The organism is Rhodopirellula halodulae, from assembly GCF_020966775.1.
In the GTDB taxonomy this organism is placed as follows: domain Bacteria; phylum Planctomycetota; class Planctomycetia; order Pirellulales; family Pirellulaceae; genus Rhodopirellula; species Rhodopirellula halodulae.
On sequence record NZ_JAJKFV010000029.1, the window covers coordinates 55,001 to 112,671 of the forward strand.

The following is a 57,671-nucleotide window of genomic DNA, read 5'->3' on the forward strand; positions in this document are numbered from 1 at the left end:
GAGTATCTACAATGTGATCTGCAGCACGACCCCCTCGCCCGGTTCAGTGGAGGGTGACGGTTGCTGTCCCGCCTTCATCGATTGATTCAGATTGGTTGTCTGACCAATTCGCGATCGGTCGCCCACCCCTCTTCCGCATTCGTTTGGAAACACCATGTGCCGTTGCTTCCATGCTCATTGGGCTCTCGTGATAGGGTTTGTTTGTTGTTCGGAAGCAATTCTGCATCGTTGTCTTCTGCTGTTTTGCTCGCTTGTCGTCACGACCATTTGTTTAGCCGATGATGTTTCATCCGGAAAAACGAAACGCAATTCTGGGAGCGAGTTGTGGGTTGGGGCGGCTCAGCGAGAAATCACCCCGCCCGTTGGTTTTCCAATGTCGGGGTACTTTCACGAACGACTGGCGACGGAAACGCGAGATCCTCTGTTTGCGAAAGCCTTCGTCTTAGAGCAGGGCGACCTGCAGCTCGTGTGGGTCGCCTGCGATTTGGTGGGAGTCACCCGAGATTTGTATGAAGAGGTCAGCCGGGAATCAGAAAGCAAACATGGGATCCCGATCAAACATCATTTGATCTCAGCGACGCATTCCCACACGGCACCGGATCATCGGGCCCATCTGGTAAAGTTCCTGCAAGGGGAACTCGCGGAAGCCGATAGCTCCTACGCGAAGAGTTTGGTCCAGCAGATGGTGGGTGTGATTGGTGACGCGATCAAGAACCGGAAGCGGGCGACTGTCGTTGCGGGAATCGCGGAGCAAGCTGTGCCGGTTTCTTTCAACCGACGTTCCGTGATGCAGGACGGAAGCATTCAAACCTGGCAACGTGAATCCAATCCGAAGCGATTGCGAGCGGCGGGGCCGATCGACGATGAGCTGGGAATTGTGATCGCGAAGGACGCTAGCGATGGTCAACCATTTGCCGTTTGCAGTTCCTTCGCATTGCATTTGGACACGGTCGGCGGCACCCGATGGAGTGCGGACTATCCGTCGATCATGCAGCGTGCCGTCGAGCAGGAATGTGGGGCGGAGGTGATCTCTTTATTCGGGGCGGGAACTTGTGGGGATATCAACCACGTCGATCCATCTCGCTCGGAACGCAACAGCACCGAGTTCATCGGAAACGCACTGAGCAAAACGCTGATCGAGAAATCGAAGGAATTGCTCACCAAGTCAATAGACGCATCGGCAGCGCCTACACAACAACTAAAATACAGGCACTCGGTGGTCCCGTTGCCCTTGCGCTCCATTTCCAAATCTGAAGTGGAGCGAGCCCAAGCGTTGGTTCCTCGGGCGAGGGCTGGTGAGAAAGTTGCCTTCGAAGATTTGGTGGCGGCCAACCGAACCGTCCAGTTGGACCAGTTGCTTCACCAAACCTCATGGATCGAACCGTCGCATCCGGCGAATGTTGCTCCGATGGTGGCTTGGAAGGGGGTTGGTGATCATCTGCCGGTGGAGGTGGCGACCATCACCCTCGGCCAGGAACTCGCGTTGGTTTTCTTGCCCGGGGAAGTGTTTGTCGACTTAGGATTGGCGATCAAGCGGCATTCGCCATTCCGAAATACCTTGGTGATAGAGCTGACGAATTGCTCCGAAACCGCCTATCTACCGACTCACGCCGCGTTCGCTCAAGGAAGCTACGAAGTGATCAATTCAAGGACCCAGCCCGGGGCCGGAGAAAAGTTGGTGGCAGCGGCGTTGAGTTTGTTGCGAAGTGCGGCGTCGGATCCCGCGGTCGCCCGATTTGAAAATCTGTCTGAATAGTTCCTCCAATATTTTTGCTCGATGAATCTCCAATTGAAAATCTGCTCTCTGCAAAGCCGCATCTGCGTTTGGGCTTGTCTAGCAGTCTCAGTTCTTTGCTTTGCCATATCGAGCCAGTCGTCGATGGCTCAAGACGCAACCGTCGATGATCCCGATTTTGAATTGCAAGGCGAGTACGTTGCCGACGAGTTGGGGGTGCAGGTGATCGCCATCGGCGATGGTGAGTTCGATGTTGTCATTCACGAAGGTGGTTTGCCCGGGGCTGGGGCCAAGCCCTCGCCACGCCGAGTCGAAGCTGACGAAGATGTGTTGATGGGATTGATCGATTCCATGAATCTCCGTCGGGTGACGCGGGTCAGTAGTACGATGGGACGTCCGGCACCCGCCGACGCGGTCGTTCTATTTGACGGGAGCGAAACATCCGCAGAAGCAAACTGGAAAAACGGACAGGTCACTCCCGAAGGTTGGCTGAAACACGGGACCACTTCCAAACAAACTTTCCAGGATTACACGTTGCACTTGGAGTTTCGCACTCCATTCATGCCAACCGCGAGCGGGCAGAAGCGGGGCAACAGCGGCGTCTATCACCAAGGTCGTTACGAAACGCAAGTGCTGGATTCGTTTGGCTTGGAGGGGAAAGACAATGAATGTGGTGCGATCTACACGGTCAGCGCCCCAGCGGTCAATGTTTGCTATCCACCGATGAGCTGGCAAACTTACGATGTGGATTTCACCGCCGCTCGATTCGGCGAGGACGGCAACAAGATCACCGACGCGCGATTGACCGTGCGATTGAATGGCGTGCTTGTGCAGAACAATGTCGCCGTGCCTCAGACCACGCGGGCTGCGCCGCTGAAAGAAGGACCGGATCCTGGACCGATCTACCTGCAGAATCACGGCGATCAGGTGCGTTACCGAAACATATGGGTTTTGCCTCGTGATGCGGAGCGAGAAGCCAAGCGTCCCGTCGTCCCTGGTTTTGAACGATTCGCCAATACAAGTTCCTTGTCGATGGCGGATGCCGGTGAAGTGTTGATTGAAAACCTTGCCTGCGGTGCCTGTCATAATTCAGGGCCAACTATCGCCCCGCAACAACGAGGTCCCGACCTGCAGAATGTTTTTGGTCGCGTTCGTGCCGATGCGATTGTCGACATGGTTGCCAACCCACACCTGACAAAAAATGGCACCGTGATGCCGGATCCATGGCCGGGTGAGACTCCGGAAGGGCGTCGACAGAAAGCAACCGAGATCGCGAGTTATCTCAATTCGCTCAACAAAGATTTGCTGGAGGATCGGATCACGAGTGCCAAGTTGGCTGAGCGAGGTGAAAAGCTTTATCAAACGGCGGGGTGTGTGGCTTGCCATTCAGCTGATCCGGCTCGTCCCACTCCGTCATCGGTGCCACTTGGAAAGCCGCATCGAAAGTACACCCTGCCTTCATTGACGAAGTTCTTGAAAACTTGCAACGAACTTCGGCCCGGTTTGCGGATGCCGGCGATGGTGGGATCGGACGACGAAATCATGGCGGTTGCCGCGTACCTCACTCGCGAAGTCACAGTGGGCGAGGCGTCGGAAGCTTTCACTCGCACGGTCTACCACGGTTCATGGGATCAATTGCCAAAATTCGATTCGTTGAAGCCTGTCTTCACCGACAAAACAACGGGTTTGAGCTTTGATGGCCTGGATCGAAAGAACAACTTCGCGGTCGTCTATGAAACGGATTTGACGGTTTCTTCGGACTCCAAGCTGACGTTTTACTTGAACAGTGACGATGGCAGTGCTCTCGAAATTGATGGCAAGCGGTTGGAGAACGATGGCATTCACCCGGAACGATTGGTGCAAGCCACGTATGAGTTGAAGGCGGGCGTCTATCCGATCCGTGTCGAGTATTTCGATGGGGGAGGCGGCACCGCTTTGAGCTTGGAAGTGGAAAGTGAATCCTTCGCTCGCGACGACATCGCCTATTGGGTCGGTGGCTCTGATGGTGGAAAGCCGCTGGATTTGCTGCCCAGTGAATTCGTGGCCGATTCGTCCTTGATTGAAAAGGGCAAGCAGCAGTTCTTTGCCGCGGGATGTGCCAATTGTCACTCGGTTGGCAGTGAAGAAGCCGACGGGTTTTCGTTGGTCAGTGCACTGGCGCTGAACCAAGCGACGGAGGGCAAGGGGTGTTTGTCTTCAGAGGTTGCTTCGCCCGCTGTGGATTTTGCCTTGGGAGCATCTCAGGTTTCGGCAATCGAGGCCGCTCTCAAACGTCGACGATCGGGTGAACGCCCCAAAACCTCGGACGAACGTTTGGTGCACATGACCATGGTGACGCTGAACTGTTATGCCTGTCACCAGCGAGATGGTGTCGGGGGCCCCGAACTTTCGCGAGACGAATCGTTTGTGTCGACAGTTCCCGAAATGGGGTTGGAAGGTCGCTTACCACCGCAGTTGACCGGCGTTGGCGACAAGCTTCAGCCACAAACCATTGTTGATGTTCTGAATCATGGGGCGAACTTGCGTGGCTACATGGCGACGCGAATGCCGGCCTTTGCCTACGAGCCGCTTCGTCAATGGCATGCTGCGATCAATCGATTGGATGTCAATCCAAGGATGGAAAATCCAACTAGCAAGGCAACGGAATCCACAATTCTGTCGGATGGTCGACAGTTGTGCGGTAACGACGGCTTGGCGTGCATCAAGTGCCACAGTTTTGGTGGCGACACCGGTGGTGGCTTGGGGGCCATTGACTTGTTAACGATGCCCAAAAGATTGCGATACGAGTGGTTTCAACGTTATTTGCAGGCACCCACGGTTTACCGTCCAGGAACCCGGATGCCGAATAGTTTTGTGGACGGCAAGTCTTCGATCACCACGATTGAAGATGGAGACCCCGTCAACCAAATCGATGCGATTTGGAAGTACCTGTCGTTGGGTGACAAAGCCAAGGAGCCGGTCGGGTTGAAGCAAAACGCCATCGTGTTGAAACCAACCGATGAAAAACTACGCATCTATCGAAATTTCTTCACGGGCGTCAGTGCTCGCGGGATCGGCGTCGCGTTGCCAACCAACGTCAACTTCATCTGGGATGCCGAACGGATGAGTTTGGCTCGCGTTTGGAAGAATGGTTTCTTCGATGCTTCGCTTCACTGGCGAGGTCGCGGACAAGGTCGCCAGGAACCCTTGGGTGACGCCGTGGCGACATTGGAAGGAGCGTCCGCATTTGCTTCGTTGTCATCGTTCAATGCGGATTGGCCGAAGGAATCGGCCCGAGAACGAGGGTTCCGGTTTGGTGGCTATCGATTGATCGAAGGCGACGCCATCGCGTTCAAAATCCAGTCGTCAGGTTTGGAAGTGGAAGATTCGCTCGCGTCGGCAAGCAATGAATCGTCCGAGTCGGGGCTGGTTCGTTCATTGACCGTCACGGTTCCTGAAACCCAGTCGTCTTGGGTGTGGCAACCCAGCGACGGGAAAGTCGAATTGCTCGAAGAATCTGACGATGCCCAAACCTTCCGCGTGAACGATCAATTGGTCGTGACGGTGAAAGGAGTGCGTTTGGAAGAGGTAACCGTCGGGGACATAACGACTTGGCGAGCGACGTTGCCCGCGGGTGAGACGAAGACGATCCAGCAAATCATTCGCTGGTGATCGTTTGCTTTCGTCGAGTCGCCCGTCTAACAGTTCCACTCAATCATCCGATCAAAATCAAACTTATGTCTATCAAACCTTTGGCCGCCCTGGCATTGCTCTTCAGTTGGTCCGCATTTGTCCACGCGGAGGTTCCGCAGGAAAGCGATTACTACAAGATCACGACTTTTGAAACACCAGAAGGAGAGGTGATTGAAGCGTGTGGTTTTGAATGGATGGAAGACGGCCGTCTCGCGGTTTGTTCACGCCGCGGCGACATCTTCATGGTGGAAGATCCGCTGTCGGAGAAAGTGACGGCGGATCAATTCAGCGTTTTCGCTCGCGGGTTGCATGAACCCTTGAGTCTGACTGAACAAGACGGTTGGTTGATCGCAACTCAACGGCCCGAGATCACTCGATTGAAAGACACCGACGGCGATGGTTCGGCGGATATCTTTCAAACGCACGCCGATGGATGGGGCGTGTCGGGTGACTACCACGAATACGCGTTTGGGTCCAAGTTGGATGCCAATGGTGACATGCTGATCACGCTTTGTCTGACGGGGTCATTCTCCAGCAAGGTGCCGTTTCGTGGTTGGGCCATGAAGGTCACTTCGGATGGAAAGACGATTCCCTATACCAGCGGAGTGCGTTCACCTGGGGGAATGGGGACGGATTCTCACGGCAACGTTTTCTACACCGACAACCAGGGCCCTTGGAATGGAACGTGTGGGTTGAAGATCCTGCAAGAAGGCAAGTTTGTCGGGCATCCGGGAGGCTGGGACTGGTACGACGATGCGCCCAACATGGGCAAACGACCTACCGAGCCTGAAAGCGGAAGTCGCATTCTGACCGAGGCCGCGAAAATCCCGGAATTGATTCCGACCGTGGTGATGTTCCCGTACGACAAAATGGGCAAAAGCGCGTCCGGAATCGTCTGCGATCAAACCGGCGGAAAGTTTGGTCCATTCGAAAATCAATTGTTCGTCAGCGATCAATCGCAAAGCACGGTGATGCGAGTGGACTTGGAGCAAGTCGACGGGGTGTGGCAGGGCGTTTGTTTTCCATTCCGAAAGGGATTTGCGTCGGGCAACGTCGGTATGGAACTATCTCCTTCGGGGGCTCTGTTCGTCGGTGGAACCAATCGCGGATGGGGGTCGGTTGGACCAAGAAACTTCGCCGTGGAGCGTCTGGATTGGACCGGCGAAATTCCGTTTGAAATCAAGCACATGAAGTCGACTTCCGATGGCTTTGATCTGGAGTTCACGCAAGCCGTGGATCCAGCCACCGCGACCGATTTGGCGGGCTACGAGATCGAAACGTACACCTACGAATACCGTTCGCAGTACGGCAGTCCCGAAGTCGACGGGACTCGACCCACAATCACCACCGCAACCGTTTCGCCGGACGGAATGCACGTGCGATTGGTGATCGACGGACTGCAACTTGGTCATGTTCACGAGCTGCATTCCAATGGCGTCCGCAACCAAGACGGCAATCCGCTCTTGCACCCGCAGGCGTACTACACGTTGAACCGAATCGCCGTTGGGCAGTGAGTGGATGAACCTGCCAGCGTTGGTTTGAGCCAATGGTTCGATTTGAGTTAGAATGTGACCATGCAAATTCCCAGTCTTCCCAACGCCACCGCCAATGCGGCTTTGCCTCTCAGTGTCGCTGACACGCTGACGGACCTGGGAGGCATTTCGTCCGATCGATTGAGGGTGGTGGAAGCCTCCCGGCCTGCCACAGCGGAGGATCTTGCCATCCTTCATGCTCAGGGCGTGATGTGCGAACTCGTCGACGGCCAATTGGTGGAGAAGCAGATGGGGTTCAAAGAATCACTGCTGGCACTCGCGATCGGGCACTTTCTGTTCCATCATGTGTCGAAACACAAGCTGGGCATCGTTTCGGGAGCGGATGGTTTTGTGACCCTCTTTCCCGATCTGATTCGCGGTCCCGACGTGGCTTTTTTGTCTTGGGACCGGCTGCCGGGCGGAGAATTGCCGGAGGAGGCGTTTCCTCGAATCGTTCCGGATTTGGTCGTGGAGGTACTCAGTCCAGGGAACACTCGCGCGGAAATGGCTCGCAAACGTCGCGAATATTTTCACGCTGGCGTCCGGTTGGTTTGGACGGTGGACCCCATTCGAAGGTCCGTTGCCATCTTCACCTCGGCGACGCAGTCATCAGTGCGTGGCGAAACGGAGTCGCTCGATGGTGGTGAGGTTCTTCCCGGGCTGAAGATCAACTTGGCGGAAATGTTCGCAGTTCTGGACGGTCCGGACGTGGACGAAGATCCTAACGTTGCAAACGGTTGATTGAGCAGTACTCCTCGTTGTCACTGTCCGGTTGAGCCTGCTGTTTGAACGCTCGCAAAGTTCTCGGGTGAAAGCTTCACCTGACCGAGGTCGTTGGTGCCTTCGGCCAAGTTGACCTGGAATCGATTGCGGTCCCACTGATGAACGTTGCCATCGATCGTGATGTTGGTCAGTTGGCGCGCGTCTTCATGGAAGACGCGAAAAGTGAGTTCTTGGTTTTCGGGTAGGCCTTTGATTTCAATTCGCCCTTGAGCATCGCTGACGGCGGCGTAGGGGTGATCCAGGACGACCAACCATCCTCGCATCCAAGGGTGAATGTTGCACTCGACCGGTATCGGTGCTGGCTCTGCCTTTTGTAGCGCGATATCGCGATTGTCTCCGACAGGAATCGTGAGTCCTGAAGTCCTGTTCTCAAAAAAGTTGAGGTTGATGCTGTGGCCCACTACAGCCTCTGATTCGTCCAAAATCAACGTGTCTCCGCTTTGAGCTACAACCACACGCGGTTCAAAGCGGCATGCTTTTGCCAGCAGTTTTCGAACTTGCTTGGACGGTTTGCAAGCAGGCAATCGCGTTCCTCCACGACCAGTGTAGAGGTACACGACAACGTTCCGAATGCCCTTTGTTTCTTGGTCGACCAGAAGACGCTCGTCGAGTAAGTTCAATTGGCCGCAGGCTGCTTTGTCTTTGTCGACCTTGAGCGGTTCAGGGGGTGGAACGGGACCATCAAACAAGAATTGCATTCGCAGATCAGCGGCTTGAGCGGAAGCAACGCACCATGTGACCAAACAGATAATCGAAAGGACGGGCGTTTTCATGGGTGAGCTTTGCATTCGCATCGGTAGCCGATGCCGTAGACGGTTTGGATGATGCGAGGGTGTTTGGGATCAATCTCAATTCGCTTGCGAAGTTGGCTGACCGTTTGGTCGACGGTTCGGCTGTTGGGCACTCGGTGATGTCCCCAGCATTCTTGGAAGAGCGTTTGGCGATGGACGACGTCTCCATCTGCATCGTGTAGCAAGATCAAGATTTGAAGCTCTCGTGCGGTGAGTTCAATGGTTGTGTCGCCACGAGTCGCTCGTAGTTTTGACGGGGTGACTTGCAGGTCGTGCATGTTGAATGTGACATGCGTGGTCGGGTCTTTGGGATTGGGAGCTTGGCTGGGTTCCGGTTGGCAGCGTCGAAGAACAGCTTTGACTCGGGCGATGACTTCGTGCGATCCAAATGGCTTGCTGATGTAGTCATCGGCTCCCAATTCAAACCCAACCACCTTGTCGATTTCTTCGCCTTTGGCGGTGATGAAAATGACCGGGGTTTGGGAATCAGACGATCGAAGGAATCGACAAACATCAAAGCCGCTTTTCATCGGCATCATGACATCCAGGCATATCAGATCAAATTTTTTAGATTCAATCTTTTTTGATGCGGACAGGCCATCGGCGACTGTCTCCACGTCATAACCTTCCGCACCGAGTAACTCCTCCAACGCCGCGCGGGTGTGTCGGTCATCTTCCGCGATCAATATTCGTGTCATATCGATGTCTTGGGGTGATCGTTGGTCGTTGTCAGTTGTTCTCGATGGAACGCACTATGAGGCGGAAGTGCGCGCCCGAGGAAGCGGGGATCCAAGTGAGTTCACCCCCGTGTCGTCTGGCGGCATTTCGGGCGATCGCCAGACCCAAGCCAGTTCCCGCGGGTGCGGACAATGAATCATCCAAACGTTCAAACGGTTCGAAAATTCGTCTGGCTTCCGACCGAGTGATTCCAGGTCCATCATCAATCACATCGATGATGATCTTGTTGCTTTCTTGAGAGCTGACGATTTGGACATGGTCGCCGGATCCAGCGTATTTCTCGACGTTGCTGAGCAGATTGACCAGGACCAATTCCATCACATCAGAATCAATGAATGCGGGTTGGTCCGCTTTGAGTTGCAGATCCGTTCGCAATCCAAGGCTATCGAACGTGGGGCGGAAGCGATCGACGACTCGGTGAACGATTGTGTCGGCAATCTGCAGGGTTGGGTGGAGCTTGCCCTTGCCGGAAACCATGTCCAAGACACCAGTGACCAAACGAGACAAACGCTGACTTTCTTCTTCAATCACGCCGAGACGTTCGAGCAATCGTGGCATTCGTTGGTCGGCTGATGACTCCGCTGATGACAGTGGCGACGATTTTGGATTTAGGTCTCTTTGGGCAAGCTCTGCGTAGAGGCGAATGTTGGTCAGGGGGGTGCGAAGTTCGTGGGAAACGTGACTCGCAAAGCTGACACGTTGTTGGGCCAAGTTCATTTGTCGGCGAATCGCCGTCATCACATAAATACCCAGCAGCAAGAGCATCGTCGCGACGGCGATAAGAGTGGCGAACAACGGAATCGTTCCGTCCGCAAACGGACCCGGCGAGAAGTCCACCATCGGCGTGTACATCAATCGCCATCCATTCCAAGGCGATTGCAACCGGACGGTGGCCAGTGATTCTGCGTTGCTGGGTGATTCGGAAGATGCACCCCAGCGGTACACCGTTCGATCAGTGCTGTTTCTTAGCTCGTAGCTGCCGTTTTCTTCAGATGAATCGTTTGGCAACGCTTCCACGAGGTCGGCCATCCAGCGTCCGCGTTCCAGCACGACGCCCGTTGCACTTTGGTCGGTTCGGGGGAGCCAGAGGACCAATTGCAAACCGTCTTCGTGGAACCAGCTTTGCCATTGAGTCGCCTCAGGAAACGGACTTTTGCTCTGAGCCATGCGTCGCGAGAGACCGCCTTTCACGCTGGCGGAAGCGGACTCCGAATCGTTGAGCGTTGAGGACTCCGTTTGTTGAATCATTGGACGTCCGCGGGCAAGCTCGCTCAGAGCGGCGTGCCACAATGATTCAGACGCTGAATCCGACGTTGGTTTTTGAGGGTAGATCAATCGACCATCGCGATCCACCAACATGACGGATCGAACGATGGGATTGGTCCGACGAATTTGGGAAAGCCGATCAATGTCCCGGTTGGCGTCTCGAAGTTCGTTTCCTAGTTCGATCTCGTATCGGCGGGCGATGGGGCGAAGGTCTTCACCAAAGTCTCGTAGTCGACCCGCAAATAGTTCTTCGATCTGTTCACGTTGCTGCTGTTGTTGCCGTGCGAGCGTGGAGGTTCCAAACCAACCGATCAGGATCAGCGGTGAAACGATGAGCAACAACAGGGCAACAACGTGACGCAGAGGCAACGGCGACTACCTTTTGGATGACCCGGAACTGGACGGTGCGAGACTGGGGACTTCGACCGAGTAGGTTTGCTGACTTTGTACTGCATTCTGCAGCTGCCGCATGCTCTTTCGGGTCTCATTCCATTTGAAGCGATCGACGATTGCTTCCGCCTGCATTGCGTTGCTGTCCTCCGCCAGTTTCAGGCTCGGAAGAACGCTCTCGACACCATTTTCCGAACATTCAAAGTGAAGCTTTTTGAGCAGAGCCGTGTTTTGTTCGAGAAGCTGACGTGCCTCGTCGACTTGTCCTGCATCTCGCAATGCAGTGGCTTCGCGATTGCGTTCCGTCGTTAGCAGGAGGCTGCAGTAGGCAAAGACTTCCAAGTCCGTTGACTCCTCCACCACTTTCTCTTCGTTGTTGAACCGTACCTGAATGCTGCTCGTCAGTTTTTCCTTGGTCTCGGTCTGCAAGTTTCGGTACTCAACGGACACTTCCGCCAAATCGCGAGTTGCACCGTCTTCGCCGGGCGATACTTCTGTTTCGACGATGAAGTAACGTTCTTGATTCGCGTACAGCTGAGCGAGCGGGATGCGAATGGTTTGGCCTTCGATGTCGCCCTCACTGCCGATCATACGAACCGGGCGGACGGATTGATCGAGCTCGACGACGATGTCGAATTCGTTGGCGACAACGCTAAGCAAGCCATCGAATTCTTGGTTGAACACCGCAACCAAACTGTCGGCGTCCTCGATGAACGCATGGTTCCCACCGCCAACGGAGGCGAGTGCCACCATCAAGTCTTCGTTGTATCCGGACCCGAGTCCAAGTGTGCTGACACTGATCGATTCTTTCATCAGTGAACGACCGAGGCCTTCCAGCTCCTGAGGACTTTTGGGGCCCACGTTGGCCAAGCCGTCCGAGAGCAGAATGACACGGTTGACCTGTTCTTCCGCGAGGAACTTGCGAACCTCCGCCGCGCCTTTGCTAACACCGGCAAACAACGCGGTGGAGCTGCCCGCTTGGATGCCACGGATTTTTTGTTTGATGGAGGAGCGGTCGGTGGCTTTGGTGGCGGGAACCAAAACGGTGACGTTGCTGTCGTACAGCACGACCGAGACGATGTCGTTATCGCTCAAGCGGTCAATGGCGGCTTCGGCGGCTTCTTTGGCACGAGCCAGTTTTTGCCCGCTCATCGAACCGCTGTGATCCAGCACTAATGCGACGTTGACCGGCGGGCGTTCCTTGTCGGATTTCATTTCGAAACCAGTCAAGGCGATGCGGAGATGATTGTTTTGCTTTTCACCCGCTTTCATCACGGGATGCACCAATCGGACATCCAATTTGACTTGGTCTGCATGGGCTCGGTGCAGCGGTGCAACCGCCATGATGGCGGCCAGTGACATCAACAACGACATACGCATCGGATTCTCCTCGACAAGAGTGGACTAGCGATCGAGCCTGACATGGCTCGTTCGTCACTCATTGAACGAAAACCGATCGCTCAAAAGTTCGAATGGTTGTCAGTCAATTGTAAAAGAAATGTCAGGGCGAACGATTCCGGTAAGAACGCCACGAACGAAGGGGGCCAAGTCAGCATTCCGTTGGTTGAATACACCAGCCATTTGGATCGACATTAGGAGATGACGACGGAGTTTTGCAGAGCCGCAACGTTTCTCGAGGCATGATTCTCCTGCGTGGGATCAGGTAAACTGTTGGGATGAGCAACTCACCCGTTTCCGATGATGAATCCGCTGTCGCCAGCGAACCCAGGCCGCAGGCTCCCATTGATGAGTCGGGGCCGCTGCTTTCTCCTGCATTGTTGGGGCGACTGGAGCGGTTGGAGTTGGTTTCGCGAAAGATCTTTCGTGGGCGGATGAAAGGGGAACGCATCAGCCGTCGGAAAGGGCAAAGCGTCGAGTTCGCGGACTTTCGAAACTATGTTCCGGGTGACGATCTACGTTTGATCGATTGGAATTTGTACGCCCGCTTGGACCAGCTATTTCTCAAGCTGTTTCAGGAAGAAGAGGACCTGCACTTTCATGCGTTGATCGACACCAGTGCGTCGATGAACTTTGGGCAGCCCAACAAACTGCGAGTCGCCAAGCAACTCGCCGCGGCGCTGGGTTACGTCGGCTTGTGTCACGGCGACCGGGTGTGTGTGCGTGCGATGGGAAAACAAGGCCAGCATGCTCCGGTACTACGGTCGCGTGGAACCTACTGGAAAATGCTCGCTTATCTGGATGGGCTGTCGCAGGGGGAAAATGTTTCCTTGCATGACGGTGTGAAAGACTTCGTGATGCGTGGTGGCGGCAGCGGAGTGGTCGTGTTGATCACCGACATGATGGACAAGGATGGTTACGAATCTGCGCTGCGGATGCTGGTTGGGCGGCAAATGGATGTGTTTGTGTTGCAGGTGCTTTCGCAGGAAGAAATCGATCCACCGCTTCGGGGTGATCGACGGTTGATTGATGCGGAGGACGGTGACGCCGCGGAAATCACGATCAACCAATTTGTCTTGGACAAGTATCAATCAAATCTCAAAGCGTTTTTGACACAGATCCGACAGTACTGTGCCAAGCGATCCATCGTGCATGTCATGGTGCCAACCGACACGCCGATTGAAACCGTCATCACCAAGTACCTGCGAACCCGAGGAGTGGTGCGTTGAACGAGAGCGGGATGAGTTGGATTCCGGCGCTCTCGGGCGGTTGGCCGTGGGCGGTACTGGCCGCGGTCCCGTTGGGGATCGTGCTGCTGTATTTCTTGAAACTTCGGCGTGAGCCAGTCGAGGTGCCCAGCACCTACTTGTGGTCGCGCACGATCGAAGACCTGCACGTGAACAGCTTGCTGCAGCGGCTGCGCAACAGCGTTCTGTTGTTCTTGCAGCTGTTGGCGGTTTTGCTCGCAGCGGTGGCTTTGTTTCGACCGGGAATGCGTGGTGAAGCCAGTTCGCTCGGACGCATGGTGTTTCTGCTGGACACATCCGCCAGCATGCAAGCACCCGCTGGATCCACAAACGAAGCAGGGCAGGGCGGTCGAACAAGATTTGAAGAGGCGAGGCGGCAAATCGGCGAACGAATCGACACGATGACCGACAGCGAGAGTGCAATGTTGGTGACGTTCAGCGATCGCGCCGAGGTGATGCAGGCCTTCACGTCAGACCGTAATCGATTGCGGGATGCACTGGATCGATGTGATGTGAGCAACCGTCCCACGGATATTCTCGGTGCACTCAAAGCAGCCGATGGGTTGGCCAACCCAAGACGGACATCAGAGATTGGAGACGTGAACGATGTTCAAGTCGCCGACGCGATGCCGGCGGAGTTATTGCTCTACAGCGATGGCAACTTTGCCGACGTCACTCAGTTCAGCCTGGGTAATCTGCAGCCAACCTATGTTGCGGTGGGCGAATCCGATGTCAGTAACCTGGCCATTGTGTCGTTTTCAGCTCAACGGGATCTGCAAAACCCAAATCAGATTCAAGTTTTTGCAACGATTTTGAACACAGGCAATGCCGCGCGATCGACAGAGGCATCGTTGTATCTGGATCAGAGCCTCGTGGACGCAGCATCGGTTGAGTTGGAACCGGAAGAACAAACCGGATTGTCGTTCACGATTGAATCCCCTGATGCCGTGGCGCTGCGATTGAAGCTGGATCGGAAAGATGACCTGGGGATCGACAACGAGGCGTTCGCGGCTCTGACGCCGGCCGGATTGGTGTCGGTCTTGGTCGTCACGCCGGGCAATCGTGCCTTGGAATTGGGACTGACCACACCGAAGTCACAGCAAATTGCGTCCTGCGAATTCGTCTCGCCAGGTTACTTGGATTCGGATGCGTATTCCAAACGAGCCAATGCTGGCAAAGACGACCTGATCATCTTCGATCGCTGTCGCCCGAAGTCAATGCCCATGACCAATACCTTCACGATGGGCGAGGTTCCCAGCGATGATTGGAAATGGACCAGCGATCCGGCTTCGCTGACACTGATCGACATCGACCGCACCCACCCGGTGCTGCGCTACTTGGAGTTGTATTCGTTGCTGGTGTTTTCGGGCCGCTCGGTCGAAGGGCCGCCTGGAGCATTGACGCTGATTGAATCGGACATTGGTCCAACAATGTCGATTGCTTCGCGTGATGGGTATCAAGACTTGGTGCTGGGGTTCCCGCTCGTTAGTGAAGATGACTCGGGCGAAACGCAGGCCAATACGAACTGGTATGCCGAGAGGTCATGGCCGGTGTTCCTTTTCAACGTGCTGCGACATATGGCTGGCGCGGCCCAGTCATCCGCGGCACCCAGTTACCAACCGGGACAAACTGTGATGACGCGGTTGGAAAACGTCCTGGAAAAGGTGGAGGTCAAACGCGAGGTTCGTGGCGGGCAATCAGAATCTCTCGGCGAGCAACCCGTTGGCGCGGGCGGGTTGGTCGAAGTTGTCGAAACTTCGGAGCCAGGCAACTATCAATTGGTGGCAGCGGACACGGATCAAGTGGTGGACCGGTTTGCTGTGAATCTGTTTGATGCTCGCGAGAGCCGACTGGCGGTGCAGCCGAAAGTCGAATTGGGCTATGAGTCGGTCGCTGCGGCCGACGCTGGTATCGAGGTGCGACGCGAATTTTGGCGTTGGTTGTTGTTGGCGGTACTGGCGTTGCTCGTGGTGGAGTGGTGGTTCTACACGCGGCGGTTGGCGTAGGATTGACGGGTCTCAACGATGAACTATGGCAAGCCTCGGTCTGCGGTTTGCAAAGCCTGGCAATTGCTGTCCGTCATTACGATCCACTGAACCTTCACTTCCCACCGGTTTTTCATGCCGAGTTTGCCGAGTCGCCGTCGTTTCGAAGCCTACCGCCAAGCCGTTCGAGACCGGAACCGCCGCGACAATGCGGACACGCAAAACGACCTGGCCAGCGGGCGAGGCGGGCATGCTCACGGCGGTTTTCACGGATCGTCCGGAGGAGGTAAGAAGCTCGGCGAACACGAGAGATCTTTTCGCGAATTGTTCGTGGCCTTTTGGCGTTTGATCGCATCTCAGCGTGCTGCTGTGTTGAGTGCGTTGGCTTTGCTCACGGTCAGTATCGGTCTGCGGTTGATCCCGCCACTGGGGACGAAACTGGCGATCGATTCCGTGCTGACCCGCCCACCGAAACCTTTGCCCGAATGGTTGGTGGCCATTCCGAATTTGAGCGAGATATTGGGCGACCCGATGCAGTCGCCCATGCGAGTGCTGCTGGCGATTGGATTGCTGGTCACTGTCCTGACAGCGATCGGTACCGGGGTGAATTTGGTTGGAAGATGGATTGCGACCAAGGCTGTGAACAAGTCGCAAGTGTCGATTCGAGCGACGGTTTTTGACCATGCCATTCGGCTGCCTCTGAACAAGGTGCATTCGATGAAGAGCGGTGGCGTTGCCAGCTTGATTCGGGAAGACGCGGGCGGTGTGGCGGACTTGATCTTCAGCATGCTCTACAACCCATGGCGAGCGATCGTTCAGTTCATCGGTAGTTTGATCATTCTGATGTTGGTGGATTGGAAGCTGATGCTGGGTGGTTTGTTGCTCTTGCCCACGGTGTGGTTGACGCATCGCACCTACATCAACCGCATTCGTCCGTTGTTTCGCGACGTTCGAAAGCAGCGTCAAAAGATCGACAGCGGGGCGACGGAAACGTTTGGTGGCATCCGTGTTGTGCGAACATTCTCGCGTTCTCGTAGTGAGTCGACTCGGTATGTGAGGGAAGGCGACTTTTTGGTTCGCCAACAACTGTTCACTTGGTGGTGGATGCGGATCATCGAAACGATTTGGGAAGTGCTCATTCCGTTAGCATCGACAGGATTGCTGCTCTACGGCGGGTACCAAATCATCGAGGGCAATCTGACATTGGGCGATTTGATGATGTTCTTGGTCTACCTGACGATGTTGCTAGATCCCTTGGCCACCATCGCGGGAAGTGCTGTTGCTTTTCAAAACAACTTGGCTGGATTGGACCGCGTGCTGGATGTGCTGGAGGTCAACGAAGAGCTCCCCAGCCGTGACGGGGCGATCACATTGCCGACGAATCAGCGAGTGGGCGACCTATCGCTGAACAATGTTTCTTTCTGCTATCCGGGCACTGAGACGTCTGTCTTGAAAGATGTCAGTTTTGACGTGGAAGCCGGACAAACGGTGGCTCTGGTCGGGCGCAGCGGTGCGGGCAAGACGACGCTGACAAATTTGATTGCAAGATTCTACGATCCGAACGAAGGTGCCATTCTTTTCAACGGACGCGATCTGCGTGACATACAGTTGTCGAGCTATCGATCTTTGTTGGGAATTGTTGAACAGGACGTGTTTTTGTTTGATGGCTCGATCCATGAAAACATTGCCTATGCACGTCGTCGTGCCTCGCGGGAAGACGTGGTTGATGCGGCCAGGGCGGCAGCCGCGGACGAGTTCATCCGAAAGTTTCCCGAGGGATATGACACCGTGATCGGTGAGCGGGGCGTGAAGTTGTCAGGAGGCCAGCGACAACGATTGGCAATTGCCAGAGCCATCCTGGCTGACCCGCAGATCCTGATTTTGGACGAAGCGACCAGCAATCTTGACAGCGAGAGTGAGCGGTTGATCCAGGACAGTTTGACGGACTTGTTGGAAGACCGGACGGCGTTTGTGATCGCTCACCGCCTGAGCACGATCATGAATGCGGACAAAATTGTTGTCTTGGAAGATGGAGAAGTGATTGAAATTGGAACGCACGAGCAGCTTGTAACCAACGGCGGTCGATATCGAGACATGGTGATGCTGCAAATGGACCAGGGCATGCAGCGAAGCGGATGAGACACGGGACTCAGAATCTTCTATGATCGAAAGATTCGAGTCCGGTTGGCTGTCGGCGATGCAATCCGTCCGTCGTACGCTCTTTGATCGCTGATGAATACAAACAAGACACTGCCGATTTCCAACCGAAGGATTCGTCATGCAAAGGATTTTGCTGCGTTTCACAGTCCGACGCTGGCGTGGGTGATCCTGGCGATCTCGTTGGCCGTGACCGCAATCGCTTGGTACCTGTCGAGCCAATACATTCGCGAACGCGCGACGGATCGATTTCAGTTTCGAGTCAATGAAATGGTGATCTCGATTGAGCAACGGATGCTCGAGTATGAACAGGTGCTGCGTGGTGGGGTCGGGTTGATGGAGGCATCCGACGATGTTTCGCGAGATGAATGGCGGACTTACTTTGAGAATGCCCGGTTCCAGGAGTACTACCCTGGCATTCAAGGGGTGGGATTTAGCCGGGTGGTCGATCAAGACGAGAAAGAGTCGTTTGTGGAATCGATCCGAGCCGAAGGGTTCCCGAATTTCAATCTCTACCCCGAGGGTGAACGTGATTTCTACACGTCGATCGTCTACCTCGAACCGTTCGATTGGCGGAATCAACGAGCATTCGGTTTCGACATGTATTCCGAAGCCACTCGGCGAGCGGCGATGGATACCGCGATCAACACGGGCCAGCCCACGATCTCAGGCGTGGTGAGATTGGTGCAAGAAACCGACGACGACGTGCAACGCGGTTTCTTGTTGTATTTGCCTGTTTTCGAAAACGATCAGCCCCGTCAGACGAGCGAACAACGCAACGAAGCTGTGATTGGCTTTGTCTACGCTCCATTCCGGACTCGAGATTTGATGATGGGGATTCGGAAATCGAATCTGCCGGACATCGACTTCACGGTTTATGACGGAACCGACAAAGACGAAGCGGATTTGCTTTTTGACAGCCGGCAAGCGTCTGCGGCCGAGGCGACGAGCACGCCCGATTTTGTGATGACCAAGACGCTGCCACTTCGCGGGCGCGACTGGACGATTCACTTCGCATCTCAGCCAAACTTTATCAGTGGTGGCGAGTCTGCGATTAGTCTTGCCGTGGCGTTCGTGGGGCTTCTCGTCGATGTGTTGTTGTTCTTGGTCATCGGATCGATTGGTCGGCAACAACGTCAGGCCGAGAAGATTGCGGTGCGAATGACGAACGAGTTTGAAAAAGCTCAAAAGCAGTTTCAGGCCGTTTGTGATACCGCGAATGATCCAATCGTGTTACTGGATCAGTCAAAGCATGTTGTTTATGGAAATCCGGCCGCCATGGAGGCTTTCCGTATGTCCGAAGAGCAATTGCTGGGGACATCGATCGATCGTTTGTTTGGCAATTCAACATCGGCGATCGATCCGGACTCCCCGACATCCGGGCAGGACGAAAAACAATGTGTGAGAGAAGATGGCTCGTCCTTTCCGGCGAAGATCTCAAATTCATATTGGCATGATGGCGATCAGCAAATCACCGCGATTGTCATTCGAGACGTGACTGAGCAAAAACGGGCGGATGCGCTGATTCAGCAACACATCACGGAACTGAGACGAAGCAATCGAGACTTGGACGCATTCGCTTACATCGCATCGCACGACCTTCGGTCTCCACTACGCAATATCAAGCATTTGGCCGATTGGGTGGTCGAGGACACCGGAGACAATTTGCCAGCGGAGAGTGCGGATCATTTGCAAACACTGAGACAATGCGTGGGACGAATGGAGCAATTGTTGGATGACTTGTTGCAATATTCCCGTGCGGGACGTGTGCATGATCGGTTGACGATGGTCGACACGAACGAATTGGTTACCAAGATATCTGGCATGATGTCGAAACCTGCTTCCATGCAAATTCGGATTGAGGGTGACCTGCCGACGTTTCGGACGCTGAAAACACCGCTTGAAACATGCCTTCGCAATTTGATTGGCAATGCGATCAAGCATCACGATCGGGAAGATGGGAAGGTGAGCGTGTCCGCACTTGAAAAAGAGGATGAAATTGAATTTGTGGTGGCCGACGATGGGCCTGGGATCGACACGCGGTTTCAGGACAAGGTGTTCGAGATCTTTCGCACATTAGCACCATCGGATTGGAAGAATTCGAGCGGGATGGGGCTTTCGATCATCAAAAAAACGGTCGAGACCTATGGCGGACGAATCGAGTTGCAGTCCGAGTTAGGGCAGGGAACTCGTTTCATCCTTCATTGGCCCCGAGAGATGGTCATGCCGCTTGAGAGTCTCGCGGAAGCCGTTGAGGCTTAGCAATCATCGGGCTGTCGCAGATCCAGATTCTCGGTGCCGCGAAATTTTCTTTGTTTTTCACGGTACGGATGAGAATGCGATTGGATGATCCAATTTGAGATCGGTAAAAGGGGACGGGGGTCAATTAGGTGGGGTTGGTCGACTTGGGCCTTCCTCGTGATCGGAGTGTTGACCACAGGTCGTGTTTGTCAGCGAGTTCTTCGACCCAGTCGATGTCGCCGAAGGGGCGGCCTCGCTGGACGCTTGTTCGAATCATCTCGATCTCCTTTTTGCTGAGTGCTTGATTGACCCGCTTGCTCCAGTTTGCCGTGCGACGGATTGGCCAGGCCGACAAGAGTTTTGGATCTCGGTCTGTTCACGAAAAGACCCCCGTCCCCTTTTGGGCTTTCGCAGCTTCTTGTTGATCTGCTCGGGTGAATTTCGTCGTCGTTTCTCGCCCATCGAAAATTCTCGGCCCGAATTGGCTCTAGACTTTCATGACCCCTGGATCAGGTATGGGGGGCATTCCAGGGCTGCATTGGTAGTTCTGTAGAATTTCCTGAATCAGTGTTGGTGTTAACCGAGAAGTGTCTGGAATTCTTCGGGGAAATGCCGAATGATTTTGCTGCAAAGTGCAAATGGTCTAGTGTAAGCACAATGTAGACGTGACGAACGATTTGTACTTTTGGAACCGAACGGAATGACGTTTCGTGCTAAGCAATTGAAACTTCAGGATGCCGATGCCTGGAACGAATTCTACCAAGAGTATCTCGATCCTTTATACGGATTCGTGTACCGCTTGGTGTGTCATAAGCGAACCGTCGCCGACGATCTTTTTCAAGAGGTATGGTTGCATGTGATTCAGAATATCGACACTTACGACTCCGAGAAGGGCGAATTGTCCGCGTGGCTATTTGGAATCGCACGACGACGAGTTGCGTTGTATTGGCGACGCACGTCGGGCAAATCAGTCGACGACGACAATTTGCTGCGAGCGGACCGCGCAGACGCAGCCTTGTTGCCAATTGAGGCTATGGAACAGATCGAGCGTGCAGAGGTCGTCAACTCGGCTTTGCTGGTGATGCCGGAAAACCAGAGGCGAATCTTGAGACAAAAGTACATCGACGGCATGTCTGTCGCCGAAATCGCGAAGCGATCATCGACCACCCAAAAGGCTGCCGAGTCGCTGTTGTTTCGTGCAAGAGCAAAATTAAGAAGTTTGCTTGGACCCACCTTTGTCGATGCACTTCCATCGCATTTACCAAACGAGTCCAGGAGACCGAAATGAACGAGAATATTCACAATCGGATAACTGATTCAGACATCACTGATGACGAGCGAGCTTTTCGTGCGCTGATGATGGATTCTAATGTTCCACCTATCAAAGCTCCGAAGAATTTAGCGAACGCTGTGCGTAGGAAGCTTCCCGGTTCAGCCACGATCGACTCGTTCGGTCGTCATTCGCAGCGACTTCGGTGGATCATGTCGTCCGCTGCAATGGTAGCGATTGTCCTTGTTTGCGTAGCACTCTGGCCCACGCGTCAGCAAGCATGGGGCGAAGTTGTGAAGACACTTCAAGATATGCCATGGATTCGCTTGGTCGGTGAACTAAAACAGGACAAAATGGAAGTTTGGATGTCGCTTCAACGCGACGTCGCAGCTCAACGCAGCAAGAAACTAAGTCGGTTCGACGATTATCGAACAGGCGTCCGGTACGAGTTTAGTGCAGAAGAACAACTGATTTATCGCGTGCCAATCAATGACGAACGCGCGTTCAATTCAATCAGTAGTGTCTTTACGTCAATCTTTCGCCAAGATGACCAAGTTGGTGACGAGTTTGCAGGGAATCGAATTGTAAGTCAAACTCGGCAAAGCGTTCAAGACAGCGGCAAGAAATGGATCGACTACGAACTCACACTTCAAACACTACCGGGTGTTTCGTCCAAGGTTGTTGTCCGTGTCGATCCTGAAACGAATCTTCCAGTGTCGATGCGATTCCAGGAAGATGTCGATCATGCATTGAACATGAAAATCGACTATCCGGAAACGGGGCCGCAGGACATCTATGCAATCGGGGTTCCCCGCGACGCTCGTGTCGTGGATCGCATGCCGACCGGGAATCTAAAGCGAATCGCGGAGATTCTCGATCGAAATCGGAGAGAACTTGACAACTATGTCGCCGCCTATGGATTCGTGCCAAATTCACCGCAAGCACTAATTTACCGTAGCGGCGATCAATGGCGAACCGCTTCTTGTTCCCCGACACGTGACCTTTTCAAAAGCAATCGAGAGTACGGAGCGTTTCTCGCCGAGCAGCCCCCTGCAAATGAAGGCGAACTACGAAGTTGGTGGAAGACTAGACTCAGCCACTACACGATAGTTGCCGACATGCTTTGTGATGGGAGAACTGTTTATCATGCGAGCTATGAAGATCCGGCTTCGCCTGTGTTCGAACCTTTCCAATCCGTACGTGCGGGTGATGGGCATTCAATCGCCAAGACAATGGGGAATGCCGGCAATATGCCTGAATTTCATGTTTATCCCGATTTGAACTCGTATGTGCAGATCGAAATGACGCTGACCAAGGACCCGACGGATGGACCGGAAGGAAGCATCCTTGTGACCCGCTCGTACCTGAGTGAACACCAGACTTCAAAGTACTGGCTTAACCCGAAACTTGGGTACGCCGCTGTCCAGGCCCAGCATTCTTTGCGTCAAATCGATGAAAAAAAACCGAATGTGACTCCAGCCGAACAGCAGCAGACCTATCGTTTTGAAAACTTCAAGCAATCGCCTCGTGGGATCTGGTATCCCACCGTTATCGTTCGCAGCAATGCGATAGGTTCACAACAAAGTGAAGCGGAGTTGTCAGCAGGAGCGACAGCGACCGCTTCCGACGACAGGACGTACTATCACCTTGATTTCACGACCGAATTGTCGAGTGATTTGTTCAAACATACGAGTGGCACCGTATTTGTACCGCTGGACAAAAACAGCACGGACGAATGAGGTTCGTGTTGTGTAAGCATTCGGTAGGACTATTCGCGTTTGCGTCATTTCGTGTGGGCTTCTCTGCTGTCGAGAAGGATGACACCAAGGCCAACAGACGCAAAAAGGGGACGGGGATCAATTAGGTGCGTTTGGTCGAGTTGGGCCTTCCCCGTGATCGGAGTGTTGACCACAGGTCGTGTTTGTCAGCGAGTTTTTCGACCCAGTCGATGTCGCCGAAAGGGCGGCCTCGCTGGACGCTCGTTCGAATCGTCTCGATCTCCTTTTCGCTGAGTGCTTGATTGACGCGCTTACTCCAGTTTGCCGTGCGACGGATTGGCCAGGCCGACAAGAGTTTTGGATCTCGGTCGGAATGGTTCGCCCAGCGGTGGAATGAACCGTGTTGCCACAACTCGGCTCGTTTGACCAAATTTGCTCGCACTGGATTGCGTTCCACATATCGGCACACTGTCAGGAAGTGCTCATCGTCTTTGATGGGAAAGCTCTTGAAGCGGGACTGGTACAGATGTCCTTCGCCCGCGGTGTGGTAGTGAGCGTGATAGCGTTGGGTGTGCGTGGCGGTGACCCAACGCAGCATCTTTCCCATTTGCCCGTCGCGGTCTGGACGAAGTACAAGATGCCAGTGGTTTGGCATCAAGACGTAAGAGTAGATTTGCACTTCGTAGCGTTCCAGGCCTTGGCCCAACACACGCTCGAAGGCTGCGTAGTCTTCCGGCTTGTGGAAAATTTTTTGCTTGGCATTCCCGCGATTCAATGCATGGTAGATTCCGCCTGCCACATCCAGACGTTTTTGTCGAGGCATCTCGCACACCTGTAGGGAAAAGTGATCTTGGAGTCGTTGGTCGATGTCAGAATAGCAGAAAAGACCCCCGTCCCTTTTTCGAGGGATCGCGATGAGGCGAGGGATGACTGTTTGCTTGCACCGGAGAGATCAACTGTGACTCAACACCAACCTTATGAATCGCCGAGCGTTCCCACGGAATCTGCCGCTCCTTCCAAGAGTTTGTTGGGAAAGATAGCGACCGGGGTTCTTATGCTCGGATTGATGGTCCTGGCATATGGAGCGATCGCTTTTTGGGTGCTGCCATTTCTTCCGCCCAATAGTGAATCGAAAGGTCGGTTGCCGAGCCTGACCGTGATGGGCGTGGGCGTGTTAGTGACCGTGGTGGGACTGGTTCTGCGAAGTCTGACAACGAGCAAGGATCCTGAACCCGACGCGAATCAGTCGAAGAAGATTCCGGCGATGTATGGGGTTGCGATTTTGCTGGGAATTCTTGGGCTGGTGTTCTTTGTGATCACCCGTCTGTAATTCGCCGCGGTCAGGCTTTTCGGATGAAGTCGGCGGCATAACTGCGGACTTCGCTGCCGTTGAGAACATGGACCATGCGAAGTTGTTGGATTTCTTGGTCGCTGAAAGAGGTCATTGGAACGTGAACCAAATGCTTCTTGAACCGGCGAGCCAACCGCTTCCATCCGCCACCGGGCGGCAGGGGGCTCATCAGTGCGACATGGTTGCTGCGTGAGTGCATGCAAGCCGCTGCGATCAAGCGTTCTTCAAGAGTCTCGGTGAAGTTCAGTCTGCGGTCCCGCCAAATGTCTCGGATTGGAACCGGTGGGTACAGGAACATGGCACCGCCATAAATGCCCAGCCCAATTCCTGGACCGACCATTTCTCGTTGAAAGTCGCTGGCAAAGAAAGCTAGCGTGGATTCCCATTCGTGTTCAGCAAACCAAGTCGTGCGCCAGGGGTAATCTCGTGGGTCGGCGGGAGAGTCAAACAGCATCAAGCAGGCATCGAGTTGCCCGCGACTGGGCGGCATGACTTTGACATAGATCTCTTTTTCGTACCAATGTCGAAGCGTGTCACGAATGTCGATGCCGTCTTTGACGCTGGTCGTGAATTTTTCCGTGCGAGCCAGATCCTGGCCCATGATCGCCTGCGCTCGTTCGCACACACGGTTGCGCAGCAGTTCGATGCGTTCGTCTTCGGGTGGGTAGCTGCACTGTGAATACGGATTCCAATTGTGTTGCCACTCGTGGCGTTCCTTGTCGCTGGGGCGCCGCTGCAGTTCCAAGGTTTGCCAAGAGATTGGCGGTCCGGGCAAACGATTGACCAGCGAGACAACGTCTTGATTTGGCAAGCGGACTTGATCGATTCCAAGCGTCACCGGTTGATCGGCTTCCGGGATCCATTGGTCAGCGTTCTCGCCCCACTGATCCGCGTAGGCATATTTTGAGGCCGCCTCGGCGACATGCAGTGCGAACTGATCGCCGAGCACCTGCTTGCATGCGGTGATGATCGTCACCATGTCGGGTGTCATTCGGCGATTGATCAGCGAAAGATTCCGGATGTATTGCAAGCACTTGGAAAGCAGCAGTGGTGTGATCCGGCGGGCGCGATTGCCGAGCTCGTCCAGGTAGCTTTGCCGCCCCGCGATCAAGAGTTCTTTGACGCCGTCAATCTGTAGGTTTTCGTCTTCTTCGAGTTCGGCTCGTGCCCGTTCGTACAGCGAGGTGATGAACGGCAGTTCTCCAAAGAGAAACAGCAGAGTTTTGGGGTTGATGTTGTGCCGAGTGGGGACATCGACTTCTTCGTTTTGGAGGTCGTCCCGTGATCGCCCTTGGTCGTTGCGGAGTTGCCGATGTGCGTCGCGAATCCATGGCCAGTGCAGGACGCTGGTGACCAGCAAGATTCTCTTGTAGTTCTTTTCGAGTTCGGTCAGTTGCGCCGCCATGTAGTGCATGCGATTGCGTGTCAGGTCATCGCTGGGCGGAGGGATGCTGGGAAGGATCGCCGCGGCGAACTTTTCGATGGCAACATGGCGAACCGCGTGCGGGTCAGGCATGACCGTCGAGAACGGTTGAAACTCATTGGTTTCCAAGTCAATGAAATGCCGCGGGATGTGTTCGCCCATCGCGGAACGGATCGCCATGATCACGCTCTGGCACGGATCAATCGGCACATAGCTGGTCGGCAGCGAGTCATGGTCATCGTCCAGTTCTTCTTCGTCGCCTTCTAAATCCGGGCGATAGGTCACCGGGGGATCAAAGGTGGATGACAACGGATGTTGCAGCACCACCGAAGGGCGTGGCAGATCGAGAACCGCTTCTTCGACCGGATGTTGGAACGAGGGAGGAAGCGGAACGGCCAAGCAATCGAATTGATGCTCGAGCATGAACCGACGCGTGAGCCAAGCAAATTGGCCGCTGCCGTGGATGATGGGCAACAGGGTAACGCGATCGTTCAAACGAAGGAGTTCGGGGATCGTGTCACTCATCAATCGATCAGCCAGCGACGGGGGAGGGAGGTTCAACGGAAGAAGCAATCACTTCGGTCGAGGATTGGTTCAAGTAGGTTTGAGCGGCCTTGGCAACTTTTTCGATGGTGACGCCTCGATAGGCATCCAGCAATTCGTCCAACGAAAGATAGTCGCCACAGCAAAGCCAACGACTGCCTAAGCCGAACAGGCGGTTCGACGGACGTTCGGACTGCATGATGCACCCGGCAACCGTTTTGTTGATGACTTGGTCAAGCTCAGCTTGATCGACGCCATCGCTTGCCACTCGTTGCAGCACATCGTTCATCAAACGAATGTTGGATGGCATGTCATCGGCAGCGCAGACAAGGTAGGTGAACAACGCACCGGTGTCCGTGAATTCTTGTGGCCAAAGCGTCGCGACTTCCGCACGTCCGGTGTCGATCAAATCCCAGAACAGTCGACTGCCGCCATCGTCACCCACGATCGAGCACAGCAGTCGCATCGCGTAACGCAGTTCCGACTGCATCGACGGACCGTCCCCCAGCGTCACACGGTAGGACTGCGCAGCATCCGGAACACGAAGTTGTGGTGTCAGGTCGATGCCCTCGGGAGATGTGCTGGGGTCATCCGAGAGCAAGTTGGAAGGCAGGGGACGATCTTGCCAATGCGTCGTCATTTTTTCGGCCTGCGCGACCAACCCATCGAAGTCGACGTTGCCGCTGGCCGCCAGCACGATGTTGTCGGGGCGGTAGCGGCGGTTGAAATAGGCTCGCATGGTTTCCACCCGCATCGATTCGATCGAATGCGTGGTTCCAAGCACTCGGCGTCCCAATCCACGTGGGCCATACGCACATTCCATGACGCGTTCGAATGCACCAAACGGAGGTTGATCCTCGTACTTGGCAATCTCTTCCAAGATCACGTTGCGTTCGGTGGCGAACTCGCCTTCATCGAGCGTGGGGCTCAGCATGTCCGTCAACAAATCGATCATGCGATCTTGGTACTTGGGCAAGACCGCGGAGTAGTAGACCGTTTGTTCTTCGGAGGTGTAGGCGTTGGATTGCCCACCCAGTTCATCGAGTTCACGATTGACATCGGCAGCGGATCGTCGAGCGGTACCTTTGAACATCATGTGTTCCAGGAAATGGCTCAGTCCCGATTCGATATCGGTTTCGTCACGCGCGCCGGCACGAACGAAGTAACCCACTGCGGCGGAGTAACCTCGTTGATCGATGTCAGCAACGACTCGCAGACCGTTGGATAGTGTGGCGGAGCGAAGGTTTTGGGGGATGGATTGGTTCATGCGATTGCTTCGCCTCCTTGCAGTGCTTCGGGACCCACGGTGACGATGCGGAACTTGCGAGGTCCGTGGTCGCGAAAGTAGGAGGCAACTTGGTCGAGCGTGATGGCCTGAATTTTGGACTCGAGTTCTTCCGTCGGAATGATGCGCCCCAGTTGATATTGGTCTGATGCGAGCGAGCTGGCACGTGATCCGGCAGACTCTTGTTCCATGATCAGTCCGCTTTCGATGCGAACTTTCCAACGGGAGAGTTCTTCTTCGGCGAGGTCATCGGCGAGGTGCTGAATCTCGTGCAGGCTGACGTCCAGTGTTTCTTGTGCCCGTGCGGGGGTGGTGCCGGCGTAACCAAAAACGGCACCGGTTTGGCCGATGGTATGGGTGCTGGCCCAGACGCTGTAACACAGCCCGCGTTGTTCGCGAACGCGATCGAACAACCGGCTGCTCATTCCATCGCTGAGGATTCCAATGCCCGCGCGCATGATGAAGTACTCGTCGCTGCCATAAGGGATTGAATCAAACGAGAACCCGATGTGTGTTTGGCTGCTGGGAAGTGGAATGTGTTCGTTGCCGTCGATCGGGGCAGGGGAGGGCAGGGCAGGGCGGTCGCCTGATTTCCAATCACCGAATGCGTTTTCGATCGATTCAAAAAGCGACTCGGTTTCAAAGTTGCCCGCGACGGCCAAAACACTGCCGCCGGCGTGATAGTGATCAGTGTAGAACTGACGAACGTCTTCCATGTTCAGCGATTCCAAGCTGGCTTCGCTGGCGTAGCCGCCTCGTCCAAGTTGTGGGCCATATTGTCGCTCGCGAAGACGTCGCATCAGCCGTTGCGTTGGCTCGTCCTGGAACGCCGCGAGTTCCTGACGCAGGATCATCTTGGCATCGTCGAGTTGTTTGCCTGGAAGGTGCGGGCGACGGACCACGTCAGCCAAAAGCTCGATCGCGGGTCGCAGGGAATCCGCGGGCATGCGAGCGGAATAGCCCGCGATGCTGGTCGAAGCGGAGTTGCCGCTGTCGATTCCCAGATTGTCTTCGGCCGCGACCAATTGGCGACTGTTGTAGGCACCGGCACCGCGCTGGACCATTTCGCAGGTCAACGAAGCCAGACCGTCGCGACGAGCCAAGAATTCCGCGTCGGCCAGTTGTGAATCGCTCAAACCAACCAATTCGGTTGTGATCCCAGCGGGCAACCAGAGCGTGTACGCGGCGGTTCGCAGCCAAGGCATCGGTTGCACGACGACGGTCAGGCCGTTGTCGAGCGTTCGAGTTTGAATCGGGGGAGATTGAGTGCTGAGCAAGGGAATCGCTGAGGGCTGAGGGGGCGGAGCGGAAGTCGTCACGACTTATCGAAGTCACGGTCGGGGCCGAAACTCTTGACGAGTTTCGCTACCTCGAGGAGCTAGGAACTGGGAGCTAGTCCCGGCATTCCCAGCGAGACGACCTCAACGGTTTTGACTCGACCGATCAGCGTGTGGCTGCTGACGTCGTCGACTTGGACCTCCATGATCTGGCCCGCCTGCCGACGATTGCCATCGAACACCACGATGCGATCGCAGTGGGTTCGCCCGGTCATTTGAACCACCGCCGCATCAGGATCGGACTTGTCGGCTTTCTTGCTGGGGCCTTCGACCAACACTTCCACCGTGCTGCCGATCAGCTTTTGGTTGTCTTCTTTCGAGATGCGATCTTGGACAGCCAGCAGTTCGTTGTTGCGAGCCGCTTTGACTTCCCGAGGCACATCATCGATCAGGTTCTGGGCCGCTTTGGTGCCCTCGCGAACACTGTATTGGAAGATGAAGCTGTTCTTGAATCGACACCGTTCGATAAGTTGCACCGACTTTTGGAAGTCCTCGTCGGTTTCGCCGCAGAATCCCACGATGAAGTCGCTGCTGACGGCGGCTTCGGGAAGGATCGTTTCAATGCGTTCGAACATCTCCATGTAATCGGCGATGGTGTAGCCGCGTTTCATTCGTTTGAGCACCGCGTCGCTGCCGCTTTGTGCTGGCACATGCAGGTAAGGCGACACCTTGGGCAGATCGCGAATGGTTTCGAGCAACCGCGCGGTCATGTCCTTGGGGTAGTTGGTCACAAATTTGATGCGGCGAAGACCATCGATGTCATGCAGTCGCTCAAGCAGACCCGCCATGTCGGTTTCGCCATCGGGGCCGCGATGGCGATAGCTGTTGACGGTTTGACCGAGCAACGTGATTTCAAGAGCACCCTGTTCGGCCAGGATCCGAGCTTCCGAAAGGATGTCGTCGGGTGAGCGGCCTTGTTCGGGACCACGCGTGTTAGGCACGACGCAGTACGTGCAGAACTTGTCGCAGCCGATTTGGATCCGCAGGTAGGCTTGGAACGGGGTCGGACGCATGGTCGGATCCCGCAACGGGTCAAACGTCTCGTGGCTGCGGGCGACGATCGATTGCTTGCCGTCTTTGCGTCCCAGCGAAACAGCCATTTGCCGTCCTTCGCCGTTGGACATCTTGGTCAGCAGGTCAGGAATTGCGTGCAATTGTCCGGGACCGACGACCATGTCGACATAGGGGGCGCGACGGAAGATGACTTCTTGGTCCTTTTGCGCCATGCAGCCCATCACGCCGATCTTCTTGTCCGGGTGCCGGGCTTTGGTTTCTTTGAGTTTGCCAAGCGCGCTGTAGGTTTTTTCTTCGGCCTGTTCGCGAATGCTGCAGGTGTTGTAGAGCAGCAAGTCGGCTTCGCCGGGGGAGTCCACGACGGTATAGCCGTGACGTTTCAAATCGGCGATCACCATCTCGCTGTCCAGAACGTTCATCTGGCAGCCGACGGTTTTGATGTAGACAGTTTTGGACATGGAGATCACTCCGATTCGGCTTCGTTAGGTTTTTGGCTGGCTTCCAGGGCGGCTTTTTGAGCGTCCTGCGTACGGCTCACGTGGTCACGCAAAAGCCCGGTCAGGTGGGCTTGGCGGCGGCTCATCGCACCCACCACGGTCCAAGCGGCGATGGCCGCTCCGGCGACCCATAGCCAGTTGATGTTGGTCAGAAATGTTTGTCCCCACAGCGCGTTCATCGCCTCAGGATAACGCCCCGGGGCCATTTGTCGGAAGACGAGCGTTTTTCAATCGAGTGAAGCCGCGTTTGGTCGCTGAAAACGTTGATTCGCGGGCGTTTTTCGCCAGCGGTCATGCAGCACAACGAAACTGGGGACAAGCACCGTGCGGACGTACAGCGTATCCAGAAGCACGCCCAATCCAAGGGCGAATCCAAGTTCGGTGATTCCGCGAAGCGTCGTGGGGCGACTGGCGATTTGTTCGTTCAGTGCGGTCGCGTCGTTGCTGCTGACGAACAGCCATCCCTGAGAAATCCACGGCCACCACGAAGACGCTGTCATGCTGATGAACGTGGCCGCCATCACCAAACCGCACGCGGTGATGATTCCGCCGGTGCGGGCCACGGCGCGACGCACCGCCGCCAGCGAACCCAAGCGACGTTTCTCTTCCAAAATCCGAGTGACCAAATAAACGTTGTAGTCCTGGCCCACGGCCACCAGGATCACAAACAGAAAGATCGGCAGCTTCCAATCCAATCCGGGAAACGTCGGGCCGTAGACCCAACGAAAAAACAAATAAGTCAAACCCAGAGTGGTGTAGTAGCTGAGCAACACCGTGGCGATGAGATAGCTCGACAGCACCACCCGGCGGATCACCAGGACCAGCACGACGAACACCGCTGCGATCACCGCGATCTTGATTCGAAAGGTGTCGTTGAGTGTGACTTCGCGAAGGTCGACAATCGACGGCGTTGTCCCCGCGTAGAAGGCTTCCATCGACAGGCCGGCTTCGGACAGTCCTGTGAGTTGTTGTTGAACGGTGGCTTCGACCTCTTCCAATTTTTGCCCGGCGGACACGCTGAACGGGTCCTCCTGAACAATCACGTCCAAACGGATCAGCCGGTCGGTGTACTCGGGCATCGACGAAACGAAATGCAATTGAGTCAGTCGGTGGTTTTGAAGGGCACGACGCCGCCACGCTTCACTGCTGAGCAAACTCATTTCACGATCAGGTGGGAAGTCTCCCAACGGATCGTTGCGATGTCGAACCGCTGTGACGCCTTCGGTTTGATAGAGCGCCGCGACGATGGTCTGCAGGGTTTCCTTTTGTGTGTCCTCGCTCAGCGGTTGGTCGGCGAGAAGAAGTACCGAGATGGGGGCCATTTGGCCGATGCCAAATTCCTTTGCCAACACTCCCATGCCTTGGCGAGTGCTGGCGGTCGAGGCCAGTTGTCCACTGATGTCGTAGGTGACGGTGCGTTCATTGCGAAAGCCAACCCAAGCGGCCGGCAGCAACAGAATCAACCCGATCATCAGCGTGGCGAACGGTCGGCGAGTCAACTGAATCGCCATCGCGTTCCAAAGCCAATCGCCCGGTGAGCTGTCCTTTTCGTTGACACTGCGATTCCCCAGCAACTGAATCCTGGGTTCACGGTTGACTTCTCCGGCCGACGTGGGCCAGAAGACTTTGGGGCCCAACAACAATAAACATGCTGGTGTCAAAGTCATGCACACGAGCAATGCGATCGACAAGCACACCGCGATGATCGGACCCGTGTGATGGAACTTGCCAAAGTCAGCAAACCAGAGCATGCCCAGCCCGACGATGGTGGTCATGGCACTGCCGATCAACGCACCGCTGACCTGAGTGAGTGCTTTCCGACAGGCGACCGGCCAAGGCGAATGAGCCGCCTCTTCACGTAGTCGAGCGATTAGAAACAAACAGTAATCCGTGCCCGCACCAAACAGGATGACAATCACGAAGATACGGCTGGTCGTGTAGACCTGCACGTCCAACCCCGGCATCCATCCGGCTTGGGAGATTTGTGTGAGAAACGTGACCGCGGCGGTGGAAACCATCACCGCGATGGCGATCGAGAATAAAGGCACCGCCACCAGCAGCGGAGCCCGGTAAACGATGGCCAACAACAGCAAAATCATCACGACCGTGAACCACTCGGTGTACTGAATTGCTGAACGAGCGGCGGCGAGTGTTTGGCCACCGATGGCGGCGGATCCAGTGACCAACAGTTGCGGTGGGCCAGTTTCCGCTTGCTCTTCTTCTGTCAGGTAAGCGAGGCTGTACTGCTGGGTTTGGTCGACGATCTCTTGAAGCTGCTCCAATAATTCTATGTTGCCGGTGGCGGCCAGTTCGCTGGAAAGCGTCAACACCGCCAAACGGGCTCGCGAAGTTTTGAGCTGCGAGCCCAAGGTTCGATCTTCCCAACTGTAGATGTCCAGCAGCGGTTCCCAGTTGTCGAGCGGACGCTTCGAGATCGGCAGAACGGACATCGGAAGGTCCGAGTCCAGGATCAACGCCGCTTCTAAATCCTCCGCCACGCGAACCGTTGTCTCGGACACGGCGGGCTTCGTCTTGGTGTCCTCCGCATCCGTGGATGGTGCGTCGCTTGCCGAAGTCGACTCGGAACGGGATGGTTCCGGTGCAGTGCTTGGTTGACCGATGGCTCGTGCACCAAGCAAATTCCCGCGATCCCAGTATGCAATGGCCAGACGAGGTTCGTAGGGCGTGGGCGTCGTTTCGGGAACGCGATCGCCCAAGGCCTCATAGAACTGCGAATCAATCTCGATCGCTTGGTCAAACGCTTGGGAGGCCACGGTCCACCATCGTTCGGCGGATTCGTCTTCGCCATTTTGCAAAACGATCGCGCGCTGCCAGGCGACTTCGCCAAGACGGTGGTACAAGCGTCGAAGTAGATCGAGACCAATGAGGCGGTCTGTCTTGGTCAGGTCTTCTTCCGCTCGCGAAAGAGTGACGACCATTTGGCTGCGCGCACGCGTGCCCAGAAAGGCTTCGTCCAGAAGGTGACCTCCCGCGACGCTGGTCTGCATGGCGGGCAAGTATTCAAAGTCGCCGTCCAGGGCGACCTCTTTCCAGGCGGGTGAAAACGTTTTGCAGAAAACCGCGAAAATCACCCAACCCAAAACGATCCAATGCGAGTGCGCGATGACTTTGCGAGAGAATCGTTGGGTGACGCTGGTTTTCATCTATCGCGGGGAGGACGGCGACGCGAGAAGTCATTGTTGTCGCGGCGTTGATCTTCCGAGGAACGATCTCGAGAAGGACGTGAGTCGGATTCCACCCCCAAAGCAGACAACGCTTGCTGAACAGCTTCGGCTGAGACGCCACCGCCAAGATTGATAATCTCGACGTCGCCTCCGGGTTTCGCGGCAACATCCAACTTGTCGACCATGGAGACGATCAAGTCAAGCAGCGATTCACCTTCCGCACTGACCAACAAGGTATTGCCGACTTCATCGACGCCCATTGAGAGCTTGCCATTGAAGGAAAAATCAGATCCGCCACCGTCTTTACCGCTCTCGCTGTCTTCTAAACCCGATCCGCTTTCGCGATTGCTGCCACCGGGAGCACCACCGCCACCACGCTGGCCGGATTGGCCTCCCCTCTGGAACGTTTTGTCGTTGCTGCTGAGCAAATCGCGATAGGCCTCTTTCACCGTTTCCGCAATCTTCGCGGCGCTACCGTATTGGATGTGAACCAATTTGGTGTAACGGACGCGTCGTGGATTGACCGGTTCGGGAACGTCCCACAGACGAATGAGTTCTTCGATGGTTTGCAATTGTTGGCCCGTCGCCCCACTGACGATCAATGTGCCGGTGTCGGAGTTCGGCAGGAACTTCAGTTTGCCAGCGGCTCCCAAACCTTTGGGCCCTTTGTCTTCCTCGTCGCGACCGCCAAAGATGTAGCGATAGAAACGATCGGACTCGTCTTCGTCATCGTCGTCCTCGTCTTCGAAGTAGTCCTCCAGGTCCAATGCGACCAGCGTGACCGACGCGTATCTCACTCGAAAGACATGGTAGGGACGTCGAGGTGGCGTGACCTGCAGCATCAAGTCTTCCAAGCGATCAAGTGCGTCCGTGTCATCGCTTACCAGAACCAGATTGCCCGCCGCGTCCAACCGAATTTCGATCTTTGGACTGGCTGGGGATTCTTTCGCAACAGTGTCGTTGGTGTCTTCGGCAGCGGTCGACGATTCAGCAGCGTTCGACGCGACCGAGCCGTTGTTTTCTGCCGAGTCACTGTTCGCGAATGCGTTGACCCAGGTGTGGTTTGCCGGATTGTCTCGCGATTGGGTCAGCTCGGTTTCAGGTGGTTTGATTGCCTCAGGAGCTTCCAATTCCAACTCCTCCGTATCACCGTCCTCCTCTTCTTCCGACGCATTTTCTTCGGCTTCCGCATCCAACTCTTTCCCGATCTTGTCGATTGGGTCTTGGAATTGATCCGCATCGGGAAGAATCAGGTCTGATCCTGACAGTTGTTGCCATCGACTGCGCAGACGTTCCAGGTATTCCAGCGTTTCGGGGGTGGCGGATGCCTCGATGACACGTGTCGTTCGCGAGCTTCCACCGGGCGGCGGCAACTCGCCAAGTTTGATCAACAATGAACGGACTTCTTCCATTTCGGTGTCGTTGGCCCAGAGCAAGACTTGTCGGTAGGCGACGTTTGCCGTCACGCGAAATTTGTCTTTGTCCTCGTCTTCATCGTCATTGTTGTTGCCCCAGCCGTAGTAGCTGTAACGTGATCGCGAATTGTTGTCTTCGTCTTCGGGGTCCTGTCCCATCAGAAACGCAATCGATTCGGCGACTTCCGCGGCACCAAGCCGCCGCAGTTGCAAGACTTCCAACCGTCGTTTGCCACCGTCAAGTCGTTCGATCAGCGATTTAATGATGAAGCGATCGGCCGCCGCACCGGACACGATGACGGCGGAGTTGTCTTTGTCGACCCGAACTCGCGTGGTGGGTTCGAGGACGTTCATCTCCTGAGCGATCTCGATCAATTTCTCCGGATCCAGCGACACCAAACGGAACACTTCGACTCGGGAGGTGGCATCGGTCAAACTGCGAAGTGATCCCCCGGGCACATCGATCCGCTTGATGAACTCAGCCGCCACGGCGACTCGGTCCAATGGGGCGCGGATGAGAACCGAATTTTGTCGCGTGTTGGCGACGATTGAGATCTCGGTATCGGTTTTGGGGGTGCCGCCTTTCTGCCCGTTTTGCTGCTGCATTTGTTGCATGCGTTGCATCATCTGCATTTGCTGGGGCGACATGGGCGCGGAGTCTTTCTTCTCCACACCCAAAAACTCCTCCAGCAATTGTTTGGCTTCTTCGGCCGGGATGTGCCGCAATCGGAATTCAGGTGCCAATGCGTCACGACTGGCTGCATCTCGTTCCTCCGACAACAACCGAGCGACTTGACGCAGGTTGACCGCAACATCCATGACTTCGATGCGGTTGGTGGTTGCCAGCGGAGTCAGCTTGCCCGCACTGCTGAGCATCGGTTTGAGTTCCTCGGCCAGCTTTTCCGCTGATAGCCATCCGGCATCCAACATCGTGCGAACGAAACGATGGTCTTCCAATTGAGAGAGCTCATCGGGAGCGATGCGGCGGACCATGCCGGGATTGACGGAGTCCGTTTTGACGATCGCGATGCCGCCCTCTAAGTCCAACATGGTGTATCCGCGAGCCAGCAGGTGGCGATTGATCAGGTCGGCGGTTTGCGAAACCGTCAAGCGTTCGGGGCTGATCAAGTTGACGGTGTCACCGGGCAGTTCTTGCCAATCAATTGGTTGTTCGGAGATGTCCGACAACCAGCGAACCAGATCCACCCATCCCTGATTGCGGAACTGAAAACCCACTTTGCCATCATCGCCAACGGTGGCTTTCAATTCGTTGGGGTCTGCCGGCTTGGCGTCCACGCTATCACGGCGAACGACCTTGGGTGGTGCGGACTCGGCGGGTTTCGCTGGATCGTCTTTCTTGTCCTCGTCTTTCTTCTCGCCGGGCGCTCCGTTTGGTGGAGGTGCACCCGGTGGGCGGGCTCCAGGAGGCGGTCCACCACGGCCGCTTGAAAAGGCTTGAGGCGGTTGCCCCATGGCACGATTGCAGTCGTGCATCCACGAGCAAACCGTGACCAGCAAAACGCCCAACCATGCTCCGCCGCGTTTAGCCACCGCACCGAAAAGGGGTCGGTTGCCAACATTCAAGACACCCAAAAAACGCGACGCTATCGTTGAGAAGTGTTTGGGCACAGAACAGTCGCTGTTGGAGAGAAGGGAAGGGGGCTTCGCGTCAGCCGGGCACTGACGGCGGATGAGACGCCCGAATGCGTATTATGAACAAACCCCTCTGCGAATACAACGAAAACAGACACCATGGGTACAATTCGCGACAGCGATGGGATCTGGCAACGTTGGGTTTCCGTCGGGGGGAACAAGAATTGCTGCGAAAGCTCACGGGGCGCCGGTCGATCCAGCCCCTCCGAGAGCGTTTTCCAACGTGATGCTTGTACAAGCGTTGGTCCCCTGGGATGAACATTTCCCAGCGGAGAGCACTACATTGTTAGTGTCACGGAATTCGTGATCGAAACGACGCGGTCGAATGAACAAGCTTGGTCTTCCAGCTCAAGACGGTCCTGACCTAGGCTTTTCGCTTCGGATTTCAAATGCCAATCGATGGGCGGAAACTGGCGACCGACCTGCGGTTCACTGACGCCCATTCATTTCCCTTACCTGAAAAATTTTAAAGTTGTCTTCCATGAAACGTTTCCGATTGCTGCCACAAACGTGGACCCGTCGAGCCCTGTTGGGTGCCGCTAGTGCCATGTTGTTGGCCGGCAGTTCCGCCGCTCAAGCCGAGCCAACCTTGACGGTGGGATCGAAAGCACCCTCGCTGGACATCGAACACTACATCCACGAGGAGTTGGGCAAGTTTGATCCGGTGACGGATTTCAAAGAAGGCAATGTTTACGTGGTCGAGTTTTGGGCGACTTGGTGTGGGCCCTGTATCCAAAGCATGCCACACTTGGTGGAGTTGCAGGAAAAGTATCGCGATCAAGGCGTCCAGATTGTCAGCATCTCGGACGAGGATCTGGAAACCGTCGAAGGCATCTTGGACCGTGACTATCCCGGCAAAGAAGGCGTGACGTTCAAGGAGCTGACCTCGGCGTACACGTTGACCGTCGATCCAGACGGTTCGTCCACCGACGATTACATGCGTGCCGCCCAACAAAACGGGATCCCCGCCGCGTTCTTGGTTGGCAAGACCGGACTGATCGAATGGATTGGTCACCCCATGCGATTGGATGATCCCTTGGAGCAGGTTTTGGAAGGAACGTGGGATCGCGAAGCGTACAAAGAAGAGATGGCTCGCCAGCAACGTCTGGAAGAAGCCATGCAGAAAATCAATCGCTTGGCTGGTCAAGGCAAGATGGACGACGCCATCAAAGCCATCGAAAAAGTGATGGAAGAATTTGAAGGTTTGGAAGACGAAGCCAGCGTTTCCATCCTGGAGCAGTTGGAACAAATCAAATACAGCTTGCGATTGGATTCCGGTGATTTGTCGGACGACGTCGTGAACTACTTCCGCGAGCAATTGAAAGCCTCCAAGGGAGATCCTCAAGCGATCGCACGGTTCAGCTACGGGTTGATGTCATCGATCCAACAAGGTTCGGATGTCGGAGCCTTGGCTGACGAAACCATCGCGGCACTGAAGGAAGAAACAGAAAGTGCCGAGGCGCAACTGCAGCCACTGATGTATGTCTTGCAGGCTCAAATGAACGCTTCGCTGGGACGTTTTGATGAAGCCATCTCGGCTCAAGAAAAGGCGGTGGAGAAATCTGAGGGCCGTCAGAAAGAGCGTATGGAAGAAGGTTTGGCGGACTTGAAAGAGTTGGCCGATCAAGAAAAGGGTGAAGAAGACGACACTGACGCACCGGAAGAAGGTGAGTGAGTCGTTCGGATTCGAATTCTCCCGGACAACCCTCTGTTCTGCGGTTGTCCGGGATCAGTAAACGCTTTGGTTCCACCCAGGCTCTGTCGGATGTTTCGATGGAGGTGGATGGTGGCCAAGCCGTCGCAGTGATCGGTGAGAACGGCGCGGGCAAGAGCACTTTGATGAAGGTGCTGGCCGGAATCGTTTCGCCGGATCAAGGCACAATGCACTTGGCGGGGAAAGAACTGACTTGGTCGGGCCCCCGCGACGCGATTCAAGCGGGAATCGCACTGATTCACCAAGAGTTGAATCTTCACGACAATCTCAGTGTCGCGGAAAACCTGTTTCTCGGTCGAGAACCCTCGCGGCTTGGTTTGCTGGATCGGGCTGAGTTGCACCGCCAAACTGAAATCTGGTTGCAACGCGTGGGGCTGTCGGTGTCGCCCGATGCTCCGGTGGGACCTTTGCCCATCGCATCCAAGCAGTTGATTGAAATCGCACGGGCACTCTCGACCAACGCTCGCGTCGTGATCATGGACGAGCCGACCAGTAGTCTCAGTGAAGAAGAATCACTTCGCTTGTTTGAATTGATCGAACGTCTGCGTGCCGATGGCGTTGCGATACTTTATATCTCCCATCGGTTGCACGAGATCGTTCGTTTGGCGGATCGGGTCGAGGTGCTGCGAGATGGCGAGCATGTTCAGACCCTAACAAAAGACGAGATCAATCACGACGCCATGGTGCGTGCCATGGTGGGCCGAGATTTGGCCAGGCGTTCCGTTGCCGACAGAAACGCCACGGAAGAACACCCTGAACCGCGTTTGGTTGTAACCGGTTTGCGAGTCGGATCCAGGGAGGCACCTCCCGTGGACGTTCAGGTGCGTGGCGGTGAAGTGGTGGCGTTGGTTGGATTGGTTGGTGCCGGTCGGACGGAGATTGTGGAAACGATCTTTGGCGTGCGTGACGGTTTCGGTGGAACCATTGAAGTGGACGGGCGGCCTTTGCGGGGTAATGTTCGCGAAGCGATTGACGCGGGAGTGGCGTTGGTTCCGGAGGACCGCAAACGGACAGGTTTGTTGATCGAATCCAGCGTGGGAGACAACGCGACGTTGGTTTCGATGGTTCGCGAAGGGATGTTTCGAAAACGAAAGCAGGAACGAGCCACGGCAGCGGATTTGATCCAGCGCTTGCGAGTGAAAACGGCTTCGCAAGAAATTGAGATCGCGTCGTTGTCAGGCGGAAACCAGCAAAAGGTGGCTTTCGCCAAGTGGTTGGCTGGCGATGTGAAGGTTTTGATGCTCGATGAACCAACACGGGGAGTCGATATTGGTGCAAAATCGGAAATCTATGAAGTGATCGACGAATTGGCTGGTCAGGGGATCGCCGTTCTCGTGGTCAGCAGCGAGATGGAAGAGGTCTTCGCGATTGCTGATCGAGTCGTCGTGATCGCGGATGGTCGCGTCGCGGGTGAAATCCCCCGATCCGAATTGACCGAAGAAGCCATCATGCAGATGGCGGTATTCAAAGCGGAATGAATTCGAAGTAGTAAGCAAGCATGCGTGGCAAGAATTTTGGCATCTTCGCGTTGTTGATCGCGATTGTTTTCATCGCGACTTGGCTGGAGGGCAATTTTGTCGCGGCTGCGAACCTGAAAACCTTGATTCGAGACACCAGTCTGTACGGATTGATCTCGATCGGTGTTGCGATGGTCATCATCACGGGCGGCATCGATTTGTCGATCGGATCCCTGATCGCACTGTGTGGCGTGATGATGGTTCAGGTCATCGACGTCCGCTACGAGCGCGAGGACGCCGTTGCAAAGGTGGTCGAAATTGAACGACCGGACGAGGGCGACACCCGTGTTCGACTGGATTCCAAACTGCCGCCGGTCCGAGCCGGTGACCGGTTCGCATTCGCGGGGGCCTTCAGCGAATCCAAGGCTTACCTAAGTGGCGAAGTGACCGAAGGCGACTTAGTTTGGCTGACCACCGGCAATCCGGTTCGATCGTTGCAAATCGGCGCCGAGATTTCGATGGAACGAATTCAATACTTGAATCCGTTGTTGGCGTGTGCCTTGGTTTTGTTGGCCGGTGGTTTGATTGGGGCATTGCACGGTGTGCTGGTGACCAAGGCTCACCTGCAACCGTTTGTGGTCACGTTGTGTGGGTTGTTGGTTTACCGAGGTCTAGCTCGCGTTTGGACTGGCGACGATCAAGTCGGCTTGGGCAGCGCGCTCGCTGATTTCAAGTCCACCGTGACCGGCAACGTGTTTGAGTTCCCATTGCCCTTTGTGGCCAAGTTATCGGGGGCTTCCGAATCATGGGCCGATTGGACTTGGATTCCGTTTCCCTTCACCGGCGTGTTGCTGATTCTGGTCGCATTTGTCGCCTACGTGTTTTTGCAACACAGCGTCGCGGGGCGGCATTTGTTGGCCGTGGGGGAAAACGAGGAAGCCGCTCGGTTCAGCGGGATTCGCACGGAACGGTTGACGGTGATGGCCTACGTTGTCAGCGGGTTGCTCGCGGCGCTCGGAGGCATTTTGTTTCTGCTGGAATGGAACTCCGTTCAGCCGGGTTCCAGTGGCAACTTCTACGAGCTGTATGCCATCGCGGCGGCGGTGCTGGGAGGTTGCTCGCTACGCGGTGGACGCGGCGCGGTGTTTGGCGTCATCGCGGGAGCCGCGGTGATGCGTTGCCTTTACAAAGCCATCGTGGTGCTCGGGATCGAGCAGCAATGGGAAATGGTGATCATCGGTGGAGCGTTGCTTGCCAGTGTGCTCTTCGATGAAGTCTGGCGACGTTATCAACTTTGGAAATCAGCCCGCTCCGCATCGCCGGCATAGTTGCCAGACATCTCGCGGCTGAGCATTCAGGGCTGGAACGTCAGCGTGACTTCCGTGCGGTACCGTTTGCCGTCGCGAAGGATGACCATTGAGATCGGACGTTCACCAGGTTGTGCCATGCCCGCCAACGCAACCAAGTGGTCATCGTCTTCGACGTCGATGGAATCGAACTGCAAAATGATGTCGCCGCGTTGCAGGTGAGCTTTTTCCGCTGGTGATCCCGGGCGGATGTCTTTGACTCGTGCTCCGCCGAGTTTGACTTCGTCTTGCAGTCCGCTGGTGGAGTCGAAGTCGGGAGTGATCTTCATCGACGCGTAAATGCCCGACGAAGGTGACAAGTCCGCTGCGGCAAAGTTCGGATCCAACGTCACGCCGAGGTAACCGCGACGCAAGCGGCCGTGCACGATCAACTCCTCCGCGACACGTGCGGCCATGTTGATCGGGATGGCAAATCCGATGCCTTCGCTGCCGCCACTGCTGCTGGCGATCGCCGTGTTGAGAGCGATCACTTCACCGCGAAGGTTCAGCAACGGTCCGCCGCTGTTGCCCGGATTGATGGCCGCGTCGGTTTGAAAGAAATCTTGCAGATCGATGCGTTCTTCGCCAAGCGAAAGGTCTCGACGTCCTTTGGCGCTGAGGATGCCAAAGGTGACCGAATGACTGAGCCCGAAGGGGCTGCCGATCGCAATCACGAAGTCCCCAATCTGCACCTGATTGCTGTCGGCCAGTCGAGCCGCCGGCGGCATCTTGGTCAGCGGGGTGGACCCACGTCGAATGGAATCACGTTCCGCCGATTGAACACCCGCGACCGAAGGTGCGAGCTTCATCACCGCCACGTCGGTGTTGGGGTCCATGCGAATCGTTTCAGGAACCCAACGTCGTCCGTCGCTAGTCCGCATCACAATTTGGTTTGCGGCGGCACCTTTGATGACGTGCCGGTTGGTCAGCACCCAAGATTCGCCCGCGACGTCCAACACCACACCACTGCCGGCTTCATCAAACGATTCCGCACTCGCTCCGGTGCCTTGCGTTTTGTGAGCCTCGATGTGGATCACGCTTGGTTTGACCAAGTGGCTCACTCGACGAACGAGGTTCCCCAAGCGGTCAAAGTGCTCGAACTCTTCGGCGAGTTCATCGAACAGACGTTCGCGAGCCACGTCGATTTGATCGGCGTTTGGCATCGCAGTCGAAACGCGAGCACCATCCAGCCGCGCATTCGCATTGCCGAGTTCGACCGCCGACGCCGCGGAAGAGAGACCACCGGGCGACATGGCCCGAGACGTTTGCGCATGCAGGTTATGTTGAACTCCGACCGTCAGCATCGCGATCAATCCAAGTGCGATGCGTGAAATTGGTCGAGAGATTGAATTCATCGCTATTCCTGCAGCAGGTGGTGTGACGCCGGACGTGAAACAACGGCGGCAGCATTCGTCACGTTGGGGATGAGTCACGTTGGCGAACGTCCGGTCGCGGGAACGGGGCGATGAAAAGACACGGGCCATGCAGTCAGCTTGCCAAACAGGCAACGGACCGCGGGGCGATTCTACGCATCGTCCAAGTCAGCGGACCAGCTTTCGCTTGGCGAGATGGCGACGCATAACTGCCAGAAACGGACCAATCCGCACCAGAAATCTCGTGAGAACGCTCGTTTTGAAGGCCTAGAGGGTGGGATTGTCCCGGTCTTTTGGGTTAGTGGGGTGTTCTGTGTTGTTTGGCAATGGGCTGACATTTATTCTGATGGCAATTATCTGATCCCTTGATCGAGGGATTTTGGTCACAGGATTCATCGCACGCGACTTGCTGGCACTCATCATGAAACGCACCTCTTGGAAAGCTCGGCCGTCAAAAACACCCACCGGATCCAAGGAGGCAAAGCGACGCCGTGCGAAGCCGCGGCATCGTCGAAGCAGGTTGGAGACGTTGGAAAATCGTCATCTGTTGGCGGCGATCAGTGGGGAAGTGTTCGTTGACACCAATCACGACGGAACTCAACAGGCGGGCGAGATGGGAGCCGCCAACGTTCGCGTTTACCTTGACGAGAACGTCAATGGTTTGCTGGATGAGGGCGAGGATTCGGTCCTGACGGATTCGGCGGGTGTGTTTTCGTTCTCGCAGTTGCCGGCCGGTGACTATCACGTCCGCGTGCAACCCGACGCGGGACTGGTTCAAACGGCTCCGCAGCGATCGTTCGGCTTGCTGGAAACGGTCACTCAAGATTCCGGGCAAACTGTTCGCGCATCTCAAGCGTTTCAGTTTGGATCGGAGACGCTCGGCGATGAACGATTGGTCGAGTTGCTGGGACAACCGATCGTCAGTCGATTGGATGGGATCGCCCGCATCCATGATGGTGACTTGTTAGCGGTTGATACGCGGGCCAACGAAGTGTTTCGTATCAACCCGAGCAATGGTGAAATCACTCGCTTGGGCAATACCAATGTCGACATCACCGGCGGGCTGGCCTACGACGCCGTGACCGACAGTGTGTTCACTCTGGTGCGTGGTGGCGGTGACAACACGCTGCGTCGGTTGGGACGTTTGGATGTCAACACGGCCCAGGTCACCTTGGTTGGCGGCGGACGTTCGGGCATCGCGTCGGTGGCGGACATCACCTTTGATCCGGTGAACCGTCGTGTATTGGGATTTGACGACACGGACGATGAGTTCTTTGCGTTTGATTTGTTTGGAAACGGTCGCACCCTGTCGTTCGCGTCTCCAGCAGTCGATACGTTCACCATGAGTTTGGCTGGCCCCGAGCTCACCGCGTCACTGGATGCCAACGCGACTTACGTCACGATGTTTGATGCCGACGACACGGATCTGGTGTCGACGTTGCTGGTGGATGTGGATACCGGGCTGGTCATGGATTCGTTCCGTGTGGACGGACCGATCCGACCGGTTGCGTTGACGCGTCCAACCACCGGAAACAACTCTGAGTTCGTTTCCGTGACAGAGTTCCAATCCATTGCGAATTTGCAATTCGGCATCGCTTCGGATGTGACCGGATTTCGCGTTCGTCCCAGCAATCCTGAGTCCGGCGTGGGAGCCTTGGGGCAGGCTGGATTGACCGTGGTCGGTGGGGCGATCGGCGGTGACGTGATCGAAGTCACCCTGAACCGGCGCCCAGATTCGGATGTGGTGTTGAACCTGGAAGTCGCCGCACCCGGCGGAAGCAATCCCGGAGTCACGCTGGAAGTCACGCAACTGGTCTTCACGCCTGAAGACTGGAGCGAAGTTCGTCGCGTCACCGTGTCTCCGGATGACGTGAACCCAGTCAACGTGATCACCAACATCAATTTGGAGATCAGCGTGGATCAGGATTTGTCGGATGCCGAATGGACCAGTCTTCCGCTTCGCGAAGTCAGCGTGCGTGTGCTGCCGCCTGTGCTGTCGGTGGAACTGAATCAACCGGTGATCAACGAGTTGTTGTTGGACGACGAATTCGCCAACAACTTGAACGTCATGAACGACCAGTACATCGAATTTCGCGGGACACCGAATGAACGGCTTCCCGACGGAACCTATTTCGTTGTCATCTCGGAAGATCGATTTAGCGCGGGAACGGTGGAGACGATTATCGATCTCTCGGGACTGACGTTTGGTTCCAACGGGTTCCTGGTCTTGTTGCAGGAAGGCAACACCTATGAAGCAGCATTCGGGTCTCGAGTTTTGGAAAGTGATGCGGAAGGCTTCTTAGGCTTGCCCGGCGACATCTACACCGATCTCAACGACGATGGATCCTTGCAACGCACGTTTGATAATTTCGGATACTTCCTGATCCAAAGCGACGTGCCGCCTGCGTTGGGAGACGACATCGATACGGACGACGATCAACGGGCCGATGAAGGTGGTCTGTTGTCGACGTGGAATGTTTTGGATGCCGTTTCCATTCAAGACTACGTCTTTGGTGATAACTTCGCTTACGCACCAATTTTGTTTGCTGAAAACATCAGCTCGGTCGCCCAGAACTATGTGCTTCCACCCGGCGGTGTCGTCGTGGAATCCGATGGTCACGGCTACGTCGGGCGACTGGGCGATTCCATTGGATCGTCGCCGGAAGATTGGGTGTTCGGTTCGCCGGTCGATGCGGCCAACGGTTCGTCCATTGAATTCGAATCGGGCGGCAAGTTTGAACTTCTCGCTTCCTCGGTTTCGCAGCCTGCTTTGGCCGATCGATTGCTCAATCACATTGGCGAAAGCAACTTCGTTGGCGGGGTCCGTGGGCAAATTCTGTTGGCTCCATCGTCGGGAGCAATCGCGGATGGTGCGCCGCCTGATTTGCGTTTGCCGGGTCAAGGCATCACCGTTTTCGCGGACACCAATGACAATGATCGCTTGGACGATTTGACGTTTGTGGTGGAACCGGACGCGGTTGTGCCACCGTTTGATCCATTGGATCCAACCACGCAAGACCTGACCTACATCCTGACCAACGAGTATCCCGGTGTGACGATCACCAGCACCAGCGGTAATTTCTTCTCCAACACGCCGATCATCGCGGAACGTCAATACTTGAGTGGTCGACTGAGTGGAAACCGTGTCTTCAGCGACGGCGGATTTCAACAGTTCACGGATTTCAATCGGTTGCGTTTCGATTTTTATCGACCCGTGAAATCGGTGTCGATTGATGCCCTGGGCAGTGCCTTCACATCTTTGGTTTCGTATGGGCGATTGGATGCATTCAACGCCAACGGCGATTTGATTGCCACGGCGGTCAGCGGCGTGTTGGTCAACGGACGCCGCGAAACGGTGACGGTATCCGTGGCGAGCGATGAGATTGCTCGAGTGGAGGCTTACTCGGACACAACCATTGCCGGGGGAACCTCGTTTGGTGCGTTTGATCGTTTGACCTACACGCAAAGCGAAGCCTCCGCGCAAACGGACCAAGACGGCATTTATGAGTTGCGTTCACTGTTTGAGGGCGACTACGACTTGCGGGTCCAAGCCGGAACCGGCGCCACCGCGTTGTTGGGAACGGTCGAGCATCCATTCAGTGTTTCGAGATTTGAAAATTACGTTTTCGAAGATGTGTTCCGTGTGAACACCCTGCCGCGAACCACCGACCAAGTGATTTTGGTGGATGAGAATCTGCCGGTGGGAACGGTGATCGACGTGCAGCAGGCCGATGACGCCGACCAACCCGAAGACGGTGGCATTCCGCTGCTGTACGAGATCATTGGTGGAAATTCGCAAGGCTTGGCGGTGAACTCAGAAACCGGTGATCTGACGGTGACGGAAGACGCCGATTTGAACTTCGAGGCGGAACCCAATCGAATCATCACCATGCGAATCACGGATGCGGTGGGGGCCAAAACGACCAATCGCATCACGATCTCGCTGCGTGATATCAACGAGCCGCCCGTGGTGCAGGACACGCCTTTGATGGTGACCGAGGACATTCCCGCCGGATCGGCCATCGGGCGGATCAAAGCGTTTGATCCCGATATCGCCTTCAATCAAACCTTGAGCTACGAACTGGTCGGCGGCGAAGCCCAGAACGATTTTAGCGTCGATTCCGTGACCGGCGTCGTGACGCTGTTGAACGCGGATAGTTTGGACTTTGAAAACAACACCCAACGCACCTTGCTGGTTCGGGTCAGTGATGATGCGGCGATTCCAGCCGATGTCATTGTGTCGCAAACCATCTTGGTTCAAAACGAAAATGATCGTCCGGGACTCATGCAGACGGACTTCACGCTGCCTGAAAATTCAACGGGCGAATTGTTCCGGTTGGCGGTGAACGATCCCGACGAGGGCCAGTCGCACTTCTTTGAGGTTGTGGGTGGTTCGGCGGCCAACTTCGTTCGCGTGACACAAGATGGGGCCGTGCGGTTGTTGCCCGGACAACGTCTGGACTTTGAGTCCACACCCACCATGTCATTGCTGGTCCGTGTCAGCGACAACGGCAGTCCGCCGCTGGCCCAAACCGAATCGGTCCAAATTCAATTGATCGGTGTCAATGAGATTCCTCAGTTGTCTCCTTCCGTGATTCAGTTCGCCGAAGGCGCCGGTGTGACGGGTGATCGTTTGTTGACTTTGGTGGATCCGGAGCAACGACCCGAGGATCACACCCTTGAGTTGATCGATGGACCATCCAATGATCTGTTCGAATTTGTTGCTGGAACCGGCACCGATGCGGGAACCGGCGTGCTGAGATTGGCACCGGAAGCCGAATTGGATTTTGAGGCTCAGTCCACTCACGAACTGACGTTCCGCATCACCGACACCGTGGATGGTGATTTGGATCCGGTGACGCAGACATTGACCGTCGAGGTGATCAACCGCAACGAAGCACCGACAATCGCGACCGGACGTGTGGTGGTTTCGGAAATTCCGTATCCCAATGGGGCTCCCGCCTCCAGCAGCCAATGGGTCATCGTCGGCCGAATTGAAGTCGCCGATGCCGATGGCGATTTGGTGACCACGCAATTGGTCGGCGGAACGGAATTTAGCAACTTCGAACTGGATCCCAACTCAAGACTGCTACGAGTCCGACCGAACGCTGAATTTGATGCGGACGATCCCAACGCACCACCGCGTACCTTGGTCATTCGAGCCGATGACGGATCGACGTCCACGGATCGCACCATCACGGTGGACGTGAACAACGTCAACGAGCCACCGGTATTCGATGCGAATCTGGCCAGTGCCACGTTCCAAGATCGTTCTTTGGTCAGCGGGCAATACGTTGAGCTTCAACTGCCGGAAAATTTGGTCAGTGATCCGGAGAATGGGCAATTCTCAATTCGCGTGTTTGGACCGTCCGGAACACTGCCAAGTTGGTTGAAGTACGACTTGGAAACCCAAACGTTGCGTGGAACGCCGACTCCGAAGGACGCGGGCGTCTACTCGTTGACGGCTCGGGCGTTGGAGTTTGGACCTCGACCTCTGGCCAGCGATGTGCAATTCAACTACACGGTCGAACTTGGCAACTCGCCCTATCAAAATCAACGCAATCGTTACGACGTCGACATGAACCAATCAGTCGCACCGTTGGATGCGCTGCGGATCATCAACTATCTGGAACGAAAGGGCCCCGGACCTGCCGATCCGAACAGTCCCGACGCGTTCCCCGGTTTCATGGATGTCTCGGGCAACGGCGAGATCACTTCGCTGGATGCTTTGTTGGTGATCAACGAGATCAATCGATTGACGAGCGAGAACTCGGCTCAGGCTGAATCGATCGTGACCGCGGCGGTTGATGATTTCTTAAACGAAGAGGAGAATCGCGAGGAAGCAGTGGATGACTTCTTCGCGACTCAATTGGATGGCCCCTCTCTGTTTTGATTGATGAGACCGCCACGCAATCAACGACCGGTCCTGCGTTAGCCTCTTCGAGCGGCGCCCGTTGGGAGATCGCCCAGCGGGTGCTGCGAGATGTTTTCGGCTTCGACGGATTGAAGCCACCGCAGCAAAAGGTGATCGACCGTTTGTTCGACGGTCGCAATGTGGTGGCGGTCATGCCGACCGGCAGCGGCAAAAGTCTGTGCTATCAGCTTGCCAGCCAATGTTTGCCGGATCTGACCGTGGTGGTATCGCCGCTGGTGTCGCTGATGAAGGACCAATGCGACGCGTTGAAGCGAATTGGCGTGCAGGTGGCCCGGTTGGATCATTCCGTGTCCGCATCGGATTGGCGGACAGATTTGAAACGCGTGCGAAGCGGTCAGTGCAAACTGCTGTATGTTTCCCCCGAGCGTTTCTTCAACGAGCGTTTTCGATCGGTGCTCGGTGAAACTCGGATTTCGATGTTGGCGGTCGATGAAGCTCATTGCATGAGTCAGTGGGGGCACCATTTTCGTCCCGACTACCTGCGTTTGCCGGATGTGGTCCGGGAGTTTGCTATCCCACAAATTCTAGCGTTGACGGCAACCGCAACGCCCAAAGTGATCCGAGAGCTACGTTCCGCGTTCGAACTCAGTCGGACCGACGTGGTGAAGCTGCCCACGCACCGATCCAACTTGCAGTTGCATTGCGCACTGGTCACGACCACCCAACGTGACCAGCAGTTGATTCAGCAATTGCAGCAAGCCAAACGGTCTCGCAAGAAGGGTGTCTCCATCGTTTATGTGACCCGCCGACGGACCGCGGAGCAATTGGCGGAGTTGCTGGTCGAACATGGGATTGATGCAAGGTCGTATCACGCGGGGCTCGATCCGTCTGACCGCGAAGAGGTGCAGCAGTGGTTTTTGCAGTCCAGTGATGGCGTGTTGGTTGGCACGGTTGCTTTTGGAATGGGAGTCGACAAGCCCAACGTGCGACGAGTCATCCACTACAACCCATCGTCTTCGTTGGAAGCTTATTGCCAAGAGATCGGTCGTGGAGGGCGTGATGGCAAAGTCACTACCTGCCAAACGTGGTTGGTGCCGGAAGACCAAGTCGCGATTCGCAATCTGCCTTGCAGCGATTGGCCCAGCAAAGCGTCGGTGGAACAGTTGCTGGATCGATTGGTTGGTCAGCCCGATTCGTTTTATCTGTCGCTCAATAAGCTCGCATGGGATGTGAATCTTTCCGCGGCGGTGGTTGGAACGTTCTTGATCCAGCTACGGCAGCGAGGCAATTTGGAATTGTTGCCGGCGCGTTATGACGTCTACCGAATCAAACCTCGGATGGAACCGAGTCATTGGATGGGGCAGATGCCGGAGGGCGATGCCGATGCAATCGCCGCCATTGGGGCGTCCCTGGTCAAATCAAAACGTGGGTTTCGAGTGAATTTGATCCTCGCAACGCGTCAGTACCGAATCCCTCGGGAACGTTTGGTGCGTGCCTTGGAAGAGCTCGCGCTCGCCGGATTGCTGGAGCTGGAATCATCGGAATTGATGCACGGTTATCGCTGGAAAGAGCGGGTCACTCGGCCGGCTTCCGTCGTCAAGCACCTGATCCATCGCTTTGAAGCATCGATTGAAATGGCTCATGAACGCACCGATGAGATGATGGATTTTCTGGCGTGCAGGGCCTGTTTGCCGATCAGCATGGCGGCCCATTTTGGATCGCGACGTTCGCGGCCGTGCGGCAAATGTTCGGCCTGCCAAGGCGAAGGTCCTTGGGATACCGAACTGAAAAAGCCCGCCTCTTTGGGCGATTCTGTCAAAAAAGCGATGCGAGAAGCGGAATCCGACTATCCCGACCTCTTTTCAGATCCCGTGGATCGAGCCAAATTCCTATGTGGTTTGTACACACCCGCCTTCATGCGTTTTCGCGTGAACCGCCATTTCGGGTTTGGTGTCTGTGAATCGGTGCCGTTCACGTCGGTCTTGTCCGCCATGCGTGATGAACCACGGTGATGGACAAATCGCAGAAAGCCGCCTCGCCCCTTCCATCTGACGCAATTTCAATCGCACCCATGATCACCATCGTCGACTACCAAATGGGAAATCTCCGCAGCGTTCAAAAGGCGGTGGAGCGGTCCGGCGTCGAAGCGAAGATCACCAGCGACGCCTCCGAAATTGCGGCCGCCGAGCGATTGATTTTGCCGGGTGTCGGAGCGTTTGGAGATGCCATCGCGGAGATTCGTCGCCGTGATTTGGAACAACCAATCAAGGACTTCATCGCCTCGGGCAAACCGTTCTTGGGAATTTGTCTCGGTTTGCAAATGTTGTTCGAGCAAGGGTTCGAGGGCGGCACCCACGAAGGTCTGGGCGTTCTCAAAGGGGACGTGATCGCGTTCGATTTGCCGGATCAGTACAAGGTCCCGCACATGGGATGGAATGCCGTCGACGTGCAACCTGCTGCCGAAGATTGGGGTGTTCGGTCGGGAACCCATTTCTACTTCGTGCACTCGTATTTCGTGCGGCCGACGGACCCTTCGGTTGTGGCGCTCACCTGTGACTACGGTGGTTCGTTTTGTGCGGCGGTTCGCCAGGGCAACTTGATGGCGACCCAATTTCACCCGGAAAAGAGTCAAGGGGATGGCTTGCGTTTGATGCAACATTTCGCGACGTCACCGATCGAAGTTGCTTGAGCCTTTCCAACTCGCTGTCGTGCTCCCACCCCGCAAAGCATCGTCATGAACCAAACCGTTTCCACCCCGCCCGTTCATCAATTGCAAAGTTCTGATGGAAGTTTGCAGATTCAATTTCAATGGAAGCAGGATCGCTACGAACACCGCATTCAATTGAGATCCCAGAACGGGGAATCAATTGAACTGCACAGCGTGGAAGGCGATTCCGACGAGGACTGGCCCGCCTCGCCAGCGCTGCAGCAATTGTCGACCGAAGACATTGAGGGCGTGGCAACCATTTTGGGTGTTGGTTGCGCTGGTAGCAGTCACTTCAGCATCAGCGTGCAGATCATCGAAACCAGCGAAGCACCGCCGCGACTGAGGCTTGATTGGGCGGTCCGCATGACCGCCGCAGACGCCCGGCAATTCCCCGTTGCCAACTTGGGAACGGAGTATCGTTTCGAAGGTGCGGCGAGCGATCTGAAAGAATCGTTTGAGGCCACGGGGCAAACGCAGTGTGTCGTTGCCGATGATTCACCGAACGTCCGCTTGATTCCGGATCAATCCAGCGGCGGCCGAACGCGACAATGGAGCTACGACTGTCTTGGCGGATAAGATTCGTCGATTCGTTCACGGCCTGATGATGGACCTACGGGGCCTGTTGGATCGCGCGGATTCGCTTCGATGTGGTGGGAGCCAACACGTTCTGTGTTTTGAAATACACTGTGGGTTTCATCACCCTGGGAACCTTCATTGATGCCGAACTTCATGCAACGTCGACGAGCTTTTCTCGCCACCGCGGCTACCGCCGCCGCTGTCCCCGCCGCATGGCCAAATTCAGTATCGGCCAATCAATCTTCCCCTGCGTCGTTGTCCGAGATCTCCACGCCACCGTTGGCGATGAACACCAGCACGTTGCGTGGCCACCAGCTCACGGTTCCCGAGCAGATTGATGTCGTTGCCAAGGCAGGCTTTGACGGCATCGAACCTTGGATTCGCGATTTGCGAGCCTATGTCGAATCCGGTGGTAAGGTTTCTGATCTGAAGAAACAGTTGGATGATTCTGGTTTGAAAGTCGTGGGGGCGATCGGTTTCGCTCGGTGGATCGTCGATGACGCGGCGGCCCGGCAAGCTGGTTTGGACGAAGCCAAACGCGACATGGAATTGGTCGCTGAGATCGGCGGGAATCAAATGGCCGCTCCTCCCATCGGTGCCCATCGCAACGAAGAACTCGATGATGGCGGAGCACCTTCGCTTGAGACCATTGGCGAGCGTTATCGAGCGATTCTGGAGCTTGGCGAAACGATGGGCGTGACGCCGCTGTTGGAGTTGTGGGGGTTTTCGCCGGTGCTGCATCGATTGGCTGAGTTGGCGTACGTCAGCACCGCCGCGGCACATCCCGCCGCGGCGGTCTTGCCGGACTTTTATCACATCTACAAAGGCGGCAACGACATGGCGTCGCTCGGCATGATCGAAGCATCACGCATGCCGTTGTTCCATATCAACGACTACCCGGCCGAGCCAGCGATTGACGCCATCGCCGATAAAGACCGCGTTTATCCCGGCGATGGAGTGTGTGATTTGGTTGGCACCATTTCCATGTTGTTGCAGCATGGTTTCGTGGGCACGTTTTCGCTGGAGTTGTTCAATCCAGAGTATTGGAAGCAGCCGGCTGACAAAGTTGCGACCGAAGGCCATGACAAGTCTCGGGCCGTCATCGACAAAGCGGTTGCCGCAGCGAAGCAAGCCGTGTCCGGCCAAGTTTGAAACGAGTGCGTTGAATGCTTGCCTGGGGACGACGGCACGGTTTTCTGATCACGTTGGCCATTCTGTTTGCCATCGGCTTCTTTGCTGCCGAAAGGTTGCGCCCGGTGGCGGAGATGACTTGGCTTCGCAATGCGATCGTTTTCGCGGTGATGTGGGCATCGGGCGTCACCCTGCCACTGCAATCCGTTCAGCAATCGATTCGACGCCCCGCTTCGATCTCGGTCGCGATTGGTTTGAACGTTGTCGCCGTTCCGTTGGCGGCGTGGTGGATCGCGGGGTGGATGGCTCCGGATTGGCGAGCTGCGTTCTACGTGGCGTCGTTGGTGCCCTGCACATTGGCGTCGGCGATGGTGTGGACTCGGCGCGCCGGTGGCGATGAATCCATTCCCATGGTGACAACCGTGGTCACCAATTTGGCCTGTGTTGCGGTGATCCCGATCGGATGGTGGATGGTGTCGCAGTCGGAAACGGTTGCGGTGCTGTCGCAGGCTGCTGAATCCGTCGTGGCGTCTGCGCCTGCCAACGGGGCACCCTCCATCGTCGACCAAGTCATCAAGTTGGTTGGCATTGTGGTTGTCCCGCTGTCGGTTGCGCAGTGGATGCGAAAGCGTGGTTGGGCGGAGTGGGCGGACCGGAGCAAACGTCGTTTGTCCACCGCCGCCCAGGGTGGCATCTTGGTCATGGTGATGTTCGGCGCCGTGACCAGCGCGGATCGATTGTCCGAAATCACACGGGATGGCGGCGTGGCCGTGTTCGTTCAGTTGATCGCCACGGCGAGTGTGATTCATTTGGTGGTTTTGGCGGGAGCGATTGCTGTGATTCGTTGGTGTCTGCAACGTCCTCGCGAAACACAAATTGCCGTGGGGTTCTCCGCCAGTCAGAAAACACTGGCGATCGGACTGCAGGCGTCGATCGATTTCGGTGTCAGCGTCTTGCCGATGATTGTCTATCACATCGCGCAGTTGGTTTGGGACACTGTGATCGCCGATGCTTGGTCAAAAAGCGTCGATCCGGTCTCACCGGACGAGACGGTCGAGTGAAGCGTAAACAGAGCAGAATAGTTGTCTTCAACTGTTCCGACTGGCAACACTCAAAGGCCAAGCCGCCTCGCGACCAAGCCCTTTCTGTCTGTTCTCGCCACACCAGCGGCAAGGTGGGTTACTCCATGCGAATTTGTCATGGGCCGGCATACATTTTCCGCCGGCTTGGTTTCACCGAACAAGTTGCTGAGGAAAACGCATCGATCATGACAGAGCAACTTCGTCCCAGCTCAAACCAAATCGTTGCAGGTACTTTCGGAGTCGGTCAGCGTCGTTGGGTTTTGCCTTCGCTTTTCGTGAGACTGCAAACAACGTGCGTCCGGCTTGTGACAGCGATCGGCTTTGACGGCAAACTCGAACGACCTCAGCGAGCTGCACTCGATCGAAACGATCCAGCTCTGCGATTTGTGATTCATCCATGCAACTTGCTAAGACCTCGCCGTCACCGTGAGCATCCTTGGTTCGCCAGCTTGATCGCAGCCTTTCGATCTCCTCCTGCACGAGCGCGACCGTGATGCGGCCTCCATCGGCGAGAGTTCCCATTCGTGTCACCGCCGCGTTGAGGTCGCGAAAGTTCGCTCTCCAAGGCGTTGCGGGATCGGTTGCAAAATCCAGGAACGCCTTGCGGGCTTCCTTGCTGATCGTGATCTTCTGCCCAGTGTTGCGAGCGAACTGATGCAGTTCGTAGTCCAGGTTGGGATCGATGTCCGCTCTTCGTTCACACAGACCCGGTAAACGAAATGACCAAAGGTTGATGCGTGCCAGCAAGTCTTCGCGAAAGTTGCCGGCGGCGACATCCATCAACAAGTCTCGATTGGTTCCCGCGATCAATTGAAAGTCACTTTGGATGCTTTGGTCGGAACCGACGGGCGTGAATTCCTTTTCTTCGATCGCACGAAGCAGCATCGCCTGTTCATCCAAGCCCAGTTCACCGATCTCGTCGAGAAACAACATCCCGCCATCCGCGGATTTCAATAGCCCGGCTCTCGCCGAGTTCGCTCCGGTGAAGGCACCTTTGGTGTGACCGAACAAAGCGGACATGGCTTGTTCGCCACGGATCGTCGCGCAGTTCACTTCGACGAAAGGGCCACTGACTTGTCTTCGGTTGTGCTTGAGTTCGTAGATCCGCTTGGCAAGTTGTGTTTTGCCGGCGCCGGTTGGGCCTGACATCAGGATCGGTGCTTTGGTTGCCAGCGTGACCTTTTCGATCCGGTCAATCAGCTCGTTGAAGGATCGGTCTTTGGTTTCGATGCCGCGTTTCAGAATGGAACGTGCTTCGTCATGTTCCAATCGAAATCGCTTGGCCAGCTCATCGTAGCGGGACAGATCCAAATCGATGATTTGAAAGGTCCCTTGGACCGCCTGGGCTTCTTCTTGTTTGGAGCGTCCTCTTCCCGGTGGTGGTGAGGTTTGAATCAAACGTCCAGGCAGATGCCGAGACTCCGTCAGCAGGAACAAGCAGATTTGTGCGACGTGAGTCCCTGTTGTGATGTGGATCAAATAGTCTTCGTGATCGGTGTCGAAGGCATAGTCGCGGGAGAACTGATGCAGCTCCGCGTAGACCTCCTCCAAATCCCACGGGTCCTGCAGCGAGATGGAATGGGTTCGCACGGTGGTCTCGGGCGAAACCGTTTCAATGTCGCGAGTGATCTGGTCAGCCAGCTTGGAATAGCGACGTTCGACCAGAAGTTCGAAACGATCTACGATCAAATCGTCCTGCTGGCAGATCGCGACGGAGGGACGCCACGTCGCCCAGCGGTCCCGTGACTTGCGGGGCTGATCGAGATGAACGCCGAGGAATCCAACGACAACGCATTTCTTATTCATAGACCACAGTATAAATCACTATCGGCTGAGAGCGTTTTTGTTGGTTTGTCGCGAGTCGGAGATTGTGAGTTTTTTTTCTTAAGTAATTTGTGGTTAATGACTTGCGATCTGTGTTTGGCGGTTTGGCATGGTTGGTGCGTTAGAGCGAGGGCATCATCCTTTCTCAAACATCGGAACTCGCCATGACAGCCAGTACCAAGAACCGTCCTTCTTCGGATACGCGAAGCAACTACACCGGCCCCGCCATGGTTTCGACCGGAGAGGCAACCGCGATGTTGCACACCGGAGAAACACCGCCGATCCGAGTCTTCGGAACGGAATCCATTCGCGAAACGTTTGATGATTTGTGTTTGCAACAAGCGGTCAATTCGCGGTTGGCTCCCGGTGTGACGGATTTGGTGTTGAATCCCGACGCGCACTGCGGATACGGAGCGCCCGTTGGATGCGTGATGGTTTCACCCACGCACGTTTACCCGGGGCCGGTCGGCGTTGACATCAAGTGTTCGATGAGCCTGTTGCAATTGGATCTTCCCGCCGAAGCGGTCGAGGATCGCAAGGTTCGTCGTGCCTTGATCTCGGCGATTTGCCAACGCACCCCAACGGGAGCGGGAAAAGGACAACGCAGCGTTGGCAAGGCGCGACACGTCAACCGAACCTTGGGGAAACAATTGGTGACCGAGGGAGCGAGCAACGATGTTTGTCGCGCACTCGGGATTCCCACCGCGTGGGCTCACCGCTGCGAAGATTCGCACCACGTCGGTCACGACGACACCGAGTCGGCACTGGAGAATCGTTTGGAGGCGCTGCTACAGCATCGTCACATGAGTAACTTCAGTGAGAAGATGCAGCAGTTGGGCTCCTACGGCGGCGGAAACCATTTCGGTGAATGCGAAGTCGTGCAGGTTGGCGACAACGATCGGGCTCGTGAAGTCGCGCAAGCGTTTGGGCTACGCGACGGACACGTTGCGTTCTTGTCCCACTGTGGGTCACGAGGCTTTGGACACAACTTGGCATCCGGACAATTCCGAACGCTGCAGGACAAATTCGATCGGTGGGGGATTCCGCTTCCTGCGGGTGATCGCCAACTGGTTTACGCGCCGCTGGGATCGGACGAAGCGAATGACTACCTGGACGACATGGCATTGGGAGCGAATTTCGCGACCGTGAACCATTTGCTCATCAACGCTCTCGTACTGGAATCGTTCCAGGAAGTGATTCCAGGAACGCAAGGGAACTTGGTTTACTTCATCAGTCACAACATTGCTCGAAAGGAAATCGTGGACGATCGGCCGGCTTGGGTGCATCGCAAAGGAGCGACTCGCGCGATGCCGGCGGGGCACCACTCGCTCACCAACACTCCGTTTGCAAAAACGGGACATCCGATTTTGTTGCCGGGGAATCCACGCGATGGATCCGCGGTGATGGTCGCGGATGAAGGTGCGGCGGCGTCTTGCTACAGCGTCAACCATGGTGCCGGTCGGGTTCTCGGGCGTCGTCATGCGAAACGCGTGCTGGACCAAGCGGCGGTGGATTCGGAGTTCGATTCCAATGACGTGTTGAGCAATTGTCGCAAGTATCCCATCGACGAAGCGCCGGCGGCGTACAAGGATTTCAACGAGGTGCTACGCTCGGTCAAGTCGGCTGGATTGGCGAGCGAGGTGGCTCGATTGAAGGCACGATTTGTGATCAAGGATGCGAGCAAAGCAGATGATTGAGATCAACGGAAGCCAAGGCGAGGGAGGCGGACAAATTGTCCGGTCCTCGCTCGCCCTGGCGGCGGTCACCGGGCAAGCGGTTCGGCTGACGGACATTCGTGGTGGTCGCACCAAACCGGGCTTGCTGCGTCAGCATTTGGCGGGCGTCCGGGCGATCCGGCAGGTGTGTTCCGGCGAGGTGACCGGGGACCAACTGGGTTCCAGCGAGTTGACGTTGGTGCCCGGTAAATTGTCCGGTGGCGAGTATCAATTCGAAGTGGGGT

36 protein-coding genes (1 of these 36 cut by a window edge) are annotated in these 57,671 nt (G+C 55.8%); 22 read left to right on the forward strand and 14 right to left on the reverse strand.

What is annotated here, in order from left to right:
- Positions 1-154: 154 nt before the first annotated feature.
- From LOC70_RS13320 to LOC70_RS13335, 4 genes are all read left to right on the forward strand, one after another.
- Positions 155-1,756: a neutral/alkaline non-lysosomal ceramidase N-terminal domain-containing protein gene (locus LOC70_RS13320; RefSeq protein ID WP_390889043.1), complete on the forward strand. Its 1,602-nt coding sequence runs from the start codon at positions 155-157 to the stop codon at positions 1,754-1,756.
- 123 nt (positions 1,757-1,879) lie between these two features.
- Positions 1,880-5,386 carry a family 16 glycoside hydrolase gene (locus LOC70_RS13325; RefSeq protein WP_230254080.1) on the forward strand — a complete coding sequence of 1,169 codons (3,507 nt, stop codon included), beginning with the start codon at positions 1,880-1,882 and terminating at the stop codon, positions 5,384-5,386.
- Between the two features lie 65 nt (positions 5,387-5,451).
- Positions 5,452-6,921, forward strand: a complete 1,470-nt coding sequence (locus LOC70_RS13330; protein ID WP_255716079.1) for a DUF7133 domain-containing protein — start codon at positions 5,452-5,454, stop codon at positions 6,919-6,921.
- A 60-nt stretch (positions 6,922-6,981) separates the two neighbouring features.
- Positions 6,982-7,680: a Uma2 family endonuclease gene (locus LOC70_RS13335; RefSeq protein WP_230254081.1), complete on the forward strand. Its 699-nt coding sequence runs from the start codon at positions 6,982-6,984 to the stop codon at positions 7,678-7,680.
- 20 nt (positions 7,681-7,700) lie between these two features.
- On the opposite strand, the gene LOC70_RS13340 is transcribed toward LOC70_RS13335, so the two are convergent.
- Genes LOC70_RS13340 through LOC70_RS13355 form a run of 4 tightly spaced genes read right to left on the reverse strand, consistent with a single transcriptional unit; the run spans position 7,701 to position 12,287 of the window.
- Complete coding sequence (locus tag LOC70_RS13340; protein ID WP_230254082.1) at positions 7,701-8,495, reverse strand: methylamine utilization protein; 795 nt, start codon at positions 8,493-8,495, stop codon at positions 7,701-7,703.
- On the reverse strand, positions 8,492-9,211 hold the full coding sequence (locus LOC70_RS13345; RefSeq protein ID WP_230254083.1) for a response regulator transcription factor: 720 nt from the start codon (positions 9,209-9,211) through the stop codon (positions 8,492-8,494). The genes LOC70_RS13340 and LOC70_RS13345 overlap by 4 nt, the downstream gene beginning before the upstream one ends.
- A gap of 31 nt (positions 9,212-9,242) precedes the next feature.
- Positions 9,243-10,886 carry a sensor histidine kinase gene (locus tag LOC70_RS13350; RefSeq protein WP_230254084.1) on the reverse strand — a complete coding sequence of 548 codons (1,644 nt, stop codon included), beginning with the start codon at positions 10,884-10,886 and terminating at the stop codon, positions 9,243-9,245.
- Between the two features lie 6 nt (positions 10,887-10,892).
- Positions 10,893-12,287: a vWA domain-containing protein gene (locus LOC70_RS13355; RefSeq protein ID WP_230254085.1), complete on the reverse strand. Its 1,395-nt coding sequence runs from the start codon at positions 12,285-12,287 to the stop codon at positions 10,893-10,895.
- A gap of 296 nt (positions 12,288-12,583) precedes the next feature.
- On the opposite strand from LOC70_RS13355, the gene LOC70_RS13360 reads away from it, so the two are divergent.
- The 6 genes from LOC70_RS13360 (at position 12,584) to LOC70_RS13385 (ending at position 22,944) form a co-directional block, all read left to right on the forward strand.
- The gene (locus LOC70_RS13360) at positions 12,584-13,534 is read left to right on the forward strand and encodes a DUF58 domain-containing protein (protein ID WP_230254086.1); all 951 of its coding nucleotides are present in this window, start codon (positions 12,584-12,586) and stop codon (positions 13,532-13,534) included.
- Positions 13,531-15,558 (forward strand): VWA domain-containing protein, encoded by a 2,028-nt coding sequence (locus LOC70_RS13365; RefSeq protein WP_315857261.1) that lies wholly within the window; start codon positions 13,531-13,533, stop codon positions 15,556-15,558. Before LOC70_RS13360 ends, LOC70_RS13365 begins: the two co-directional genes overlap by 4 nt.
- 114 nt (positions 15,559-15,672) lie before the next feature.
- A complete protein-coding gene (locus LOC70_RS13370; RefSeq protein WP_230254088.1) occupies positions 15,673-17,676 on the forward strand; it encodes an ABC transporter ATP-binding protein in 2,004 nt (667 codons plus the stop codon).
- A gap of 93 nt (positions 17,677-17,769) precedes the next feature.
- Positions 17,770-19,956, forward strand: coding sequence for a CHASE domain-containing protein (locus LOC70_RS13375; RefSeq protein WP_230254089.1), 2,187 nt, complete (start codon positions 17,770-17,772; stop codon positions 19,954-19,956).
- 679 nt (positions 19,957-20,635) lie between these two features.
- Entirely contained in the window at positions 20,636-21,223 is a 588-nt protein-coding gene (locus LOC70_RS13380) for an RNA polymerase sigma factor (protein WP_230254090.1), read from the forward strand.
- Positions 21,220-22,944, forward strand: a complete 1,725-nt coding sequence (locus LOC70_RS13385) for a hypothetical protein (protein ID WP_230254091.1) — start codon at positions 21,220-21,222, stop codon at positions 22,942-22,944. The genes LOC70_RS13380 and LOC70_RS13385 overlap by 4 nt, the downstream gene beginning before the upstream one ends.
- 121 nt (positions 22,945-23,065) lie before the next feature.
- On the opposite strand, the gene LOC70_RS13390 is transcribed toward LOC70_RS13385, so the two are convergent.
- Positions 23,066-23,746: a transposase gene (locus tag LOC70_RS13390; RefSeq protein WP_230254092.1), complete on the reverse strand. Its 681-nt coding sequence runs from the start codon at positions 23,744-23,746 to the stop codon at positions 23,066-23,068.
- Positions 23,747-23,881: 135 nt separating this feature from the next.
- Between LOC70_RS13390 and LOC70_RS13395 the strand changes: the two genes are divergently transcribed.
- Positions 23,882-24,253 carry a hypothetical protein gene (locus LOC70_RS13395; RefSeq protein ID WP_230254093.1) on the forward strand — a complete coding sequence of 124 codons (372 nt, stop codon included), beginning with the start codon at positions 23,882-23,884 and terminating at the stop codon, positions 24,251-24,253.
- Between the two features lie 10 nt (positions 24,254-24,263).
- On the opposite strand, the gene LOC70_RS13400 is transcribed toward LOC70_RS13395, so the two are convergent.
- From LOC70_RS13400 to LOC70_RS13430, 7 genes are all read right to left on the reverse strand, one after another.
- Positions 24,264-26,222, reverse strand: a complete 1,959-nt coding sequence (locus LOC70_RS13400) for a hypothetical protein (RefSeq protein ID WP_230254094.1) — start codon at positions 26,220-26,222, stop codon at positions 24,264-24,266.
- A 7-nt stretch (positions 26,223-26,229) separates the two neighbouring features.
- Complete coding sequence (locus LOC70_RS13405) at positions 26,230-27,507, reverse strand: M16 family metallopeptidase (protein ID WP_230254095.1); 1,278 nt, start codon at positions 27,505-27,507, stop codon at positions 26,230-26,232.
- The gene (locus LOC70_RS13410; RefSeq protein WP_255716334.1) at positions 27,504-28,802 is read right to left on the reverse strand and encodes a M16 family metallopeptidase; all 1,299 of its coding nucleotides are present in this window, start codon (positions 28,800-28,802) and stop codon (positions 27,504-27,506) included. Before LOC70_RS13410 ends, LOC70_RS13405 begins: the two co-directional genes overlap by 4 nt.
- Before the next feature lie 101 nt (positions 28,803-28,903).
- Positions 28,904-30,343 (reverse strand): tRNA (N6-isopentenyl adenosine(37)-C2)-methylthiotransferase MiaB, encoded by a 1,440-nt coding sequence (miaB, locus tag LOC70_RS13415; RefSeq protein ID WP_230254097.1) that lies wholly within the window; start codon positions 30,341-30,343, stop codon positions 28,904-28,906.
- On the reverse strand, positions 30,340-30,552 hold the full coding sequence (locus tag LOC70_RS13420; RefSeq protein WP_230254098.1) for a hypothetical protein: 213 nt from the start codon (positions 30,550-30,552) through the stop codon (positions 30,340-30,342). The genes miaB and LOC70_RS13420 overlap by 4 nt, the downstream gene beginning before the upstream one ends.
- Positions 30,553-30,600: 48 nt before the next feature.
- Positions 30,601-33,537: an MMPL family transporter gene (locus tag LOC70_RS13425; RefSeq protein WP_230254099.1), complete on the reverse strand. Its 2,937-nt coding sequence runs from the start codon at positions 33,535-33,537 to the stop codon at positions 30,601-30,603.
- Positions 33,534-36,446, reverse strand: coding sequence for a secretin N-terminal domain-containing protein (locus tag LOC70_RS13430; protein WP_230254100.1), 2,913 nt, complete (start codon positions 36,444-36,446; stop codon positions 33,534-33,536). Before LOC70_RS13430 ends, LOC70_RS13425 begins: the two co-directional genes overlap by 4 nt.
- A 661-nt stretch (positions 36,447-37,107) precedes the next feature.
- On the opposite strand from LOC70_RS13430, the gene LOC70_RS13435 reads away from it, so the two are divergent.
- From LOC70_RS13435 to LOC70_RS13445, 3 genes are read left to right on the forward strand one after another with little or no spacing between them, the layout of a single operon-like run.
- Positions 37,108-38,301, forward strand: a complete 1,194-nt coding sequence (locus LOC70_RS13435; RefSeq protein ID WP_230254101.1) for a TlpA disulfide reductase family protein — start codon at positions 37,108-37,110, stop codon at positions 38,299-38,301.
- Complete coding sequence (locus tag LOC70_RS13440; RefSeq protein ID WP_230254102.1) at positions 38,298-39,818, forward strand: sugar ABC transporter ATP-binding protein; 1,521 nt, start codon at positions 38,298-38,300, stop codon at positions 39,816-39,818. Before LOC70_RS13435 ends, LOC70_RS13440 begins: the two co-directional genes overlap by 4 nt.
- Before the next feature lie 20 nt (positions 39,819-39,838).
- Positions 39,839-41,125 carry an ABC transporter permease gene (locus LOC70_RS13445; RefSeq protein ID WP_230254103.1) on the forward strand — a complete coding sequence of 429 codons (1,287 nt, stop codon included), beginning with the start codon at positions 39,839-39,841 and terminating at the stop codon, positions 41,123-41,125.
- 26 nt (positions 41,126-41,151) lie between these two features.
- Here LOC70_RS13445 and LOC70_RS13450 read toward each other — a convergent pair whose 3' ends face one another.
- Entirely contained in the window at positions 41,152-42,306 is a 1,155-nt protein-coding gene (locus LOC70_RS13450; protein WP_390889068.1) for a S1C family serine protease, read from the reverse strand.
- A gap of 631 nt (positions 42,307-42,937) precedes the next feature.
- Here LOC70_RS13450 and LOC70_RS13455 point away from each other — a divergent pair.
- The 6 genes from LOC70_RS13455 (at position 42,938) to LOC70_RS13480 (ending at position 53,866) form a co-directional block, all read left to right on the forward strand.
- Positions 42,938-48,409 carry a cadherin domain-containing protein gene (locus LOC70_RS13455; RefSeq protein ID WP_230254105.1) on the forward strand — a complete coding sequence of 1,824 codons (5,472 nt, stop codon included), beginning with the start codon at positions 42,938-42,940 and terminating at the stop codon, positions 48,407-48,409.
- 80 nt (positions 48,410-48,489) lie between these two features.
- Positions 48,490-50,403: a RecQ family ATP-dependent DNA helicase gene (locus LOC70_RS13460; RefSeq protein WP_230254106.1), complete on the forward strand. Its 1,914-nt coding sequence runs from the start codon at positions 48,490-48,492 to the stop codon at positions 50,401-50,403.
- A 59-nt stretch (positions 50,404-50,462) separates the two neighbouring features.
- A complete protein-coding gene (hisH, locus tag LOC70_RS13465) occupies positions 50,463-51,080 on the forward strand; it encodes an imidazole glycerol phosphate synthase subunit HisH (RefSeq protein WP_230254107.1) in 618 nt (205 codons plus the stop codon).
- Positions 51,081-51,125: 45 nt separating this feature from the next.
- Positions 51,126-51,674 carry a hypothetical protein gene (locus LOC70_RS13470; RefSeq protein WP_230254108.1) on the forward strand — a complete coding sequence of 183 codons (549 nt, stop codon included), beginning with the start codon at positions 51,126-51,128 and terminating at the stop codon, positions 51,672-51,674.
- Between the two features lie 285 nt (positions 51,675-51,959).
- On the forward strand, positions 51,960-52,826 hold the full coding sequence (locus LOC70_RS13475; protein WP_315857297.1) for a sugar phosphate isomerase/epimerase family protein: 867 nt from the start codon (positions 51,960-51,962) through the stop codon (positions 52,824-52,826).
- 14 nt (positions 52,827-52,840) lie between these two features.
- The gene (locus LOC70_RS13480) at positions 52,841-53,866 is read left to right on the forward strand and encodes a bile acid:sodium symporter family protein (RefSeq protein ID WP_230254110.1); all 1,026 of its coding nucleotides are present in this window, start codon (positions 52,841-52,843) and stop codon (positions 53,864-53,866) included.
- Positions 53,867-54,070: 204 nt separating this feature from the next.
- Here the strand turns inward: LOC70_RS13480 and rtcR are convergent, their stop codons facing one another.
- Positions 54,071-55,693 carry an RNA repair transcriptional activator RtcR gene (rtcR, locus tag LOC70_RS13485; protein ID WP_230254111.1) on the reverse strand — a complete coding sequence of 541 codons (1,623 nt, stop codon included), beginning with the start codon at positions 55,691-55,693 and terminating at the stop codon, positions 54,071-54,073.
- Between the two features lie 182 nt (positions 55,694-55,875).
- On the opposite strand from rtcR, the gene LOC70_RS13490 reads away from it, so the two are divergent.
- Together LOC70_RS13490 and rtcA are read left to right on the forward strand one after the other, a co-directional pair.
- Positions 55,876-57,408, forward strand: a complete 1,533-nt coding sequence (locus tag LOC70_RS13490) for an RtcB family protein (RefSeq protein WP_230254112.1) — start codon at positions 55,876-55,878, stop codon at positions 57,406-57,408.
- Positions 57,401-57,671, forward strand: partial view of an RNA 3'-terminal phosphate cyclase gene (gene rtcA / locus LOC70_RS13495; protein WP_230254113.1) — the start only. Its footprint extends 761 nt past the window's final position; 271 of the gene's 1,032 nt are visible here — the first part of the coding sequence; its start codon is at positions 57,401-57,403; the stop codon falls past the right edge of the window. The genes LOC70_RS13490 and rtcA overlap by 8 nt, the downstream gene beginning before the upstream one ends.

Bases quoted from the DNA above. Each gene is read 5' to 3' on its own strand.
- LOC70_RS13480 (WP_230254110.1), top strand. From the start codon at position 52,841: ATGCTTGCCTGGGGACGACGGCACGGTTTTCTGATCACGTTGGCCATT.
- LOC70_RS13345 (WP_230254083.1), bottom strand. From the start codon at position 9,211: ATGACACGAATATTGATCGCGGAAGATGACCGACACACCCGCGCGGCG.
- LOC70_RS13385 (WP_230254091.1), top strand. From the start codon at position 21,220: ATGAACGAGAATATTCACAATCGGATAACTGATTCAGACATCACTGAT.
- rtcR (WP_230254111.1), bottom strand. From the start codon at position 55,693: ATGAATAAGAAATGCGTTGTCGTTGGATTCCTCGGCGTTCATCTCGAT.
- LOC70_RS13340 (WP_230254082.1), bottom strand. From the start codon at position 8,495: ATGAAAACGCCCGTCCTTTCGATTATCTGTTTGGTCACATGGTGCGTT.
- LOC70_RS13430 (WP_230254100.1), bottom strand. From the start codon at position 36,446: ATGGGGCAACCGCCTCAAGCCTTTTCAAGCGGCCGTGGTGGACCGCCT.
- LOC70_RS13380 (WP_230254090.1), top strand. From the start codon at position 20,636: ATGACGTTTCGTGCTAAGCAATTGAAACTTCAGGATGCCGATGCCTGG.
- LOC70_RS13435 (WP_230254101.1), top strand. From the start codon at position 37,108: ATGAAACGTTTCCGATTGCTGCCACAAACGTGGACCCGTCGAGCCCTG.
- LOC70_RS13360 (WP_230254086.1), top strand. From the start codon at position 12,584: ATGAGCAACTCACCCGTTTCCGATGATGAATCCGCTGTCGCCAGCGAA.
- LOC70_RS13355 (WP_230254085.1), bottom strand. From the start codon at position 12,287: ATGCGTATGTCGTTGTTGATGTCACTGGCCGCCATCATGGCGGTTGCA.
- LOC70_RS13470 (WP_230254108.1), top strand. From the start codon at position 51,126: ATGAACCAAACCGTTTCCACCCCGCCCGTTCATCAATTGCAAAGTTCT.
- LOC70_RS13375 (WP_230254089.1), top strand. From the start codon at position 17,770: ATGAATACAAACAAGACACTGCCGATTTCCAACCGAAGGATTCGTCAT.
- LOC70_RS13445 (WP_230254103.1), top strand. From the start codon at position 39,839: ATGCGTGGCAAGAATTTTGGCATCTTCGCGTTGTTGATCGCGATTGTT.
- LOC70_RS13455 (WP_230254105.1), top strand. From the start codon at position 42,938: ATGAAACGCACCTCTTGGAAAGCTCGGCCGTCAAAAACACCCACCGGA.
- LOC70_RS13330 (WP_255716079.1), top strand. From the start codon at position 5,452: ATGTCTATCAAACCTTTGGCCGCCCTGGCATTGCTCTTCAGTTGGTCC.
- LOC70_RS13400 (WP_230254094.1), bottom strand. From the start codon at position 26,222: ATGAGTGACACGATCCCCGAACTCCTTCGTTTGAACGATCGCGTTACC.
- LOC70_RS13320 (WP_390889043.1), top strand. From the start codon at position 155: ATGTGCCGTTGCTTCCATGCTCATTGGGCTCTCGTGATAGGGTTTGTT.
- LOC70_RS13325 (WP_230254080.1), top strand. From the start codon at position 1,880: ATGGCTCAAGACGCAACCGTCGATGATCCCGATTTTGAATTGCAAGGC.
- hisH (WP_230254107.1), top strand. From the start codon at position 50,463: ATGATCACCATCGTCGACTACCAAATGGGAAATCTCCGCAGCGTTCAA.
- LOC70_RS13390 (WP_230254092.1), bottom strand. From the start codon at position 23,746: ATGCCTCGACAAAAACGTCTGGATGTGGCAGGCGGAATCTACCATGCA.
- LOC70_RS13450 (WP_390889068.1), bottom strand. From the start codon at position 42,306: ATGCCAAACGCCGATCAAATCGACGTGGCTCGCGAACGTCTGTTCGAT.
- LOC70_RS13425 (WP_230254099.1), bottom strand. From the start codon at position 33,537: ATGAAAACCAGCGTCACCCAACGATTCTCTCGCAAAGTCATCGCGCAC.
- LOC70_RS13420 (WP_230254098.1), bottom strand. From the start codon at position 30,552: ATGAACGCGCTGTGGGGACAAACATTTCTGACCAACATCAACTGGCTA.
- LOC70_RS13335 (WP_230254081.1), top strand. From the start codon at position 6,982: ATGCAAATTCCCAGTCTTCCCAACGCCACCGCCAATGCGGCTTTGCCT.
- LOC70_RS13475 (WP_315857297.1), top strand. From the start codon at position 51,960: ATGAACACCAGCACGTTGCGTGGCCACCAGCTCACGGTTCCCGAGCAG.
- LOC70_RS13490 (WP_230254112.1), top strand. From the start codon at position 55,876: ATGACAGCCAGTACCAAGAACCGTCCTTCTTCGGATACGCGAAGCAAC.
- LOC70_RS13370 (WP_230254088.1), top strand. From the start codon at position 15,673: ATGCCGAGTTTGCCGAGTCGCCGTCGTTTCGAAGCCTACCGCCAAGCC.
- LOC70_RS13405 (WP_230254095.1), bottom strand. From the start codon at position 27,507: ATGAACCAATCCATCCCCCAAAACCTTCGCTCCGCCACACTATCCAAC.